Origin of the sequence: Methylopila musalis, assembly GCF_042679725.1 — a bacterium.
Taxonomy (GTDB): domain Bacteria; phylum Pseudomonadota; class Alphaproteobacteria; order Rhizobiales; family Methylopilaceae; genus Methylopila; species Methylopila musalis.
The window spans coordinates 1-55424 of sequence record NZ_JBHTMX010000005.1 but is presented as its reverse complement, the minus strand read 5'-3'; the positions used below and the strand labels follow the sequence as shown (position 1 = coordinate 55424).

Below are 55424 nucleotides of genomic sequence, written 5' to 3'. Positions count from 1 at the left end.
CGAAGCGGGTGGGCTTGCTGGTGGAGACCGTCGGCGTCACGCCCGCGACGTAGGGCTGGCGCGCGAGCGCGTCCGCGTCCGCGACCACCAGGGTCTGGATGCGCGAGGAGCGCACGTCGCCGAAGCTGCGGCCGGGGAAGATCTCGAGCGTGTTGGTGCCGAGGCTGGAGATGTCGGACAGCACGCGTTGGGTGGAGCCCTGCCCGAGCGCGACCACGGAGACCACCGAGGCCACGCCGATGATGATCCCGAGCATGGTGAGCAGCGCCCGCATGCGGTGGGCGTTCATGGAGCGCAGCGCCATGGCGAAGGACTCGCGCAAGCGGTCGGCGAGCGAGCCGAAGCGGCTGGCGCGCCGGGGCTCGTCGCGCGGCGCGCCCGGCGCGCGGGCCGGGGTCGCGCTCCGTCCGCTGTCCGAGATCACGACGCCGTCGCGGAACTCGATGATGCGCCGGGCGCGCTCCGCCACCGCCCGGTCGTGGGTGACGATCACGACCGTGCGGCCTTGCGCGTTCAGGTCCTCCAGAATCTGCAGCACCTGCGCGCCGCTGACGCTGTCGAGCGCGCTGGTGGGCTCGTCCGCCAGGATGATCTCGCCGCCGTTCATCAGCGCGCGCGCGATCGAGGCGCGCTGCTGCTGGCCGCCGGACAGCTCGCGCGGGCGGTGGTCCGCGCGCTCGGCGAGGCCGAGCCCGGCGAGCAGGTCATGGGCGCGCGCCTGCCGCTCCTCCCGGCCCGCGCCGGCGTAGATCGCAGGGATCTCCACGTTCTCCGACGCCGTCAGATCGGGCAGCAGGTGGTAGCGCTGGAAGATGAAGCCGAAGCGTTCGCGCCGGAGCTCCGCGGCCTCGTCGGGCGCGAGCCGCGCGGTCTCGCGGCCGTCGACGCGGTAGCTGCCCGCCGTCGGCCGGTCGAGCAGGCCGAGAATGTTCATGAGCGTCGATTTGCCCGAGCCGGACGCGCCCATGATGGCGACCATCTCGCCGGCCTCGATCGTGAGGCTGACGTCGCGCAGGACGGTCAGCACGCCGTCGCCCGACGGATAGTCCTTGCGCAGGTCGCGGATCTGGATCAGGGGCTCGGCCATCGCCACCGCCTCACATCATCGGGGGCGGGCCGGGCCGGCGCCCGGACGTGGACGTGGCGGAGGCCTCTCCGGTGACGACCCGCTCGCCTTCGGTAAGGCCTTCCAGCACCTCGGCGTTGGCCTCGTCGCGCGCGCCGACGCGCACCCGGCGCCGCTCCAGCGCGCCCGACGCCGTCTGGACGCGCACGGCGTAGACGTCCCCGGCGCTGCGGTCCGTCAGCGCGGCCGTGGGCGCCGCCAGCACGCCTCTCGCCTCCCGGATGACGATGCGCACCTGCGCCGTCATGTAGGTCAGAAGGCGTCCCTCGGGGTTCGGCACGTCGAACACGCCGTTGTAGTAGATCGCCTCGGAGGAGGACGACGCCGACGAGGACGACGACACGGACGACGACGACGAGAAGCTGGAATCGGAGGTGATGGACTCCGGCGCCGGCTCGATGAAGGCGAGCCTGGCCTCGTAGCGGCGGTCGGGGTCTCCGAGCACGGTGAAGTAGACGCTCTGCCCCGCGCGGACCCGGGTGACGTCCACCTCCGAAATCTCGGCGCGCACGCGCATCACGTCGGTGCGGCCGAGAATGACGATGGTCGGCGCGGACTGCGCGGCGTTGACCGTCTGGCCCTGCTGGGTGACGACGGCCAGCACCACGCCGTCGATCGGCGCGGTCACGCGGGCGTATCCGAGATTGACCTCCGCGGTGGCGACGGCCACCTCCGCCTCGGCGATCTGGGCGTCCAGCGCCTCGATCTGCGCCCGGGTGGTCCGCACCGTGGAGAGGGCGGATTCGTACTCGTCGCGGGAGCTGGCGCGCAGGGCGAGCGTGTTCTCCTGCCGCTTCAGCGCGGATTCGGCGTAGGCGAGAGTTGCTTCGCGCTCGGTCTTCTGCGCCTTGACGTTTGCGACGGAGGCCTGGGCGGTCTTGAGCGCGTTCTGCTGCGTGAGCGAGTCGATCTCGGCGATCAGGTCTCCGCGCTTCATGGCCTGCCCGACGGTCGCGTGCAGCGTCACGAGCCGTCCCGAGGCCTGCGCGCCCACCGCCACTAGCTCGACCGGCTTGACCACGCCGGAGGCGAGCACCGTCTCGTCGATGTCCGCGCGCGAAACCGGCGAGGTCATGACGGTCGCGACCGGCGCGTCCGAGGCGCGCGTCCAGAACAACCATCCGCCGCCGGCCAGCGCCAGCGCCAGAACCACGACGGCCCAGCGCCGCCCACTTTTGCGCGCCTTAGCCACGGCTGCGCCCTCCCAGAAGCCAGACGGCGAGCGCGGCGAGGCCGCACACGAAAATCGCGACGGTCATCGGATAGACCGTGCCGTTGTGGAACGCCCCGACGACGGCGCTGACGAGGCCGGCGAGGGCGAATTGCGTGACGCCGATCAGAGCCGAGGCGGCTCCGCGGTGGTCGCCCGCCTGTCCGAGCGCGATCGCCATCGTGTTCGCGCCGACGATGGGCGTGGCGGCGATCGTCAGCCAGAGCATCGCGACCAGCGCCGGCAGCGGAGCGATGGCGCCGAAGGCCGCAAGAGCGGCGCCGCCGAGCGCGCCGAGCGCAAGGGCCGCCGTGACGATGCGGGCCGGCGACGCGACCCTGAGCAGCGCGCCGTTCACCGCGGCGGCCGCCACCATTCCGCAGGCGTTGAGCGCGAACAGCCAGCCATAGCTGCGTTCGCTGACGCCGTGGATCTCCATATAGGCCTCGGACGAGCCGGTGATGAAGGCGAACATGCAGGCGAAGCTCAGGCCGCCCGCAAGCGTCGGCGCGGCGAAGGCGCGTCGCCGCAGCAGGGATCCGAAGGTCCGCAGCGTGTCGGCGAACCGCAGGCGCCGGCGCTCCGCCGGCGGCAGGGTCTCCGGAACGAGCCGCCATGCGAGCGCGAGGCAGAGCAGGCCGAACGCGGTGAGAAAGACGAACACCGCGCGCCATCCGCCGGCGGCCGCCACATAGCCCCCGAGGATCGGCGCGAGGATGGGCCCAAGGCCCTGCACCAGCATGAGAAAAGACAGCGCGCGGGCGGCGTCGCGCTCGACGAACAGGTCGCCGATGATCGCCCGGCCGATCACCATGCCGGCGCAGCCTCCGAGCGCCTGCAGGAACCGCAGCGCGATGAAGCTCGGCATGTTCGGCGCGAACAGGGCGAGCGCGCTCGCGGCGGCGAACGTCGCCACGCCCGCGCAGAGCGGACCCTTGCGTCCGAAGCTGTCGATCAGCGGGCCGTAGGCGATCTGCCCGACGGCGAGGCCGAAGAAGAAGATCGACAGGCTGAGCTGGGCGTCGCCGAGCGTGGCCCCGAAGCTCGCGGCGATGTCCGGGAAGCTTGCGAGATACATGTCGGTCGCGAACGGCGCGAAAGCGGCGAGCGCCGCCAGCGCCGCGATCAGGCGGACGAACCGCGCCGGCGGCCGGGCCGCCGAAAGGTCGGATGTCATGTCAGGCCTTCAGGTCGTCGTCGCGCGCTTATCGCCGGGAGGCGGCGAGCCGCGGCCCGCCGGCTCCGTCGACCACGTCGGGGCGCGACGGGTCGACCGGCCGGCCCCAGCCGCCGCCGAGCGCCTTCTGCAGCGCCACGTAGTCGGTGGCGGAGTTGACGCGGCTCTGCAGCAGCGAGTCCTCGGCGGTGTAGAGCGAGCGCTCGGCGTCCAGCACGTCGAGGAAATCGGACGTGCCCGCGCGGTAGAGCTCCCGCGAGAGCCGGGTCGCCTCCCGGTAGGCCGCGGCGGAGGTCGCGAGGCGGCCGGCGCGCTCCCGCTCCTTGCGGAGCGAGACGATGGCGTTCTCGACGTCCTCGAGCGCGGTCAGCACGGACGCCCGGAAGGCGACGAAATACTGATCGCGCTGGGCCTTCGCCACGTCCACCGCCGCCCGCAGCGCGCCGCCCTCGAACAGCGGCACGTTGACCGACGGCCCCCACGACCAGCCGATCGTGGACCTCTTCGCCAGATCGCCGATCCGGGCGCTGGTGGTGGAGATGGAGCCCGTGAGGCTGACGCTCGGATAGAGCGCGGCCTCCGCCTGTCCGATCTTGGCGGTGTACTGGGCGAGCCGGCGCTCGGCGAGGCGCACGTCGGGACGCGTCAGCAGCACGTCGGCGGGCACGCCCGCCGCCGGCAGGCCGCGCGGACTGGGGATCGGCCGGACGGCGGCGAGCCGCGGCGCGAGCGCGGTCGGCGGGCGGCCGGTCAGCACGCTGAGGCGATGGACGGCCTCGGCGAAGGAGGCTTCCAGCGACGGGATCTCCGCCGAGGTCGCCGCGGCGAGGCCGTTGGCGTTGGAGACGTCCACGGCGGAGGAGGAGCCGGCTTCGAACTTCTGGCGGGTGAGCTGGGCGGTCTCCCGCTGGGAGGCCGCGGTGCGCCGGGCGAGCGCCGCGCGCGCCTGATAGCCGCGCGCCTCCACGTAGTTCTGCGCCACGTCGCCGATCAGGGTCAGCAACGTGGAGCGCAGCTCCTCCTCGGCCGCCTGTTCGCCGTAGACGGCCGCCTCTACCTCGCGGCGGGTTCCTCCGAACAGGTCCGGCTCCCAGCTGGCGTCGAAGCCGGCCTGGAGGGTGGTGGTGAGCGAGGATCCGCCGCCGGCGCTCTGGCTCGATGGCGTCTTCGTGCGGGAGCCGGCGGCGCCGCCGTCCAGCGTTGGGAACAGGCCGCCCTGCGCCTGCCGCCTGGAGGCGCGGGCCTCGCGGATCGCGGCCTTGGCGGACGCCACGTCCAGATTGCCGGCGACCGCCTCCTCGATCAGCGTGTTCAGAAGGGGGTCGTTCAGATTGCGCCACCATTCGGCGAGCTGCGGGCGGGCCGGGCGCTGGGTCGCGGGCTCGGCCCCGTAGCGCGCCGGAAGCGCGAGCGACGGCGGCCGGTAGTCGGGGCCGACGGCGCAGCCGGCGAGCGTGAGGGCGAGAGCCGCCGCGACCGTCGACCGGCCCGCGCGCATCGTTGAGACAGTCATCGGTCAGCCCCCGAGGCCTGGACAGTGGCGGCCGCCTTCGCGCCGGGGAACACCCGCCGCACGGCCACGTAGAGAAGCGGCGCGAAGAACACGCCGAGGACGGTCGAAGCGATCATGCCGCCCATGACGCCGACGCCGATCGCGTTCTGCGCCCCGGCGCCCGCGCCGCTCGCGATCGCAAGCGGCGTCACGCCCAGAATGAAGGCGAAGGACGTCATGAGGATGGGGCGCAGCCGCTGGCGCGCGGCCTCGAGCGTCGCCTCGCCGAGGCTCAGGCCCGCGGCCTGACGCTCGATGGCGAACTCGACGATCAGGATGGCGTTCTTGGCCGCAAGCCCGATCGTGGTGAGCAGGCCGACCTTGAAATAGACGTCGTTGGACTGGCCGAACAGCGTCGCCGCGGCGAGCGCGCCGAGCACGCCGACCGGCACCGTCAGCATCACGGCGAAGGGCACGGACCAGCTCTCGTAGAGCGCGGCGAGGCACAGGAACACGACCAGCAGCGAGATGGCGTAGAGCGCCGCCGCCTGATTGCCGGAGATCTTCTCCTGATGCGACAGGCCGGACCATTCGTGCGCGTAGCCGGCGGGCAGGTCCGCCATGATGCGGTCGATCTCGTCCATGGCGTCGCCGGAGCTCACGCCGGACGCCGCGGAGCCCTGGATCTCGACCGCCGAGGAGCCGTTGTAACGCTCCAGCCGCGGCGACCCGAAGCTCCATGCGCCGGTGGCGAACGCGGAGAACGGCACCATCTCGCCGTTGGAGTTGCGCACATACCAGAGGTTCATGTGCTCCGGCTGCATGCGGAAGCGGGCGTCGGACTGGACGCGCACCGTCTTGACGCGGCCGCGATCGATGAAGTCGTTGACGTAGGCCCCGCCCCAGGCGGTGGAGAGGGTGGTGTCGATGTCCGCCAGATCGAGGTCGTAGGCGCTCGCCTTCTCGGAATCGATCTCCACGGCGTATTGCGGCGTGTCCTCCATGCCGTTGGGCCGGACGCCGGACAGGACGTCGCTGCGCCTGGCGGCTTCGGCGATCAGCCGGTCGCGCGTGGCGATCAGCGCCTGATGCCCGGCGCCGTTGATGTCCTGAAGGTAGAAGCTGAACCCGGCGTTGTTGCCGAAGCCCTGGATCGCCGGCGGCGCAAGAGCGAACACCTGACCGTCGCGAATGGAGGCGAACGCCGCGCGCGCCCGGCTGGCGACGGCCGAGGCGGACAGGTTCTCGTCCGTCCGGAGAGCGAAGTCCTTCAGGCGCACGAAGGCGATGCCGACGTTCTGCCCCGAGCCGCCGAACCCGAAGCCGACGCTGGAGAACACGCTGTCCACGGCGTCCTTCTCGTTGGTGAGGTAGTGCTCCGTCACCTGGTCGAGCGCCTTGCGGGTGCGGTCCTCGGTGGCGCCGGACGGCATCTGCACGGCGGTGATCAGCAGGCCCTGATCCTCCTCCGGCAGGAACGAGCTCGGCAGCCGCAGGAACAGCCAGCCCGTGGCGACGCCGACGACGAGAAAGGCGACGAGCCCGAACGCCATGCGGCGCAGCAGGACGCGCACCCCGCTCTGATAGCCCGAGGCCAGGCGGTCGAAGCTGCGGTTGAACCAGCGGGCGAGCCCCTTCCGCTCCCCGTGGCCGCGGGCCTTGAGCATGGTGGCGCACAGGGCCGGCGTGAGGATCAGCGCGACCAGCGCCGACAGCGCCATGGCGGTGACGATGGTCACGGAGAACTGGCGATAGATCACTCCGACCGAGCCGGAGAAGAACGCCATCGGCACGAACACGGCCGACAGAACCAGCGCGATGCCCACCAGCGCGCCGGTGATCTCGCCCATGGACTTGACGGTCGCCTCCTTGGGCGAGAGGCCTTCCTCATCCATCACGCGCTCGACGTTCTCGACCACGACGATGGCGTCGTCGACCAGCAGGCCGATCGCCAGAACCATCGCGAACATCGTCAGCGTGTTGATGGAGTAGCCGAACAGCGCCAGCACGCCGAAGGTGCCCAGCAGCACCACGGGCACCGCGAGCGTCGGGATCAGGGTGGCCCGAAGGTTCTGCAGGAACACCAGCATCACCACGAACACCAGCACCACCGCCTCGATCAGGGTGTGCACCACGGACTCGATCGACAGCCGCACGAACGGCGTGGTGTCGTAGGCGTAGTGGACCTCGACGCCGTCCGGGAACGTGGCCTTGAGCCGTTCGATGGTCGCCTTCACGCCCTCCGCCGTGTCGAGCGCGTTCGCTCCGGTGGCGAGGTTGATGGCGAGGCCGGCCGTGTTCAGCCCGTTGAAGGACGCGTTGGTGGTGTAGTCCTCGGCCCCGAGCTCGACGGTCGCGACGTCGTTCAGACGGACGACCGAGCCGCCGGACTCGCTTTTGAGAATGATGTTCTCGAACTGCTGGGGCGTCTGCAGCCGGCTCTTGGCGGTGATGGTGGCGTTGAGCTTCTGGCCGCGCGCCTGGGGCAAGCCGCCCAGTTGCCCGGCGGAGACCTGGGTGTTCTGCGCCTCGATCGCCGCGGTCACGTCGCTCGGCATCAGCGCGTACTTTTGCAGCTTGGCGGGATCGAGCCAGATCCGCATGGCGTAGCCCGATCCGAAGATCTGGGTGTCGCCGACGCCCTCCACGCGCTTGATCGTGTCGTTGAGCGTGGAGTCGATGTAGTCGGCGAGGTCGACCGAGCTGAGCCGCCCGTCCCGGGAGACGAAGGCCACCACCAGCAGGAAGCCGCCGGTGGATTTCGTGACCGTGAGCCCGTTGTCGCGCACCGCCTGCGGAAGCTGGGACTCGACCAGGTTCAGCTTGTTCTGCACCTGCATCTGCGCGACGTCGGGGTCGGCGGCGGTGGTGAACGTGAGCGTGATCTGGGCCGTGCCCGTCCAGGTGGACGTGGAGGACATGGAGTCCAGGTTGTCGATCCCGGTCATGCCCTGCTCGATCACCTTGGTGACCGAGTTCTCGATCGTCTCGGCGTCGGCGCCGGAATAGGTCGCGGTGACGCGCACCGTCGTCGGCGCGATCTCCGGATACTGCGAGATCGGCAGCGACCAGATCGCCAGAAGACCGGCGAGCATGACCACGATCGCCAGCACCCACGCGAAGATGGGGCGTTCGATGAAGAAGCGGGACATGGCTCAGCCCTTCAGCGCGGCGTCGCGGACGTCGCCGGTGGCGTCGTCGACCGTGACCGGGTCCGCCGTCACCTCCTGACCCGCGCGGACGTTCTGCCCGCCCTCCACGATCACCCTGTCGCCGGCCTTGAGCCCGTCGGTCACCAGCCACTGATTGCCGACGCTGCGGTCGATCGCGAGCACGCGCTCCTCGACCTTGCCGTCGGGCGTGACGACCTTGGCGGTCGCCTCGCCCTTGGTGTTGCGGCCCACCGCCTGCTGGGTGACGAGGATGCTGTCGGCGGCGACGCCCTCCTCGATGATCGCGCGCGCGTACATGCCCGGCACCAGCAGCCGGTCCGGGTTGGGGAAGGCGGCCCGCACGGTGAAGGTGCCCGTGGTCAGGTCGACGTTCGCCTCCGCGAACTGGAGCTTGCCGGTGTGGCCGTAGGTCGAGCCGTTCTCGAGAATCAGCTTCACGTTCACGTCTGGGCCGTCGGACTTCAGCCGGCCCGAGCGGATCGCCTCCCGGAAGCGCAGCAGATTGGTGCTCGACTGGATGACGTCGACGTTCACCGGATCGAGCGTGCGGATGGTCGTCAGCGCCGTGTCCTGGCTCGCGGTGACGAGCGCGCCGGGCGTGAGCGAGGACGCGTCCGCGCGGCCCGTGATGGGCGCGCGGATCGTGGTGTGGTCGAGGTTGATCTTCGCGGTCGCGACGTCGGCCTTGGCGGCGGCGACGTCGGCTCTGGCCTGGGCGAGGGTGGCGACGGCGTCGTCGAGGTCCTGCTTCGAGACGGCGTTGGAGCGGGCGAGGCCCTGATAGCGCTCGACCTTGGCCTGCGCGCTCGGAACGGCGGCGTCCGCCTTCTGCTCGGCGGCGAGGGCGCTGTCATAGGCCGCCTGATAGCTCGCCGGATCGATCTGGTAGAGCGGGTCGCCCGCCTTGACCTCGCTGCCTTCCTTGAAGATGCGCTCCCGGATGATGCCGCCCACCTGCGGCCTCACCTCCGAGACCAGCGAGGCGCTGACCCGACCCGGAAGCTCCGCCGTGATGGCCACGGAGCGGGCGTCGAGCGTCACCACGCCGACCTTCGCCCGCTCCACGCTCGGAGCCTGGCCGCCGACCTGCGCGCCCTGATCGCAGGCCGCGGTCAGCAGGCCCAGCGCCAGCGCCGCCGCATGGGCCGCGCCCCGTGCGGATGCGGCCAAGGGTTGACGTGGGCGAGCCAGATACGACATGTATAAAACACTTCTGTACCGAAACAATGTGGTACCGATATATTTGATGGCCGCCCCCTGTCAATCCGCTCCGCCCCCGCCGGCCTGCGCCAAACGGCCGCCCGGCCGTCCGCGCGTGAGCGAGACGGCGCGCCGCGCGTCGCTGATCGCCGCGGCCCGGGATCTGTTCATGGAGGGGGGCTACGCCGCGCTGTCCACCAACGCCGTCGCCGCGCGGGCGAAGGTCTCGAAACGCTCGCTCTACGAGGCGTTTGACAGCATCGACGCGCTGTTCGCGGCCGTCGTCGCCGATCACAGCGGGGAGATGCTGCGCATCCCCCCCGACGACGACATGCCGCTCGATGAGGCGCTGGTCTACATCTTCCACGTCGACATCGGCGAGGAGGACGACGAGCGGCGCCACGCCTTCCTGCGCGCGGCGACCCTCGACCGCGAGCGCTTTCCGCAGGTCCACGCCACGATCATGGCGAAAGGGCTGGAGCCGTCCCGCAAACGTCTGGCGGACTGGCTGGCCGATCAGGCGCGCAAGAACCGCATTATCGCGCCGGAGCCCGAACGGCTCGCGCGCGTGCTCATGGACCTCGTCATGAGCTCGTCGGTGTTCCATCCCGGAAGCCGGGAGGCGTGGCCCGACCGCCGCCAACGCGCCGACCACATCCGCTACTGCATCCATGTGGCGCTGGACGGCGTCCGGGCGCGGCCCGGTCCGTAAGGCCGGCGCGGCATGGCCTTGCGCGCTGAACAACGCTCATCGGACCTGACCTTTGGGGGCCATCTGCAAATCGCTTACGCATCTGGCTGATCTTGTTCGGCATTGAGCTTGCCGGCGATGGATGGCGCTATGAGCGAGCTGTTCTGGCGTCGGGGAGGGAGGCTCATGCATGAGGGTGCGGGCGTCCTGTTTGTCGAGCCTCCCGACCGCCGCTTCCCGCACATACTTGGTGATCAGGTCCATGCTCACAGGCCGGGGCGGTCGTGCCTGCGCCAGTGGCGGCCAGGTCGTTCTCGGCGGCGTCAAACAGGGTGTTGGTTCGCGCCTCTTCGATCGCCCGGAGCTTCTTCGCTTCCGCGAGCGTGGCGACGCCGAACGCCTTTATGACGTGGGCCCGGCCGATGATGAAACGCAGGGGGAAAGGCGCCCGGCGACGGAAACAACAGCGGTCGCCGAGCTTCAGGAGGCCGCGCGCGCAGGCACGTCGGTCAGACCCGTTTGCGCCAAGAACGAGACCAACAGCGCTATCTGAGTGTCGGAAAATGCAGCGATCCTAAATGGATCAGCGCTTCATCGAGAGGCTGGTGGAGCCGAGGTCCGTCGACCTTCCGTTCTCCGACGTCCGCCCCCATCTTCGGACGTCTCGGAAAGCCTAACGATCGCAACGCGTTCTCTCTGCGGTCGTATTTCGGCGTCCGCCGACGTTTCGTACAATCCGCTCCCGCCGCTAGGGAAGCTGCTAGGGAAGGCCGGCTCGAACATGGCGAAGACGCTCAACCGGCTGTCGGCCCGCTTCGTGAAGACCGCGACCGAGCCGGGCCGCTATGCGGACGGCGGCAATCTCTATCTGTCCGTGTCGCCCACCGGCGCGAAGAGCTGGGTCTTCATGTACCGGCTCGATCGCCGGCAACGAGAAGCGGGACTCGGCTCGGCCCAAAGCCTGTCGCTCGCGGCGGCCCGAGACGTCGCCCAGCGCATGCGCGAGCAGCTCGCCCAAGGCCACGATCCGATTGCGGCGCGCGACGCGGACCAGCGCCCAGCCGTGCCGAAGTTCGGTGACTTCGCCGACCAGTTCGTCACGAACATCGAAAGCGAGTTCCGAAACGAGAAGCACATTTACCAATGGCGGCAGACGCTCGGCCCCGCCTATTGCGCCTCTATCCGAAACAAGAAGGTCGACGAGATCACATCCGACGACGTTCTCCGCATCCTACAACCGCTATGGGCGACGAAACAGGAGACAGCGTCGCGCCTCCGGGGACGGCTTGAACGCATCTTCGACTCCGCCCGCGCGAAGGGGCTGCGGACCGGCGAGAACCCGGCGACCTGGAAGGGCAACCTCAAGGAACTCTTGCCCGCTCGACAGAAGCTCCAATACGGCCACCAGCCGGCCCTACCCTACACGGATGTGCCAGCCTTCGTCGGACGCCTTCGCGAACGAAAGGCGACGACGGCCCTGGCGCTCGAGTTTCTGATCCTCACTGCCGCACGAGCGAACGAAGTGTTCGGAGCGACGTGGAGCGAGATCGACATCGACAATCGCCTCTGGACCGTTCCGGCAGCCCGCATGAAGCGGGGAAAACAACACAGCGTGCCGCTGCCGAAGCGCGCCCTCGCAATCCTTCAAGAGGTGAAACTCATCCGACAGACGCCAGAAGGGAGCGCCTTCGAACGTGGCCTTCGCCCAGCTCATCAAGCGCATGGACGAGGCCGGCTTCGTGCCGCACGGCTTCCGATCTTCATTCCGCGACTGGTGCGGCGACTGCACGAAATATCCGCGAGAGATCGCCGAAGCGGCCTTGGCCCATGCGATCGGGAACGCAGTCGAACAAGCCTACCGTCGACGGGATGCGATCGAAAAGCGCCGTAAGCTGATGGACGATTGGGCGCGCTACATCGAGTCGAAAGCGGCGAACGTCGTGCAGTTCAAACCGGCGGAGACGCGCGCATAGAACCCTTCGTCAGGATGCCTTGACGGCTACGACCTCACGAAGGCCGTCGAACGGATCGAAGCCGATCGTCTCGGCAAGCGCCAAATACTCGATGACGTCGATTCGCCGCTCGTTCCGCTCGATGTCGGCCACATAGGATTGCGGCCGCCCGAGCCGCTCGGCGACGGCGGCCTGCGTAAGACCAGCCTCTTTCCGCGCTTCGACGAGGACTTCGCGTAGGCGGGCATAGCGGGGCGAGCGGAGATCGCGTGACAAAGGGGTGTCCGCCGAACGAGTGCGGACACGCGAGTAATCGGCTTTTCAGATAATCGAGATTTGGGATAACGTCGGCTTCGGCAACGGGGTTGCCTCCAGCCACGCTGAATGATTGTTTTTCTGAAATAACGCAACTTAATGGAGCATTGGCGGTTCATGCGGCTTGAGAAGGTCAGCGCCACGCTCTCTCTCGCCCGCGAACTGGCAAGCGACTCCGAAGGCCTGACGATCGACGACATAAGCGCGCGCTTCGCCGTCTCGCGCCGTACGGCCGAGCGCATGCGGGACGCCGTCGAAGCCACGTTCGGGCCACTGGATCGAATCGAAGACGGCCGCCGCATCCGTTTCCGCATCGCCGCCGGTGGCCTCGGCCGTTTCGCCACTGCGCCGACCGCGGCCGAAATGGCCGAACTGATCAATCTCGCCCGCGCGACCCGAGCCCGCGACCCCGCTCGCGCCGAGCTGCTCGAAAGCCTCGCCGCCAAGATCGCCGCCGCGTTGCGGGCTCCGGATCGCCGCCGCCTCGCGCCGGATATCGAAGCGCATCTCAACACGGAGGTCTGGGCGCACACCCCCGGGCCAAAGATCGCCTGCGAGCCGGCCGTTCTACAAGTTCTTCGCGAAGCGCTGCTGAAATCGCGAGCTGTGCAGATCGAGTACCGGCGCGTCGGCGAGAATGACGCCAGATGTTATCGATTGACCCCTCTCGGACTGATATTCGGCTCGCGTCATTATCTCGTGGCGGCGTTCTCGAACAATAAGCACCCTCATCTTCTGAGATTGGACCGTCTTGTATCGGCCAGAACGACACATGACGCCGGCGACCGTCCCAAATTTTTTGACATAAGAGCCTATGCGGAGCGCTCTTTCGCGGTTTTCCAAGAAGCTCCCCACGACATCGAAATCGTCTTTCCAAGGGCTTCGGCGATCGAAGCGCAAAGGCATTCATTTCATCCAGGACAAACCACGGAGGCGAACACGGACGGCAGCCTGACCGTCGCATTCAGCGCTGGCGGCGTTCTGCAATTGAAGCGCTATTTGCGCGATTATCGGCACGAGGCACCCCAGTTTCATATTCGCACAAGGCTACCGGAGAAGGGCTGAGGCGCGCCAAAACCGGTCATTAGGGTTTGGCCTAAATCCGACTTTCAAAGAAGAGCGCGCCAAGCAGAGATGAGGGTATAAAAGATTATGGCGCGATCGGATCTTTCGACATCAATCGGGCGGATCTGTTGAGATTGGCTCATCAAGCGCGAGGCCAAGTTGCTCGGAGGCGCGAACGATCCGTATTTCGATGCGGTCCGGTCGGAGCGATACGTCCAACCGAACGCCAAGAGGTTCGAAAAGAATAGACCGGGGCTGATCAAACTCCATGAATCCGAAGAACGAGAACGGCAACTCCACAGTGTCGTCAGCTACTTGGTTTGCCAACACTTGACCTATTGCCGGGTCTAGGTCGGTGGCGGCACTTCGGTCTGATCCCGCAATGCCGGTCTGCAGGAGAACAAGTCCCTGCTCGAAGCCGCCGGCCTTCTCGCGCTTGCTTTCAGCGGCGGTCTCGATCTCGGCGACTGTGAAGCCTTCGGACTTCGCCATGGCCCGAAAAACCTCATAGACATCCGCAAGTTCCTCGCGCTTCTGTGCGCTACCGGCAGCGCTGCGAACCTCAAGGGCCTCTTCAAGCAGCTTGCTGACTAAGAAGCCCTTTAAAAGTCCAATTGGAACCTGCTTCGTAACCTCAAACTCGCGCCTCTCCGCGATCTTGGCGGGTATTTTGTCTCGTACAAGTTTTCCTAAGTTTGCAGTTCTTCGGATGCGGGATCGCTCCTTCTCGGTGGGCGTTACAACGGCACATCCAATCTTTCTCAGTTGGTAGTAAGCGTGAGCAAGCGTTGATCCTGCCAATATGACGGGAACATCAGCAGCCTTTGCTGCAGATCCGACGGTATTAATGAATCCAATATCTCGCATCAAATCGAGATTTGTTGGTTTAAGCTCTAGCGCTTGCCTGTTGCGAGAGCCCTCCCATTCCACGAAACGTTTGAGGCTTTCAGCATCCGAGACCCTGATCTTGTTATAAGATGACCGATCGATGTTGCGTTCGGCATCGTGTGCTTCGGTCCAATACCACGGCATGTTGAACGCGACGTCGTCCTGGTCGGTGCATCCTACAAACCACATAATATGGCATGCTCGACCAAGCCGATTAGCAATTGCAAGCGAACGAGCCGCAATATCGCGAGCCTCTGTTGAGTTTATGCTATTATTTCGTGCCAATTCGTTTTTGACGCGCCGGTGCTCCCATCCGCCATCTTCTCTTGAAATAAGTATGTCCGATTTATATTCAGTATAATCTGTGACAACTAATGTGGGCGCGTGAATTTCCCAGATATCGTATGGGCAATATTGAAGGGCATCGGGTAATCCCCAAAGCGAATGGATTTCGAGTACGGGGTTCGTTGGATCGGCTTTTGCCCAGGCACTTGCACGCGACGCGACGAAGCGATGTGCAATAAAAGCCAGTTCGCCGATGTCGTGATCTGCGGCCAATGTGCCCGCGGTGTCGATGCACCAGATCGCGGCTTGTTCCGGCGTCAGGCATTCTGTGCGAGGTAGATTTGGAAGCTTGTCTTTACCAGCACCCACGCTGGTCCGAACGACTATTCCAGATGTCCCGACAAGTTCTCTAAAATCAGATGTCAGACGCTTTACGCCTTCGGCGTCGCTGGCTTGAGGTGTGTCGCTTACGCGAAAGTAAAATAATATGGGCTTGTGTGGTGAGTTCTCTTCCCATAATTCATTTAGAACTATCAGCTTGTCCCATCCAATGATGGCGGCGCTGTCCGCTATCTTAAGATATTGACCGTTGGCTTCACTTGGACGCGGGCAGTAGGGAACTCTAAGTTGGAAGGGATTTATCCCCCAACGGTCGTCGTCTTCCTCGTCGATTTGGACGAGATAAAAGTGTCGATTGTCTGTAATCCACTCGCAATTCAGCCGTCGTGATTTGCCACGGAGAAGCTCATTGTTAAGCCAAGCTGCAATCGACCCGAACAGTCTCTCTCTTGAGACACCGGATCTTGCGGCTATCGGCGAGTTGGGCGATGCGGCCGGGTCTCGCTGACTGTTTAGGCGCGAGTGGGTCATAAATCCCGAACGGTCAGTGGAACTGATCTCCCATTGGTCTCGCGTCTTCGAGATCCGTTGCAGATTGCCAAACTCACCCTGGGAGGCCGACTTGATAAAGCGTTGGATCATTAAGCCAGTGGGCTTTCCGAGCGCAGAAGCAGTCACCCGATCTACAGCTTTATCGAGATCTTGAGCAAACTCGGGAGAGCCAACCGCGATCCGAACGCTCTCATATGTTCCTCGGTCCCAGATGCTCTCGCCAACGACACTGGAACGGACGATGAGCTCCTGCGCACTGCCAGCCATGGCCTCAATGCGGCGGAGATCGTTGGCGTCGATTATCGAGGATAGGGGCTTCTCTCTCGACGTCGCTGCAACCACGTCTGTTGGAACGAGCGCAAACGGTAGCGTCCATGCACGAGGAAGGGCGAGGCATGAAGCGCCTTTCACGCCATAGTCGGACCTAGCAAGCTCTGCCTCGGACCAATCTATTGGTCCCGAATCTTCTGAGAAAAAGACCGCCGTCACTTCTTCTCCAAAGTGCCGAAGACGGCATTCGCTACGTTAGAGAGAAGTCCGCTCACTCCGTCTGAGAAGTAGCCCACAAGGAATGCGAGCGAGGCCGTGGTTGGCATCGGTCCCATTTGAGCAGCGGTCTGCGAAGCGAAAAGGCCAGCGCCAAACAAAGTCATGACGACGCAGGCATACACTCCTCCAATCAAAGGAACGAGAAACCGCCAATAACGTCGATCAAGATGCCACTTGCCTTTTGCCACGGAGTGAATGAGCCACTTAATTGAGAATGTCGTGCCTCCTACACATCCGGTGAAGAAGATCGCCAGCAAGCGAAAGCTCACGTGCACTTCGACGCCAGCGAGCCTAAATGAGTGCGGCTCGGTTCCCTCGATTCCAAGGCAGAGACCGGCAAGTGAGAGCGTGACTAGCAGGAGTATGCCGAGAAACCAAGCTTCGCAGTTTATCTGAAGCCGAGCGTCCTTCGGGTACTTCGAAGGCCAATCCCACCGCTTCCGACCGTCGGTGTAGTCGGCAGGGGCCTTCTTAGGCGCACCCTCCATCTCGTCTGAACCAAGTGCCGGTTCACACGGTGCTAGAGAACTATCTTGCTCTCGCTCACCCGCCACGCTGACCGGCACCTTCGAGCGCCTTGAACGTCGCTATCGTCCTGGCGACGTTCTCCCCTCGTGGGTGTAGGCGATAGTTCCACACGCCGGGCTCACCCACGAGACTTGCGACTGTGCGCCTTAGGAACTGCGACCCGGTTCTCTCCACTCCCTGAGTGAACGCTGCTTTCTGACCGGCACCAGCGACTAGGTACGATCTCCGAGGGTCAAGCCTCGCATAAGGGCTGTCTGCCTCGACCTCTCGCCACTCTATGGACGCCGAAGTCGCAGAGGCTCTTGTCAGATCGCCGAGCGAGAATGGAGGATCAATAATAAAGTGCAGATGGGCATAATCGACACCACAGCCGACCTCAGTTCCAGTCAGACTCGGCCCGTGCTCGAACCAGACAACCCTATTGGAATCCAACGACAGATATGATTCGAGCGATCTCGCGATGCTCGTTGGCTCGATCCCGGTGTGTCCTTGCCAGATCCGAAAGTTCAGCGCTGGCTCGCGCGGAACGACGATCAGCCAATTGGGCACAATCGCGCCGAGGGTGGGAGCTACAATCCAATCAGGTGTCTCTAGCAGTGGGCGATCGTGAGCTGCGCGGTTGCCGCTGCCATATAAGAGCGCAGCAAACCTCCCATCGGCAGCTAAAGGTTCAGTCCGGAACGCCATCTTTCAATCCCAGCTACGCGCGAACCATAAGCGGGGAAGGCGTGGATTGCGAGCAGCCGGCCGGCCATACAGCGCGGACGCACGCGAAACATCGGCGCGATATCTCGTCATCGAACCGATCACCGGATCGCTGTCGCCGTGCCCTCCCAAAGCGCTTCAACGAAGCGACCGCAGCAATCCTGACACCCAATCAGCAATCACACCACACCAATCTCGTCGCGTCGCTGCACCCGCCGTTGGCATTCCGATGGACGGGCCGTCAAACGCAACAGCGTGTCGGAGTTATGGCCCAACTCGGATCGCTGTGGAATGTGGGCATCAGCGCGCGACCCCATCGGCTACTCGCCGGCGCGGCCGTAACACTCTGATTTCGTTTGGTAGGCTGGATCGGGCGAAGGATTGGCAAGCCTCACCTCGTGGGTGCCTTGCAAAGTTCGAAAGTCTTCGCGCCTATGCTGAATGCATCGATTGCGACCCGCGTCCAACTTCCCTTTAGCGGAACGTCGTCACCTTCGGCTTCGCAGCTACCTTCGAAATGAATCTTGCCTTTAGACTCTTTTGATTTGCTAATTTTACATTCTTTCTCGGCAAATCCGCCAAGGCTTGGCCCCTCAATGGTCCGAATCTGAGCTTCCATGTCGTTACCCAGCTTGTCGTAGATCTGCTCCATAGTCAGCGTACACAGATCTGGGTCAGTCACATAGCGGCCATCGGGAAACGGTAGCGGACCCCCACGCCGTGCGGGCTGGAGAGTACATTCTATATTCGTGCTGCCTTCCTGAAAATCGGCATGCCCTTTCGTAGACGTACAGAAATCAATAGTGTCTCCTGATCTTACAGCTCGCCATCCAAATTTAGAGCATTCTTCCGGGCTAAGCTCTCGCTCGATTTTGTACGATTTGCCCCGCCAATTTAGGTAGTTATTTGCATTATCCATCTCAAGTACAAGTGATTTACATTTGATTTGGCAGGTGTAAGTGAACGTATCGGCGTAGGCAGGTGCCACCGAAAGCGTTATCAGGACGCCGACAATCAAGCGTATCATTTCGAACTCCATACAGAGCATCGTTTTGCGGTGTTGAACGCCAATTGCGCCATTGCTCTCGCAGCTTAATTTATCGGCCTACGCGGTCTTCGCAGCCATTGGCCCGCCTAGAGTCTGAGCCCCTTGGTATCTCCCCGGGCGACAATGCGCCCCGGAGCCAGCTTCGTTCGCAGCTCGCTCTCGAACGGCCGCCACACCTTATCGCGCTGCGCGGCGTCGAAGCCGTAGACGATCAGGTTCAGCTCGGCCGGATCGCCAAGCACGAGTTCGCCGCCTTCAGCGACGCGTCTTACCACCGGATCGAGCTGGCGCGCTCCGCCGCTGGCCGACGCCAGGACCGCGAGGTTGGCGGCGATGATCCGATAACTCTCGATGACGTCGTCGCGGAAAGCGTCGAGAATGCTCCGGTAAAGCTCGATCTGGCGGACGACGTTCTTCTCCCCCGACGACCGAAGTTCGGGATTGTAGAAGGTCTTGGCTTCCCAGAACACGAGCCGCACGCCGCCCTCGATCGACTCGAAAGCAGCGATGTCGATGCGCGGCACGACGCCGCCGGTGACGTCGCCGCCCGAGAAGGCGATCTCGACGTCGACAACGTTGGGGTTCGCTGTGGCGATGTCATGCACGCCGCGCTTCTCTTCGCCGGAATAGAGCGACGCCGCCCGTTTCAGGCGGCCGAGCGTGACGCCGGGTTCGTAAGCCTGCGCAATTGCATCAATGCGAGGCGCGGCGAAGGCGTTCGTCTCGACGTCGATGGCCACTTGGCCGGACAGGTCCGGGTTCAGCAGATATTTCGGATGCGTCGTCGCCGTGACGCGACCGCCCTTCATGGCGACGCGAAAGAGCGACTGCCCCTGCCAATAGACGTTCAGATACTCGTCGCGGACGCCGATCACGAGGCTCGGATCGCGAATGACGTCGCGCCACCAGCCTTCGCGCTCCGAAAGCTCAACGAGCGCGTCCAGCATGGCCGGGTTGCGGATGCCGCGGCGAAACTGCTTCATTCAAACCTCCCACCATTCGCCGTCCGCCCGGACGACGACGTTGTCGAAAAGCGAGGGGAACCGACCGGCCTCGAAGGTGTGGATCGGCACGAGCGCGCGCGGCCGGATGGCGGCGGCGAGGCGCTGGAGATCGAAGATCGACGCATGGCCCGAGGTGTGGATGACGTCGAGCGGCACGCTCGCCGCCGCAAGCGCTGCCTGTAGCGACGCCCCGCGTTCGTCCTTCAGATAGCCGTCCCATTGCGGCCAGATCGCCCGCGCGCCAGACAGGCAGCCGGCGCGGACGAGATCGGCCAGCATGGTTCCGCGGAAGAGCACGACGAAGCGGCTCGGCTCCGCAGCGAGGGCCTCGGGGAACGCCCGATTCGCCTTGTGCCGATCGAGCAGGGGGAACAGCCCCTCCGCCTTGATCTTCACGCGTTGATGCTGCGGCGTGAACAAGGCGACGTCCGGCCAGGACGTCTGTGGGATCGTGGCGCGGTTCGTCGCGTGGAGGATTTCCGCGGCGTAGAGGTCGACCACGAGGGTTCGGCCGGCGCGGCGGGTCGCACGGAAGATGCTTACGACGCGGTCGATGTTCTGAGCCGAGGCGGCGACCAGCGCCATGCCTTCCGTCGCGGCAATCGCGTCGAAGAGCTGGCTTTCGATATCGCCCTCGGAAGGAAAGCGCGACGCCGCATCGAGTCGGCCGATGCTCGAACCCTCCATCAGCATGGCATCGACGTTTGAGGGCGGCTGCGCGATCAGGCGCTCGAAAAGCTGCGCCTTGCGGCCATGCCCTCGAATGTCGCCGCTGTAGAACAGCCGCCGGCCGCCCGCGTCGACCGTCAGCTCATAGGCGTCGAAGGCCGAATGGCAGACGAGATGCGGCGTGACCGCGAAGGGGCCGACTTCGAGGGGCTGCCCGTCGACGAGATGCCCCGAGGCCTTCGTCGTCAGCGTGCCGGGGACGAAGGGAGCGGCGGCGGTGAAGATGCGCTCCGTCGCTTCTCCCATGAAGATCGGCAGGGCGGCGCGAGCGCGAGGCAGAAGCCCCCAATGATCGCGATGGCCGTGCGAGAGAACGACGCCAAGCAGCCCGTCGTCCGCGACGGCGAGGCCGTCGACCGCCGGCATCACGCCGGGGTCGTCCGGATCGCCGTCGAGCGGCAAGCCGCAATCGAGCAGCAGGCGACGACCGTCGTGCTCCAGTTCGACGACCGTCCCGCCGATTTGCCGTGCGCCGCGATGAATCCGCACCCGCATGGGCCGACGCATAAAACGCAGCTACGTCAAATCCGGCCGCACCAAATCGCCGGCGCGGACTTTCTGTCGGAAGGTCAGCGTTCGTGCATCCGAGACGGGCTGTTGGGGCAGCCAGCGCCGAAGGACGGACTGCCGCACCACACGCATTTGCTCCCGATCCCGTGCCGATGGCGTTGGTTCGGGCTGTTGGGGCAGCCGGCCCCATAGCTGAGGGAGCCGCAGAACTCGCAGCGGCGTTCATCGTCCTTGTGTTCGTGTCGCCGGGTGGGGCTGTTCGGGCAGCCGGCGCCGTAATTCGGCGATCCGCAGAAGCGGCATTTGCTCATCGGTTTCGCTCCGGCCATCGTAGCGCCGAGCAGGAAGCTCGGCTTGGCAGAGCGCCAAGGTATCCGCCGCCTGCGTCAGATGCGGTCGCAGCACGAGTCGAGAATTGGGCGTTCATCGGTAATGAGGGTCGGAGCGAATCCGACAGGCGACATCGAGGATGCCAAAGCGTCGTTTGATCTCCTCGACCATCTCGGCGGCGTGAAGCCTCCGATCTGCATAGATCATGAAGGCGTCGGCTCGCCGATCGAAGACGAGCCGGCCGCGAGGGTGATTGTCATACTCAGTCGTCATGACGGCGAGCGGCAACGCAAACCGGCGAAGCAAACCTGCTCCGCCGCTCGCCCACGCCTCCCAGTACTCCGCGTGGCCGCCTTCAAAGGTTAAGCAGTCGCCATACGGATCAGCCCGCGATAGCGGGACACCGGCGGCGACGAGCTGGCCCTCTACGTCCCAAAACAAACCGACGAAGGGTACCGATCCAACGGCCGACAGCGGCGCGAACCTACCGAAGTCGATCTGCAAGCATCTTCCCAATTTCCTATTCCCCCTACGAAGGTTGAGCCAGCCATGTCTCACTGTAGATCGAAATATTATCAGAGCTTAGTGACCAATATATGGCCCGCCTCAATTTTGAAGGAGGCCGACTTGGAAACGGATCAAAAGATCGCATTTTCGATCTAACAGTTTAGCAACTGGGCCGGCATTGGCCGTTCTCTTACATATAAGGAAATCGAAAGCGGCCGGTTGACGGCCAGGAAGGTGGGTCGCCGCACCATTATCACCATGAGCGCTGCATTGGCATGGCTGGACGCTCTCCCCGAGAGCGGCTCGCCAAACGCAATGAAGGTGAAACGGTGACGAGAGTGTACGGCGGCGGGTGTGTCGAACGATATTTTATATCTAACCTAAATCCATCACCCAACAAACAGCAGTCATCAAACACCATACCAAGAGCGGTCAATCGAACAACGATCTAACTCTCAGCAAACCACTATTCGGGGAAATGGGCCCGCGCCCTACCGAACATATCAAGCAAAAATTGATAGGCGAGCGCCATGAAACCAAGCCGATTCCCCAATGACCGCCCTCTGGCGAATGATCATGAAAAGATGATTGAGACAATCAATGCGCTTAAAGCGGCGGGGCATCGCTTTCACAGGCCCACCCAATATCAACTCAAAGTCGGCGCTTGGAACTTCTATCCCACCACAGGAAGAGTTATCCGCGAGGACAGCGCGCTCGCCGAGAACGAGCGCGGGCTTGAAGCGTTCCTGAACTTGCTCGCACTCGACCAGCCAAAATGGAAAACGCGCGCTTAAACGAATTTTCCCCCAGCTAACACGCTGTGTTAGAACAGATTTCCCATTCCTCAACTCCGTTTTGGGCGAGATTGCCTCCGTTTTCACAAAACGGAGGCAATCAGAGTCGGTCCAGCGCGGTCGCCTTAAAGGATCACCTCATACCTTTGCCTGCGGAGCTGTTCGAATTGCCGATCTGCTATGCCTCTCCGATACTCGCTGTCGCTCCATAGGAGATATGGGCTTACGTCGCAGACGTCCTCGGGCACCACATAGCCGGCCGCCCTTTGCGCCTTTGCTCTCAACGATCGCGACACACGAACTCGGTCGATTTCAACGACGCCCGCCGGGATCGGCCCAAATCGCATCATCATAAGTTCATGTACCGTGTTCTTTCCGTCTTCTCGTGGAAATTCGCCCTTTTGAAGCCTAGGGTTGACTCCCTTCATGCAATACTGAAACCAAAGCCACTGGCCAAGCACGTTATTATTCCTGTTAAACTTTGGCTTGTAGAACTTGGTCAGTGAAATTCCATCAAACCCTTCCTTCAAGGTCTGCTCCAGCCATTTAGAAAATTCGCCATGGCGGCAGTCCGGCACGTGAAAACTCATGTGCGAGTGATATCCCATGTATCGGCCATTCTCGAACACTGCATAGTAGAGGATAGGGATCTTCCGCTGACTCGCGTATTTCCTATACCGATCCGTCAATTTCTGGAAAGACCGGTCGATTTGCGACGGGTGCTTCAATCCGGCCTTCTGCCAATTGATTGTGACCTCGACGTTGAAAACGAAGCCAGAGTAGTTCGCGAAGCGGAGCGCGTCGTATAGCTCAAACAACCAAATCCGTGGGATGTATTCGAGATCGTTCAATTCTGCTGGAATTCCCAGACTGCGCTCGAATTCCTCCGGCGACCGTCCGTAAATTAGATCCCTCTCCAACCTGTCTTCTAGGCGATCGTAAGGGAGCCAGATTTCATCTGGCGTCCTGTCCGCGCAACGCGTGGAAGTGTCGAATTCTGTCGGGCGCTGCATGAGGGCTCTCCAAGCGATTGATCCGCTCGGCAGCCGCCGAGCCCTACTATATAGGTCGGACGAGCGAAAATAGTTATTTTGCTCTCCGTAAAGCGCCGGCCTACTGACGCGAATTCTCGTCATCCGCCTTAACAAGGATGGCGAAATGCTATCGAAATCAAATGCTTATGGGAGTTCTGCGGGGCAGCTTCCGATCGTGCCAGCCGACGTGCTCAAGCGCTTTGACGTCGACGAGCGCGGGGACACCCGATTTTCATCCTGCGCTCGCCTGCTCCAGTCCATCTGGCGAGAACGGCGGAACATCGCGATTGGCAGCCTCAAACATCCGGGCCGCAAATCGCGGAAGCTTGGTAGCCGCGTAGCGCCGGCCATCGCGCGGACCGGCATCGGTTTTCTCGCCCCGGACATTGCCAGGATCACCCGCCACGAAGTCGCCTATCGCGAGATCGGCGCGCTGATCGAGGAGCGGAGGCTCTGGGAAAACCTGCTTTCGAGCCAGGGGCTCACCCTCAACCTGTTCGCTCGCGCGAGGGCCGATCGCGACTATGCGACCCGGCTGTTTTCGACGCTGTTCCCCGATCTGATCGCTGAAGTCACCGACTTCGCCCTTGAGCACTCACCGGGCCGAGGCGATCCCCGCTACCTCGGCGACTACACCGCCTTCGACCTCTTCGTCGCGGGCCTCGGGCCGGATGGCAAGCCGACTTTCGCCGCGATCGAGGTGAAGTACTCGGAGACGATGAGGCAGCCGGGCCGCGGAGCCAACCCGCGATACCGGGAGCTGACGCGGGCCTACGCGCTTCATCTCGATCCGGAATCGCCCGGCCTGTTCGCCGAGCCGCTGGCTCAGCTTACGGCGGAGCATCTGCTCGCAGCCGTGATCCGGGACCAGTTCGGCGAGGGCGCACGGGGCGCGTTCGCCACCATCGCGCCGGCCGGCAACCGGGACGCCTGGAACGCCATCGAACTTTACCGGATGTCGCTCGCCGATGAACCGGACCACGTCGCCTTCGTGCCGTTGACGCTGGAAGCCGTGATCCACGCCGTCCGGTCGATCGGCGACGCCGAACTCGCCGACGCGCTTCATGAGCGCTACACGGACTTTTCGCCCATTCACGCCCTGATAGACGACTGGCAGCCGTTCGCGGAGGCGTAGTCTGCGGCGGACGACGACGTTGGCGCGGCGAAGCCGCGTCAACACCACCTTGCGGCCGGCGTAGACTACGCCTCCGCGGACGACCGTCACTGTACGCCTATGTCCGCCGGAAGCCGGACTCACTGCTAGGGAAGGCGCTAGGGATGAACCCTGGCCCTCAAAACTTCATGCAAAAATTTCAATGAGTTACGCCCGAGACTTGGTGGAGCCGAGGGGATTCGAACCCCTGACCTCTGCAGTGCGATTGCAGCGCTCTCCCAACTGAGCTACGGCCCCGCGTCCCGAAGGCGCGCCATTTACCGAGCGGCGGGAGACGCTGTCAAGCGGGGGCGACGCGGTTTCGGCGCCGCGGCGCCGCGCTCTTGCCCCGGCGGGGAGCGGTCGCTACATCTCGAAGCCTCGCCGGCCTCCGACCACGCCCCCAAGGACAGACCCACCATGCGCGCGCTGCTCGACGTCGTTCTGCTCGCTCTGCAGCTTTACACGTGGCTGCTCATCGCGGCGGCGATTCTCTCGTGGCTGGTGGCGTTCAACGTGGTCAACACCCGCAACGGCGTGGTGGCCGCGATCGCCGACTTCCTCTACCGCATCACCGAGCCGCTGCTGCGGCCGATCCGCAACGTGATGCCGAATCTCGGCGGGATCGACCTGTCGCCGGTGGTGCTGCTGCTGATCATCTTCCTGATCGAGCGCGTCATCGTGCTCTACCTCTACCCCAACGTGTTCTGACGCCCTGTCCGCGTCTCCGTTTCAGGCGTCGGACGCGGGGCTCTCGGTGCGGGTGCGGCTGACGCCCCATGGCGGGCGCGATTCGATCGACGGAATCGAGACGCTCGCCGACGGCTCGACGGTGCTGCTCGCCCGGGTGCGGGCCGCGGCCCAGAACGGCGAGGCCAACGACGCGCTGCGCACGCTGCTCGCCAAGGCCGCCGGCGTATCCCGCTCCAGGGTCGCTCTGACCCGTGGCGCCGCTGGCCGGATCAAGCTGTTCGTCCTCGAGGGCGAGCCGGGCGCGATCGAGGAGCGGTTGCGCGCGGCGGCGGGGTGATGCCCACGCTTTCTTGACGCCAATCGCCCCGCGGTCTATAGGGGCGCCTTCTCATTCAGGCGCGCTTTCGCGTGGCCGCGGGCCTTGGTGGTCCGATGCGCCAGGCGGTTCGCGGGCCAGACGCCATCATCCAGGAGTTCTGCCATGTCGCGGCGTTGCGAACTGACCGGCAAGGCCGTTCTGAGCGGTCACAAGGTCAGCCACTCGAACCACAAGACCAAGCGCACCTTCCGTCCCAACCTCGTGCAGGTCTCCCTGCTCTCCGAGGCGCTGGGCAAGCCGGTGCGTCTGCGCGTCTCCGCCCACGCCCTGCGTTCGGTCGAGCACCGCGGCGGTCTGGACGCCTTCCTCAACAAGGCGTCCGAGCTGGAGCTGAGCCAGAACGCCCGTGAGCTGAAGCGCAAGATCGCCAAGGCCTCCGAGGCGCCGGCCGAGCAGGCCGCGGCCTCCTGAACCGCTGATCTTCGCCACGGCCATGTCGCGATCCGCGGCGGCCGCGCGCGATCTGATGCTGCCCGTCGCCGCGATGACCCTGGTCGTCGCGGCGTCGAACGTTCTGCTCCAGCATCCGGTCCGGGCCGCAGGCCTCGAGGACAAGCTGACCTGGGGCGCCTTCACCTATCCGATCGCCTTTCTGGTCACCGACCTGACCAACCGCCGCTTCGGCCCCGTGGCCGCCCGGCGCGTGGTCTATGCGGGCTTCGCGCTGGCGGTGGCTCTGTCGATCTGGCTCGCCACGCCGCGCATCGCGCTGGCCTCGGGCGCGGCCTTCCTCGTCGGACAACTGCTGGACGTGAGCGTGTTCGCGCGCCTGCGCCGTCTCGCCTGGTGGCGGGCGCCGCTGGCGGCCGGCCTGCTGGGCTCGGCGGTCGACACGGCCCTGTTCTTCACCCTGGCCTTCGCCGGCGACGCGGCCATGTCGGCGCCGGTGTCCTTCGCCGGAACCGGCGTGACGACGCCGCTCTGGGTCAGCCTCGCGGCGTTCGATTTTCTGGTGAAGGCGATTGGCGCGGCGGCGCTGCTCGCCCCTTACGCCGCGCTGATGACGAGCGTGCGCCCGTTCGAGACCGTCGCGCCGGTCCGCTGACCGCGCGCGATTCGGACGCCCTCTGCGGGCGGCGTCAGAGGTTCGAGCCGCGGGCGGTCTTGTCCGCCGGCGCGCCCACCACGAAGGACGAGGCCTGAATCACCGCGAGGCCCACTTCGGTGCGCACGGCGATCTTCCACGGCAGCAGCGCGCGCGTGCCGGCCACGGGCGCGAGCCACACCTCCATGTCCTTGTTGTTTTCGAGGAACGTCACCTGTTTGCGGCCGGGCCTGTGCCCGGCGATGGCCTTGTAGCTCGCCCGGCAGACGATGGCCTTGCCGGAATATTGCCCGGCGCCGGACTTGGACGACTTCACGTCCTCGGTGCGGTCGTAGCGCAGCGTCACGTCGAAGCGCTGGCGGCCGTCGAACACCGGCAGCACCCGGTCGCAGGCGGCGGGCGTCAGCGGGTCGGCGCCTGCGGGGGCGGGCATCATCAGCGCGCTCACCGGATCGACCACGCCCTTCTTGTCGGCCTCCGTCACCGGCACGACGCCGTTGGTCTTCGAGGGTGGCTCCACCGACAACTGGCTGACGGCGTCGGAGGCGAGGGCGAAGCGGATGATCTGGCCCTTGTCGCCGGATTTGGTGTTGATGGCGTAGGCGCTGGGCGAAGGCCGCGCCGGCTCCAGCACGCCGCGGGAGGTGGCGGCGCCACGGCCGCCGGTGAGGAAGCGGGCGAGGCCGGTCAGCCGCACGCTGACGTTCATGTCATAGGCCTTGCCGTCCACGCCGGCCTGCATCGAGGCGGCGCCGATGTTGAAGCCCGCGAGCGTCAGATCGTAGCGGGCGCGCACCCGCGTCTCCTCGGCGGAGGCGGAGGTGGCGACGGCCGCAAGCGAGAGCGCGGCGGCGGAGACGACGGCGATGCGGGAGGCCACGAACATCCTCTGGCTGACGGAATCGGCGCGGGCGGCGGCAGAATCGGCGCGGCCCGCGATCTCCCTGAAGGCTAGAGCAGAACCGGGCTTTTGTGAGGCCCTTCGCGCTTGTCGGGGGCGCGGGCGAGGCGTTAAGCCCTGCGGCGAGCCGATCCCGCCGCTTTCAGGACGCCGCCATGACCTCGACCGCACCGACCATCGTGTTCGACCTCGACGGCACGCTCGTGGAGTCCGCGCCGGATCTGGTGGGAGCGCTGACCGCGGCGCTCGCGGCCGAGAACCTGCCGCCCATCGCCGAGGCCGAGGTGCGGGCGATGCTCGGGGCGGGCGCGCGGGCGCTGGTGGAGCGGGGGCTGAACGCCGCCGGCGTCACTCTGCCGGAGCCGCGGGTGCTGGAGCTCTACCGGGTGTTCCTCGACCATTACGACGCCCACATGGCCGACCGCAGCCACCTGTTTCCCGGCGCGGAGGCGGCGCTGGACCGGCTGGCGGGGAGGGGGGCGCGGCTCGCGGTCTGCACCAACAAGCTGGAGCGCTTCGCGGTCAAGCTGCTCGGGGCGCTCGGCGCGGCCGACCGGTTCGGCGCCATCGTCGGCGGCGACACGTTCGGGGTGGCGAAGCCGGACGCGGCGCCGGTGCTGGGCGCGATCCGGGCGGTCGGCGGCGATCCGGCCCGCGCCGCCATGATCGGCGACAGCGCCACCGACGTCGCGGCCGCGAAGGCCGCCGGAATCCCGTGCGTCGTCATGAGCTTCGGCTACACGCCCGTGCCCGCCCGCGAGCTTGGCGGCGACGTGGTGATCGACCATTTCGACGAGCTGGACGGGGCGCTGGCACGGCTCGGCCTCGTCTGAACCCTGTGGATGACGTCCGGATGCGCGGTTTTTCGCATCCGGGCGATTGAAATCCGCGCCGAACCGTCGTAATGAGCCCTCCTCGCATCGGAGCCCGAATAGCTCAGCGGGAGAGCACACCCTTCACACGGGTGGGGTCACAGGTTCGATCCCTGTTTCGGGCACCATTCTTCCCAAAGATCACATCGCGCGTTCCGCAAGCAGGCGGTGCGCCCTTGTCTCAGCGACAGGCTCGGCCGCGCGTGGAGCGTTCGCATCCGTTCGCGCGCATCCGCCCATGCCGTCCAGACAGGGACCCGCGTTCACGGTCCGCCCAGTGTGGGCGGCGCGTGAGCGCGGGTCCTTCCGGTCAGTGAATGCCGCCGCTCGCGGTGATGTTCTCGCCGGTCACCCAGCGGGCGTCATCCGAGGCGAGGAAGGCGACGACGCCTGCGATGTCGTCGGGCTGGCCGGCGCGGCCGAGCGGCGTGATCGCGACGAATCCGTCCTCCTGCTCCGAACCGACGATGCCCGCCGTGCGCGTGCCCTCCGTCACCACATATCCCGGGCTCACCACGTTCACCCGGATGCGGCGCGGGGCGAGTTCGTTCGCGAGCACCGCCGAGATCGCGTTCACAGCGCCCTTGGTGCCGGCATAGGCGGCCGCCGTCGGCGTGTTCACATGCGTGATGGCCGACGAGATGTTGATGACGCTCGCGCCCTCTCCAAGATGCGGCGAGGCCGCCTGCGTGGCCAGCAGAACGCCGAGCACGTTGACGTCGAACTGACGCCGGTAATGCTCTTCCGTCACCTCTTCGAGCGCGCCGAACTCGTAGACGCCGGAATTGTTCACCAGCACGTCGAGCCGGCCGAACCGCTCCACCGCCGCCTGGATCAGCGCCCGCGCGTCGGCGGCCTTGGACACGTCGCCCTTGACGGCGACGGCCGCGCCGCCCGCGGCGACGATCGCCTCCACCACCGCGTCCGCCCCCGCCTTGCTCGACGCATAGTTGACAACGACGGACGCGCCGTCTTTCGCCAGCGCCTTGGCGATCGCCGCGCCGATGCCCTTGGACGCTCCGGTCACCACCGCGACCTTGCCGTTCAGCTTCGCCATGTCTCACATCTCCGAAACGGGCGCCGCCGGGCTGGCGGCTTTAATCCCATAGTTCGGAAGTATGGAACTAACGATCGCGGATCAAGCCCCTATATGATGGAAACATGAGACCCCTGATTCACCCGGCGATCGAGGATGTGCGTCCCGAGGCGATCATCCACGCGCTGTCCGATCCGAACCGCGCCGCGATCTTCGCGACCATCATGCGCGCCGGCTGCGTGCAGGCCTGCTCCGCCGTGGCGTCGCTGGGCGACCGGGTGATCCCAAAATCGTCTCTCTCCAACCATTTCAAGGTGTTGCGCGAGGCCGGCCTGATCCGCAGCGAGCGTCACGGCGTCGAGCTGCGCAACCATTCGCGCTGGGCGGAGGTGGAGGCGCGGTTTCCCGGTCTGCTGCCGGCCATCCTCAACGCCTACGCCTCCACCATGACGTGCGGCGCGTCGGGCGCGGGCGACGCCGCCGCTTCGTAACGGCGCGCCGGCGCCGCCCGCGCCCGCCGCCTGAAGCCGCCGCCGCGGGAGGGAGGACAGGGCCTGCTGACGTAAGCTTGGTCTTCCGCCATATCCGCCACGAAGCGCGCGCCCGCAGGCCGCGCGGTGGAACCTTCCGCGAGGCCGATCGCTTCCTTCTGAAAACAGGAGGACACCATGGACCGCACGCAGGACATTCGCGACCGCGCCTACCAGATCTGGATCGAGGAGGGCCAGCCCACAGGCCGCGAACGGGAGCACTGGGAGCAGGCCTCCCGCGATCTCGACGTGGCCGGGGAGCCCGAACGGGAGCCCGCCACCGGCGCGGCCGTCGGCGGCGGCGAGAAGGCGGCCGCGACGCTGAAAGGCGCGGGCAAATCCCGCAAGCCGGCGTAAGCGCGGCGAACCTGACAAAAACACCGCGCCGGCCGATCGGGCCGGCGCGGTGAGGGCGCTTTTCTAGACACCCGGCGGACAGACTAAGCGGGTGGAAGCGGCCAAAAATGTGCTGCTTGGTCAATCAAGCGGCGCACATATGCGCGCCATGCGTTCGGAGTTTCCCCGACGCAGACCACCCGACAATGGACAGTCAGCAAGCCAACAACGTCGCGTTGCGCGATGAATTCTTCGCGCAACGGCAAGTGCGCGCGCCTGTTATCCGCGCGCTGAACATAAGATGTTTGGCAAAATGCTTGAAGTCTCTGGCGCTCCCTAGGGGATTGGCCTATCAAGCAAAATCAATATCTTAGCGCGTCCCACCGGCCAATTCTCTCTCACTGTTTTGCAATGCTTTTTTGCTCCAGTGTCCCACCGTTCAGGCGCTCCATGGCGGATGTCGCCAGCCGCTTCCGGTTGGCCCTTTTGGTGTAACGCTCGACCTCCGCGAGCGTCTGGTGGCCGGTGACGGCCATGATCTCGTGCTCGCTCGCTCCGACGTCGGCAAGCCAGGTCGCCATGCCCTTTCGAAGGCCGTGGGCGCTGCAGTGCTTCAGCCCGGCCTCGTCGCAGCGCTCACGAAACCAGTTGCCGAAACCGGCCGCCGTGAACGGCTTGCCGAACTCCGTCACCAAAAACGTCAGATGCCCGCTCGGACAAGCGGCGATGGCCGCCGCAAGCTCCGGCCGAATCGGAATGTCGACCTGGATCGGGGCGCAGTGCTCGTTTTTCGCTTGGGTGAAGACGACGCGGCCGCGACGAAGGTGCTGCGGCCCGAGCCGCGGAGCGTCCTCCCGCCGGCCGGTCGTGCAGAACAGAAGCTCCATGGCGAGCCGCGCCTTGGTGCCCAGCGGATGCCGAGCGCGGAACGTTTCGATTTCGTCAAGCGTCCACGTGTGGTGGCCCGCGGACGCATATTTCAGGCGGGCCACGCCTACGACGGGGTTGGCTGGAACGTGCTTCTTGGCGGCCGCCCATTTGTAAAGCGCGCTGAGCGCCTTCAGGCGCGTGTTGGCGACCGAGGGCTGGTTGGCGAGCTCGTCCCGCAACTCGCCGACGGCGTAGGCGTCCATGGCCGCGGCAGGCCAGAACCCTCCGTCTTTCTCGCGGCAGATGCGATCGAGGGCGCGGCGCCGCCAGCTTTGCGTGCTGACGTCGGTGCCCTTAAAGGCCGCGCTCTCGTAGTACATCAGGCACAGCGCCCGGAACGTGCCGCGGGTGCTGGCGCGGGCCGGAGGCGGCTTGCCCGCCGTGGCCTGCCCGTAGACCGCCATGAATTCGACGCCGCCAACGGGGAGCGGAAGGCGCACCTTCGGGCGGCCTTTGATCCGCACGTAATATCGGACATTGCCGTGACGGTCGACGTCGGAGCAGACATGGGTCAGGTCGACCTTCATCGCGCTTACTGTCCCCAAGGGAGCCTCTTGCGTGGAGCATCGTCCGAAAGGGCGTCAAAGGCCATATCGAGTTTTCGCAGGTCCCAGACCACACAGCCGTCGATCCTGAAAGGCTGGGGCATGCGGCCGTCGCTGACGAGCGCGTCGAACTTGCTGGGGCTCACGCCGATATAGGCCGCGGCGTCATCGCGGCGAAGTCCGCGTGGGGCGGCGGCTAATATCCTCGTGGTCGCCAAGGTCAGCCGCTCGACCGTCGGCGAAAGAGGCTCCATCTTACCCATCTGCCCGCTCCGTCTGGAGTGGCGCACCCTCTCGCCGCGCCAGCTTCCGCGACTGGTTCACCTCGCGTGTCACGCTCTCGATATGCTCGGGATTGACGCAGAGGCTGAAGACGCAGGTGTGGTCGCGGTGCTCGCCCGGCCGCAGCGGCGCGTGGCCGCCGATCACCTCGGCCGCGAAGCGGTGGGCGCGCACCACCTGCCGGCCGGTGCGGAACGAGCCGTACCATTTGCGGTTCCCCGCGCCGCGCGAGCGCGCCCCGGTCCAGAACCAGCAGCCGCAGGGCAGCTTGTCCACATAGGTCATGAAGCGGGGAATGTCGGCGGGGTTCATGGCGTGTTTGCCGACGCAGCGCGATCCATGCGCTCGATCTCCGCCAGGATCAGCGCGCCGGCCCGCACAAGGTCCTCGCGCGGTGATTTCGGCTTCCACCACGACGGGTCCCAAGGCCAGAAGCCGGTGGGGTCGAGGGCTAAGTAGCGGGTGGTTGTCCCGAGATAGGCGGACATGGCGTAGGCCGCGCCGGCGGCCGACATCTCGCCGGCGTCATGAGCGTCGTCGTGCTCGAGGGTCCAGCCCTCCGCCTCGACCTGGCGGCGTCGCTCCGCCAGCACGTCGCGCGCGGCTTCGGTGTCGGAGGTGGCCATTCGCGTGTTGTCGCGCAGCGCCAGATCCTGCGCCCGCGTCATGGCGGCGAGAATGACGAGCTGGGCGCGGGCGCTGCGCTGCGTCGCGTCGGCGCCCTCGACCGCCTCGACGGCTCGGGTCGCCTCGAGCGCGATCTCGTCCAGATCGGAGAGGCCGTGGAATTGGCGGGCTTCGCCCGGCAGGGCGCGCGCGAGCAGGTCGAGGATGCGGGCGCGGCGGTAGTCGCACAACGCCCGCAGTTCCAGGAGCGTGGGAGCCGCGGCGCGCACATCGACATCGTGCGTGCTGAGAAACTGCCGGCCGGCGGCGGACAGCCGCGCCATGCTGGTATCGAAGAGGCTGTCGTGGCTCACGTCGATCAGTCCAGCGTCGGCGGCCAGATTGAGCGTGTCAGGCTCTCCATCGCCACAGAAGTGGGCGATCCATTCGCCGGGCTCGTCGGAGGCATGTGCCCAGCCGCCGGCGCTCGCCATGATGGAAAGCATGAGGTGGACGCGTTCGCGACGCTCGCGAGGGATCATCACCGCACCTCCGGCGCGAACGGAATGTCGTCGTCCATGGGGTCGCGGTAGGTCCCGCCGCCGGAGGCGGGCGCGGCCGCGCTCTGCGTGGAGGTCCGGGCGGCGCCGTAGTCGTCCTCGCTCGCGGGCGGCGGGCGGTCGCCGCGCTGCCCGAGCATGACGATCTGGCCGGCGAAGCCGCGCAGGACGATCTCGGTGGACCAGCGGTCGGAGCCGTCGTTGGCCTGCCATTTGCGCGTCTGGATCTGGCCCTCGACGAAGACTTTCGACCCCTTGCGCAGGTATTTTTCCGCGATCTCCGCGAGGTTTTCGTTGAAGATCACAACCGAGTGCCACTCGGTGCGCTCCTTCCTCTCGCCGCTGGCCTTGTCCTTCCAGCTCTCGGAGGTGGCGATCCGCAGCGAGGCGACCTTGGCGCCGGCCCCGGTGCGGCGGATTTCGGGATCGGCCCCCAGGTTGCCGATCAGGCTGGCGCGGTTGAGCGAGCTCATGCGGCGTCCTTCTCAGATGCGGCGTCGTCGTCGGGGCGTGCGGAGCCGGGCTTGAGGCGCTGGGGCATGACGATGGCGTAGGCGCTCGTGTCCTCGCCCTTGCCGTGCAGGCTCACATGCAGGCGGCGGTCGCCGGTGAGCAGGCGGAGATCCAGCGTGTCGCCGCCGACCCCGGCGAGGGTCTGGGCCAGATACTGGCCGTTGACGCCGACCACGTAGGGAAAGGCTGCGGCGTGGGCGTCGGTCGCGGCGGCCTCCGCGTCGATGGTCATCTCCACCTCGTAGTCGCCCTCGTCGCGGTCGACCACGAGGCGGTCCTCGTGGATCGCGATCCGGATCAGCCGGCCCTTGTCGGTCCCGACCGCGAGCGCCGCCTCGATGGCGCGGGCGAGCTGCTCCCGGTCGATGGTGGCGAGCACGGGCGTGTCGGCGGCGGACGGGGCCACCCGGCGGTAATCGGGATAGGTGGCGTCCACCAGCCGCGACGACAGCGTCACGCCGGCGCAGGCGAGCCGGAAGCGGGCGGCGTCGAAGGCGATCGACGCCTCCCCGCCGGCGCCCGCGGCTTTGGTCGCCAGCGCCACGGTCTCGTTCGGCACGATCACCGGCCGCGCCACCATGGCGCCCGAGATCAGCGGCGCGTCGCGCCAGTTGAGGCGAAATCCATCGCAGGCGACCGCCCGAAGGCGCAGCCCGTCGTCCGCCTCGATCGTCTCCAGGTGGACGCCGCAGAGGTAGAAGCGCGCCTTCAGGTCGGTGCAGGCGGCGTAGGCCACGCCGTCCAGCAGTCCGGCGAGGGTCTTGCCGTCGATCACGAGCTCGGGCGCGTCCTCGCCCGGGGCGGGCGCCGGGGGGAAGTCCGCCGCCGGCAAGGCGGGCAGGCGGGCGCGGCCCCGACCGCCCTTGACCTGGGCGGAGACGCCGTCGGAGGCGATCGCCACCTGACAGCCGTCGTTGAAGCGCTTCAGCACGTCGCGCAGCGCCTTGCCGGGCAGGGTGATCGCGCCCGAGACCTCGATCGCCGCGACCTCGGCCTCGATCGCCCGGTCCAGGTCGGTGGCGGTCAGCTTCAGCTTGGGGCCGTTGGCCTCCAGCTTGACGTGGGTGATGATCGGAACGGTGGTCTTGCCCGGCAGGGCGGCGGCCACGGCGTCGAGGCCGCGGCGCAGCGCCGCGATCTCGATCAGGAGTGAGAAGGCGCTCATGCGCGACTCCGGTAGCGGTGCAGATGCTGGGCGGCGTCGACCGAGGCGGTGTCGAATCCGCGCTCGATCAGGTGGGCGGCCTCGTCCATGCGGCCGCAGCGGATGGCGGCGAGGGCCTCCGCGGCGACGTCCTGCGCGCCCGGCTTCAGGCCCAGCGACAGAAGCAGGGACTCGGTCGCGTGCGACGACAGCTCGTTCTGGTCGACGGCGCCGGCGACCAGCTCGGCCATCTCGTCCGGGTCGGCGTCGGCGAGATCCGTCACGACGAACGCGCCGCGTTCGCGCAGGATCTCGCACACGCGGTCGCGCAGGGCCTCGTCGTCGAACAGACGGCCGGCGATGACCTCGGCGGCGTCATGATCCAGGGGCGGCGTTCGGGGCGGGGCGGCGTTCGCGCTCATGTGGGTGCTCCTTCGGCGTTGAGGCGGCGGCGCAGGGCGGCTACGGCGAGCGCGACGGGCAGGAGCCGAGGACGCGGCCGATCGACGAGCCGGCGGCGACGGTGGTGCCGACCGGAAATGGCGACCAGCTCGTCGCGCCGCATCTCATGACCATGCGCAACGCGCAGAAGCCGTTCAGCGCCGGCGACGAGCCGATGCACACGCTGACGGCCGGCGGGGCGCATCCGTTTCAGGTCGCGGCCTTTTTGGCGCAGCACAACACCGGCGTCGTCGGACATCCCGCCGACGCGCCGCTTTCGACCGTCACTGGCGGCGGCGTGACCGGCTACACGCAGCAGGGCGTTGTCGCCGCTCATCTGACGAAGCAATTCGGCCAGTCGGTCGGCGCGGAGCTCGACAACTGCGCTCCGACCGAGACCGAGAAGGGCAAGACCGGCGTCGTCGCCGCCCACATGCTCAACCTGCGCGGCTCCGACCGGCGTGACGCGCCCGCGGACGAGCCGCTGCGCACCGCGAGCGGCGGCGGCAACCACGCCGCGGAGGTGCGGGCCTTTCTGGTGGCCTATTACGGTTCGGACACCGATGGGCAGGGCGTCGACGATCCCATGCGGACCGTGACCGTCCGTGACCGCCTCGGGCTCGTGACCGTCGAGGGTCAGCTTTACGAGATCGTCGATATCGGAATGAGGATGCTGACCGCGCGCGAGCGGTTCCGCGCGCAGGGCTTCCCGGATTCGTACGTCATCGACCGCGGCCATGACGGACGGCGGCTCACGCTTGAGGCTCAGGGCCGCATGGTGGGCAACTCCGTCTGCCCGCCGCTCGCGGCCGCGCTGGTCGCGGCGAACTGCGCCGACATGGCCGTCGCCGCGGAGGCTGCGGAATGAGCGATATTGCCGCCTATCACGCGCTGATCGCCCGCAAGGCGCCCCGGTCGCCGATGCGGGGCCTCGTGGGCGACCTCGACCTCAACCCCCGCCTGCGGCCGCTGCAGGCGGACGTGACGGCCTTCGCGCTGCGGCAGGGCCAATCCGCCGCCTTCCTCGACACCGGCCTCGGCAAGACGCTGGTCCAGCTCGAGTTCGGCCGGCAGGTGGTGGAAGCGACCAACAGGCCGTTCCTGCTGCTGGCGCCGCTGGCGGTGGGCGCGCAGCACGCCCGGGAGGCGGCGGCGTTCGGGATCGACGCCCGCGTGGTCCGAGAGCCCGGCGAGATCGGTACGCGCGTCTTCATCGCCGATCAGACCGAGATGGGTCGCTATCGGCTGAAGCGGGCGGCGGTGCGGCCGTTCTGGAGCTGGGTGGCGAGCTGGGCGCGCTGCGCCTCGCGCCCGTCCGACCTCGGCCATTCGGACGCCGGCTATGAGCTGCCGCCGCTCTCGATCCCGCGCCACGACATCGCCGTTGATCGCGGCGCGGGGGCCGGCCCGGGCCGGGACGGGCAGCACGCCCTGTTCCGCATGCCCGAGACCAGCGCCACCGCCCGGCATGGCGAGAAGCGCCTGACGCTCGACGCCCGGGTCGGCTTCGTCGCGGATCTGGTCGCGGCGGAGCCCGACGAGCCGTGGATCGTGTGGTGCGAGACCAATTACGAGGCCGACGCGCTCTGCGCCTCCATCCCCGACGCGCTGGACGTGCGGGGCGCCATGTCGCCCGAGGAGAAAGAGGACAAGCTCACGGCCTTCTCGCTGGGCCATGCCAAGCGGATCGTGACCAAGACCTCGATCGCAGGCTTTGGACTGAACTGGCAACACTGTGCGCGGCAGGCCTTCGCCGACCCCGGCTATTCGTACGAGTCGTTCTACCAGGGCGTCCGGCGCTCGTGGCGGTTCGGGCAGACGCGCGAGGTGCGCGCCCATGTGGCCGTGGCCGAAACCCAGATCGGCGAATGGCGCGCGATCCAGCGCAAGGCCCGCGAGCACGACGAGATGAAGGCCGGCATGGCGGAGGCCATGCGCCGCGCCGGCGTCGAAAACCCGATCTTCCAGGCCTATGCGCCGGGCTCCCCCGCCACGCTGCCCGCGTGGCTGGCGAGCCGGCCCTGAGCCGCCCCCTTTCGCAAGGAGCACCCCATGGAGCCGATGACCGGCGCGCCCGTCCTGGCGCAGCATCTGGGCGAAGACTTCGCCCTCTACAATGTGGACACGGTGGAGTTCACCGCCGCCATGCCGTCCGCCTCGGTGGACTTCTCGGTCTATTCGCCGCCGTTTTCCTCGCTCTACATTTATTCCGAGAGCGCGAGGGACATGGGCAATGTGGCGGGCGACGAGGAGTTCTTCGAGACCTACCGCTGCCTGATCCGCGAAAAGCTGCGCGTGACGCGGCCGGGACGGCTGACCGCGATCCACGTCAAGGATCTGGTCTACTACTCGAACAGCTCCGCCAACGGCGACCGTGGGCTGCGCGACTTCACCGGCGCCTGCATCCGCGCCCATATCGAGGAAGGCTGGACCTTCCACGGCCGCGTGACGGTGTGGCGCGACCCCGTGCGGGAGATGCAGAAGGCGAAGCCCGACGGGCTGCTGTTCAAGAACTTCCGCACCGACGCGGCGCGGGTGCGCTTCGGCCTGCCCGAATATGTGGTGACCTTCCGCAAATGGGCGAGTGGCATGGACGACACGCCGGCCGTGACCCACGACACCGACGAGTTCCCGCTCGAGGTGTGGCAGCGCTGGGCCTCGCCGGTGTGGATGGACTGCCGCGAGACCGACGTGATCAACGCCCGGCTGGCGCGCGACCCGGAGGCGGAGAAGCACCTCTGCCCCATGCCGCTCGACCTGACGGAGCGGCTGGTGCGGCTCTACTCCCGGCGCGGCGAGACGGTGTACTCCCCCTTCATGGGGGTGGGCTCCGAAGGCGTGGTCGCGCTGAAATGCGGCCGGCGATTCGTCGGCACGGAGCTGAAGCCGAGCTATTACGCGCAGGCCTGCAAGGAGGTGGACCACGCCGCTGAGACCTATGCGGGCGGGACGCTGTTCGACCGCGCCGCGGACGCGGAGGCGGCGGCGTGAGCGGGTTGGACCCTCAGTCGGCGCCGGCCGGCCTCCGCTCGATTTTGCTCAACGCGCCGATCGTCGCCTCGCACGAGATCGTCGATCCTCTCGCCTTCTCGCTGGAGCTCTCGGGGCTCGACCGCAACGACCAGGGCAACGCCCGCCGCTTCGTGGCGCGCGCCGGCGGCGGGTTTCTCTACGTGTCGGAGGTGGCCTGGGCGCAGTATGACGGCGCGCGCTGGAACGTGGAGGGCGGCGAGGACGCGGCGCGCCGCGCCATCCACGCGGTGTTCGAGGACATCCTGGACGAGGTCGCGGCCTGCCGCGCCCGGGTCGATGACGCCAAGGCCGAGCTGGAGGAGGAGGACGACGACGAGCGGCGGAAGAAGCTCGGGACCGAAATCGTCACCCTTCGGGCGCGTTCCGAGGAGCTGTTCAAGTGGAAGATCGCGAGTGGAAACCGGGCCCGTTACGAGAGCGGGCTCGACGTGGCGCGGCCCTATCTCACGATCGCGGCCTCGGACTTTGATCCGGACCCCTTCGCCATCAACGTGGCGAACGGCACGCTTCGGGTGCGCATGGGGCCGGACGGCCGCCCCGCCGACGACGGCGGCGACCTGATCGAGATGCGGCCGCACGCCCGGGAGGACCGCATCTCGCGGGTGGCGTCCTGCGCCTATGACCCGAAGGCGCGGTGCCCGACCTTCGACGCCTTCCTCGCCCGGGTGCAGCCCGACGCCAGCGTGCGGGCCTTCCTGCAGCGGTTCCTCGGCTACGCGCTCACGGGCGTGACGACGGAGCAGGTCATGCTGCTCAACATCGGGGAGGGGGCGAACGGCAAATCCACCCTGTTCGACCTGGTGGCGAGCGTCGTCGGCGGCTACGGCGCCACCATCGACTTCGCCTCGCTCACCCGCGACGACCACAAGCGGGGCGGGGAGCCGACGCCGGATCTGGCGCGCCTGCCCGGCGTGCGCTTCCTGCGCACCTCCGAGCCCGACGAGGGCGTGCGACTGGGGGAGGCGCTGATCAAGCAGGTGACCGGAGGCGAGCCCATCACCGTGCGGCACCTGAACAAGGGCTTCTTCGAGTTCAAGCCGGAGTTCAAGCTGATCGTCAGCGGCAACCACCGGCCGAACATCCGCGGGCAGGACCTCGGCATCTGGCGGCGGGTGCTGCTGGTGCCGTGGGACGTGATCATTCCCAAGGAGGAGCGGGACCGCGACCTTGGCCGCAAGCTGCTGGAGGAGGCTCCGGGCGTCCTGAACTGGCTGCTGGACGGGGTCCGGCTCTACGCCGAGCGTGGGCTGGAGGCGCCCGACGCCATCCGCGCCGCGACGGAAGAATACCGGCAGGACAGCGACCCGCTCGGGCAGTTCATCGCGCAATGCGTGGTGAAGTCGCCCGGCATGAGCGTGCTCGCGCGCGAGATGTATGACGCCTATGCACGATGGTGCCGAGAAAGCGCTGTGAATTCATTGAAAGAGACAAGCTTCGCCCGACGAATGTCGGATCGAGGATTTTCGCGGCGCAAGACGATGACTGCCAACGTCTATGACAACGTCTATCTTCAGAACATTCCGACCGGGCAGGGCGGCAGGTCCGGCGAGGATCTCGATTGATCGCCAACCCTCCATACCCTCCATAACCCTCCATGGAATTATGCCAGATATGTCAGATAGTTATGGAGGGTATGGAGGGTATGGAGGGTTTGGCCGAACCGCCTGCGCGCGCATGATCTAACGGCTTCTCTCTTCCTTCGTGCGTAGGTCGGAATAACCCTCCATACCCTCCATACCTTCCATAAGTCATTGAAATCATTGATGACGAAATGACGCAAACCCTCCATGAACCCTCCATGAACCCTCCATTGCGGTTGAGGCAGGCGATTTCGGTCGAGGACCTGCTGATCTGGGCCTATCGGGAGAAGCAGATCGATCGGGCCATGGCGCGGATGGTGGTCGGCAACGGTCCGAGCGGCTTTCATGCGTCCGGCGTCTGGCGGCTGGGCGCCCGGGTGGAGGGCGGCCCGGCCCGGTTCGGTCTCTCGCTCGACGACGACGCGGTGCGCGTCCACGCCGCCGTGTCCTGGCTCGCCGTCCTCGAGCCGGAGGCCGCGGCGCTGATCGTGCGCCACGCCCGCACCGCGACCGAACCGGAGTGGCACGGTCGCGAGGCGGAACGGCTCGCGCCCCTGCGCCGCGGCGGCCGCGTCTGCATGGAGCTCGACGCCCGCCGCCGCGCCGTCGCCTGCCGGGTCGTGCCGTTGGTCGATCCGGGCCTCGTCCGATTCGGGCGCGAACAGTGGACGCGGTGGCGCGCAGGCCTGGTTCTGATCGCCCGCGAGCTGCGCGGCGCGCTTTGGTCCTACGAGGTCGCGCGCTGCCGTCCCATGATGGAGCCTTGGAAATCAGGGGCTCGCGGCACGGCCTTCATCGCCGTCGACGAGGCCGCTTGACAAAGTGCGACTAAAACTTGACCCTGAACCCGGCCCGCACTGCGCGCCAAGCCCGCCCCGACTGAGTCGCGGCGGGCTTTTTCGTGTCCGGGCCATCCGGAATGGGGCGCACTTGACCCCTCCATAGGCTGCTAATCGATCCGAACGGGTCCTTCCCCGCCTTCCAGCCGAATGCGGTGGGCTTTAGCGCTTTTGTTCGCCAGTTGAGCGGCCAGTCAACATCGTTGACCCGATTGACGATTAAAGGATGACGAGATGACGGCGGCGGTTGACGTGCCCTCGGGTTACGTGACTGCGGCCGAATACGCGCGCATGCGCGGCGTCTCGAAGCAGGCGGCGTCGAAGTGGCCGCTTGTTCGGGTCGAAGACCCGCGGCGTCCGGGAAAATACTTGGTGGACGTCGCCGCGACCGACGCCAAGCGCGCCGTCGAGCAGAACCCGCTCAAGCGGATGGCGCCCACCGCCCCCGCGCAGGGCGAAGCGCTCGCGGCGTCCATCGCGCCTGCGGCCCTCTCGCCGGCCCTGGACGCCGATCGCGCTCAGGCGCGGTCCTCGCGGGCGGAAAAGGAGCACTGGTCGGCGCTGAACGAGCGCCTGGGCTATGGCGAGCGCGTGGGCGCGCTCGTGAGCCGCGCTCAGGTGGAGCGCGCCCAGGCGGAGATCATGCGCTCGCTGCGCACCAACATGATGGCCGTCGGCGCGCTGGTCGCGCCGAAGGTCGCCGACGAAAGCGACCCGCGCGCGGTGCGGGCGCTGATCGACGCCGCCGTGCGACGCGCGCTCTCGGGCGCGAGCGTCGACATCGACAAGCTGGCGGAGGCGGAGGACGCCGCCGCCGAAACGGAAACCGCGCCGGACGGAGCGCCGACCATGGAGGACGCCGATGCCTGATCACGCTTTCGACGTGTCCTTCGCGGCGGAGCTGTCCGACGTGGGGTTCCTCTACCGCGCTGCGGCGGCGGCGATCCGCCCCGAGGCTCCGCTCACGGTGAGCGACTGGGCGCTGCGCCATCGCCGGCTGTCGGCGGAGGCGTCGAGCCAGCCGGGGCCGTGGACGCACGACGCCATGCCGTATCTCGTGGAGATCATGGACGCGCTCGGCCCGGAAGATCCGTGCCACACGGTGACGCTGATCAAGCCCGCCCAGTCCGGCGGGTCGGCGGCGGGCGAAAACTGGCTCGGGCACATGATGTGCCGCGAGCCCGGCCCGGCCATGTACGTCCAGGCCACCATCAAGGCGGCCAAGGACTGGAAGACCGAGAAGTTCGATCCGATGATCCGTGACAGCGACGCGCTCGCGCCGGCGAAGGGCGGCGTGGTGGCGCCGCAGAAGTCGCGGGACGGCAAGGGCACGACGAGCGACCGCATCGTGTTCAACGGCGGCTTCATCCTGCTCGCCGGGGCGAACAGCGCGGCGACGCTGCGCCAGCATTCCATCCGCTACGTGTTGAAGGATGACATCGACGCCTGGGACGACATGGCCGGCCGCGAAAGCGATCCGGACAAGATGGCCGACGCCCGGGTGAAGTCCTACCGGCGCTTCGGCCTGTCCAAGGCGTTCGAGGTGTCGTCGCCGGTGGAGAAGCAGCGCTCGCGCATCGCGCGCAAATACGCAGCGGGCGACCGTCGGCGCTGGCACATGGGCTGCACGGCCTGTGGCGCGCTGACGGATTTCGAGTGGGAGGACGTGGTCCGGGAGCCGGTGGCCCCGTTCCGCTGCCGGCTCGTCTGCCCCACCTGCGGCGCGGAGCACCGCCAGGGAGACCGGGAGGCGATGAACGCGCTCGGGCTCTGGATATCCACCGCGCCGGACGCGGACGGCGTCGTGCCGCCCAAGACGATCGCGTCCGACGAGATCGAGGCGTGGCGCGGTCGCTTTCCGAACGGCCGGAACGGCCGCAAGAGCTACGCCATCACAGGCGTGATGAACTACCTCGAGACCTGGGACCATCTGGCGGAGAAGGACGTCGACGCCGGGACCGACCCGGTGGCCCGGAAGGCCTTCGAGTGCGACGATCTCGGCCGGGACTACGACGCCAAGGACGCCGTGGTGGCGTGGGAAATCCTGTCCGCTCGGCGCGAGGGCGACTGGACCCTGCGCAGGGCTCCTGTGGGGCCGCTGGCGTTCACGCTGGGCGTCGACGTGCAGGGTTACGGCGTCTACGTGGAGTCGCTGGGCTGGGGGCCGAACCGTGAAAACTGGCTGATCGACGCCCAGCTCCTGCCCGGCGAGACCGACGCCTCGGGTGAGGGCGCATGGGCGCGGCTCGCGGACTACGTGGAGCGCGGCGTGCGCCTCGCCTCCGGCGCCCGCGTCCAGTTCGATCTGGTCGGCGTGGACTCCGGCTACAACGCTGAAGCTGTCTACGACTTCACGCGCAAGCGGGTGAACTGCATCGCGGTCAAGGGCAAGGACGGCTGGAGCCGGCCGGCGATCTACCGCGCGGAGAGCGCGGACATCCTGAAGGGCGGCCTCTCCGCAGGCAAGGCCAGCAAGGCCGGCGTCAAGGTCTGGCTCATTGGCGGCTGGTCGCTCAAGTCCGCGATCATGGTCTATCTCTCCCGCGGGCTTGAGGCGGCGGAGCCGGGCCAGTCGGCGCCCCGGGGCTATTGCCATTTCCCGGCGGACACGTCGGAGGACTACTTCCGCCAGCTCACCTCCGAAAGCGTCCAGCTCGAGAAGGACAGCTCCGGCGAGCCGCGCCGGGTCTGGGTGAAGCACGGCGCGAACCACTATCTGGACTGCCGCACCTACAACGCCGCGCTGTCGCATTTCCTGAACCTCTGGAACTGGCCGGAGGAGCGCTGGGCGGAGCGCGCCGCGCAGATCGCGGCGCTGTCGGCGCCGGCGCAGACCAGCCTGTTCGGCGACGACGCCGCGGGCGGCCGCGAGGTCGTCGTGGTTCCGGAGCCTGTCGACGGCGCTCCTGACGCTCCCGTGGCGGAGGCGCCCGACGCCACTCCGCCCGCGCGGTTGCGCGCCTCGCCCTTCGCCGGTCTCGACCGGCTGGCCCAGCTCAACCGTTAAGGCCCGCGCCCATGACGCTCGAAGAGATCGACGCCCAGATCCTGGCGCTCGAGGCGGCGAAGCGCGCGCGTCTGATCGGCGGCCAGGCCACCGACGTGTCCTATGGCGGGCAGATCGCCGCCAAGCTCGCGGTGGCGACGCTGACGGAGGTCGAGCAGGAGCTGGTCCGGCTGCGGATGCTGCGCGCCAGGCTCGCCGGCGAGCCTTCGCCCGTGCGGCCGGTGGTGGCGGGCTTCGGTCCCCGATGACGGCGCAGGCGAAACCCCGCGTCCGGGTACGGGCGGGCTCCCGCCCCATGGCCTTCGGCGGGGCGTCCTACGCCGCCGCCGACCTGACGGCCCAGTCCGTGGCCGGCTGGGTTCCGCCGCTGCTGTCGGCGGACGGGGAGTGGCTGGGCGAGCGCGACCTGTCGGTGGCGCGCATCCGCGACCTGATCCGCAACGACGGCTGGGCGCAGGCGGCGGTGGACCGCCAGGTCGACATGACGGTCGGAGCGACGTTCCGGCTCAACGCCAAGCCGGACGCGGTGTCGCTCGGGATCGGCCAGGACGAGGCGGACGCCTTCGCGCTCAGGATCGAGGCCAAATGGCGCAAGTTCGCGGAGGACCCGACGTTTCGGGCCGATGCGGAGCGCGACCTGCCGGTGGCGGGCCTGATCGGGCTCGCGGCCCGGGAGCTGGTGTCGGTGGGCGAGGCCGTCGGCCTGCTGCGCTGGATTCCGCGGCGGGGATGGCCCTTCGCCACCGCGCTGCAGATGGTGGACGCCGACCGGCTGTCGAACCCCTACGGCGTGGCGGACGACGACGAGCTTCGCGGCGGGGTGGAGTACGATCGGGACAACGCCGCGGTCGCGTATCACTTCCGCGACGGGCATCCGAGCGACTGGTACGTGGGCGCCAAGGCCCACCACTGGACCCGGATCGAGCGGTTCGAGCGCGTCGGCGACTGGGACCGGCCGAAGGTGCTGCACCTGAAGGAGAAGCGCCGGCCCGGGCAGGGGCGCGGCGTGTCGCGGCTGGTGTCGGCGCTGGTGAAGCAGCGCCTGCTGGCGAAATACTCGGAGTCCGAGGTCAAGGCCGCGGCGCTGAACGGCTCCGTGGTCGGCGCGATCTACACCCAGATGGGGGCCGAATACGCCGCCGAAGCGCTCGGGCAGACGCCCGGCGGCGACGGCGTGGACTGGGGCGCGTTCAACGACGCCCGTCGCCAGTTCTACGGCGACCGGCGGGTGCTGGATGAGGCGCGCTTCGTCACGGTCGCCGACCGCGAGCCGGGCGAGGCGATCTACTTCGAGATCCCGCACTTCCCCCACATGGACTACATCACGCCGAAGGACCTTCAGGACATGGTCACGGTGCTGGGGCGCGCGGGCGTGCGGCCCCGCACCCTCGACGACGAGATGGTCAAGCGCCTGTTCACCATCATGAACAAGCACAAGATCACCCGTGAATATGTTCGCTCGGGCGCGCTGAAGGGCCTGATCAAGGACGGTCGCGGCCGGGTGCTCTACGACCTCTACCAGGCGTTCGGCATCACCAAGAAGGTGGTGGATTTCGAACTGGACGACGCCAACACCGACGTCAACGCCAAGTGCGACGAGGTGCTCGGGCACATGCAGGACAACATCCGCGGCGAGACCATGACCGGCGCGGAGGCGATCGTGTCGCCCGAGTTCTTCAACAAGCTCGTCGGGCATCCCAACGTGGAGAAATACTGGCTCCAGACCCAGTTCGCGGGACAGCTGGCCGCGACCGAGCGCCAGCGGCTCGGTGGCCAGTGGGGCCGTCTGTTCGAGCATCAGACGCTGCTGTTCCGGGAGTATCGCGGGTCGGCGCCGATCAAGAGCCCGGCCGGCGGCGTGACCAACGAGCGCTTCGTCGCCGCCAACAAGGGCCACGCCTATCCGACCGGCACCCAGTCAGCCTTCGCGACCTATGACGCGCCGCCCCACGACGTGCGCTACGCCAACCTGCCCGGGATCGAGGTCTCGATCTCGCCCAAGGTGCTGGACCACGGCGCGGGCGTGGAGCTGCAAAGCCAGTCCAACCCGCTGGCGCTCTGCCGCCGGCCGGAGGTGCTGGTGGAAGTGACCACGGACTGACCGGAGCGGAACAGGACCCATGCGAAACGGGGCGCTTCGGGCGCCCCGTTCGCGTTTGGAGGCGGCGATGCGGGCGGATCTTGCGGACATGGCGGTGGCGAGCGCGTTCGACGCGCTCGGAGCGGCGGCGACCTATCGCGCCCCCGGCGCGGCGGACGCGCTTCCCTGCCGGGTGATCCTGAAATCGGGGGACCAGGAGATCGAGCCCGGCGCGGCTCGCCTCAACGTGGGGTCCGGCATGCTCGACGTTCGCCTGTCCGAGGTCGCGCGGCCCGTCCGAGGCGGCCTGTTTACGCTTGGCGCCGACATCTGGCGGGTGATGGGCGATCCGAGGCGCGAGGACCCGCTGCGGCGCGTCTGGACCTGCCCCGTGCAGCCGGCGGGGGCCTGATCATGCGTCTCGTGGCGGCGATCGACGGCGGCGCGGGGTCTTTGCGCGGCTACATGGAGTCCCGGGCGGCGGTCGCGGCCGGCGGGCTGCGCGCCGCGGCGGGTATGGGCGCCCGGGAAGGCGTCGCGCGCTATCGGGCGAACGTCCTTGCAGGCGGGCTCGGGCCGCGGCTCGCCAACACGGTGCGCGGTCTCGTCTATCCGAAGGGCGCGACCGAGACCCTGTCGCCGGCCGCCTTCATCTTCTCCCGTGCGCCGCGGATCGTCGCCGCCTTCGAGCAGGCCCCGACGATCCGGCCGGTCAAGGGCTCGAAATTCCTCTGGATACCCACCGAAAACGTGCCGAAGCAGGGCCGGCGGCGCATGTCGCCGGGCCGCGTCGAAGAGATTTACGGCGATTTCGAATACGTGCCCTCGCTGGTCAGCCGCGGGACCTTTCTCGCGGTCGTGCCGGCCGTGCGGTCGAAGTCGCGCACCGGGTTTCGGCAGGCCACGGTGAAGCGGCGTGAGTCGGGGCGGGGCGTGACGCGCATCTACCCGGCCAACCTGCTGACCGATCGCGACACGGCGGCGTCCGACGCCATCGTCACCTTCCAGAGCGCCGGCTACGCCCCCGAGGGGCAGCGGTATTTCGAGATCGACCCGGCCCGGGTGGGGACGTCCGGGGCGCTCTCGGTGCGGCGCCTGAGCGCGGAAAAGGACCTCCGGCACGTCATTCCGCTCACGATCAAGGTGGCGCAGCCGGTGACGGGTTCGCCGGCGCTGCCGATCCACATGATCGGTGACTCGATCACGAACCGGCAGCAGCCCTCGCTGGTGCGGGACCTCCTGACGGCGCTTGGCTATGCCCCGAGCTTCATCGGCACCGTGCCTTCGTCGGGCAGCGCGACCAGCTCGACCGACGCCTCCGGGCCGCTCGGGGAGTGCCGAGAGAGCCGGGCCTTCAGCGACTACACCTACGAGGATCTGGACGGCGAAGTGGTCGCGCTCCCGGCCGGGCAGGAAGCCGCCTACATGGCGATGAGCAAAGCGGACAAGCTGACGATCAACCCTTACGTCCGACCGTCGACGGGCTCCGATCCGGTCGAGAACGTGTTCAACGGCCACATCTTCGATTTCGCCTTCTACCTCGCACGCTTCGGGCTCCCGACGCCGGCCGTGGTCTGGATCAACCACGGCACCAACGACCGGTCGGAGGAGAGCAACCTCACGACGCTCATGCGGCAGGTGGACAACGGCGTTCGCATCCTCGCGGCCTCGATCCGCGCCGCCGCGCCGAACGCCGTGATCCTCTTCGGCATGCCGGCGATGCCCATGGGCGTGAACGCCGACCTCAACTTCACGGCGGAGAACCGCTTCATCCTCGCCAAGATCATCGAGCGGACCCGCGCGTTCGGCGACGCGCGCATCCGGGCGGTGGGGGCGTGGGCCCACATGAGCGCGGACGGCTACCCGTTTGACGTCTCCGCGGTCAACGCCGCCACCGGCGTCGCCACCACCACCATCAGCGATGGTCTTCATCCCGCCGCGCCCACCGGCCGCGCGCAGCTCGCGGCCGTGACCGCTGCGGCCATCGCCGCCGCCTTTCAGGAGATGTGATCATGACGCAGCTTTGCCTCGCCAAACGGCAGGCCAACCCGTCGCCGTCGTGGCAGAAGCACCGCAAGAAGGACGCCATGCTGCCGGTGTCGGGCGCCGACATCATCGCCTTTCCGGGCGTCAACGCGGCGCAGACCGCGTTCAACTACGCCAAGGGCAAGGCGGCGCTGACGCCGGTCGGAGCCATCGTCTACCGCGACGGCTACGCCGAGCTGACGCAGGGCTCGCGTTACATCGACACGGCCTATCCGGAGACGGTCGAACACACGATCATCGTCGTGGGCCGAGCCGTGGGCGTGACCGGCACCGGCAATCAGGCGTGGCTGATGACGACCAACGGCGGGACGGCCGGCGACCCGACCGACTTTGGCGCGTCGCTGTTCGTCCGCGAGGCCGGCGTGGGGCTCCGCGCCTCCGCCGGGTTGCAGACAGCGGCGGCGCCGCCCGTCAGCACGAACTGGCTCTCCGGGCTGACCGCCGACCCGCTGACGAGCTGGGGCTTCGTCTACAGCCGCTGCCGCTCCACCGACCTGACGGTGGGAAACAAAACCACCGGCTCCATGCTGATCGACGCCACGCCGGCGGACGCGCGCGTCGTGTCCGGCCGCAACTGGCGCGCGGGCGGGAACTACGCGTCGAGCGGGACCGGACGGTGCGACGCCGCCGCGATCATCACCTTCCCCTTCGCCTGCTCGGACGATCACATCCACGCGCTCTTCTTGTTCACCCAGAAGATCCTCGCGGCGCGGAAGAACGCCGCGGGCGCATCGATCGCCATCACCATCTGAGGAGGCCGCTTTGGCTGAGACTTATCTCGTCGTCGCCAACGGCGTCGTGACCCAGACCATCGTGTGGGACCCGGAAGTTGGCCTTCCCGAGGGCGTGATCCCGGCGGGCAGCTCGGGAGCTGCCGTGGGGTGGGGCTACGACGTCAACAGCGGCCGGCTCACGCCGCCCGCCGAGTAAGGAGCACGTCATGAGTCAGCTCATCCCGGCCGGGCCGCGCGCGACGCCCGGTGGCTTCCGGTTCGACGTGGGCTCAATCCCCGGCGCCTACGCGAACGCGTTCCGGACCCACCGGGGCTACCTGACCTCCAATCTCGCCCAGGGGCGGAGCCGAAACGTCAGCCGGGTGACCGGCGCGCCCACGATCAGCGGCATGTACGCCCATTTCACGGGCGCGCGGGACTTCGTGGACGTGGACTTCACCGAGAGCGCAAGCTGCAGCGTCTTCATCGCGGCCCGCCTGCCCGGCGCGGGAAGCGGGGGCGCAAGCAAAGGCATCCTGCTGTCCGCGCGCGGACCGAGCCTCGCCGATCCCAGCCGCGAGGCGGGCCTGGTCGTGCGGCAGGACAGCGAAACCACGATCCGCGCCTACGCCAACTGGACCAAAGGCGACGGCACGCAGGACCTCTACATCCGGGACGCGCCTTACACCCCCGGGGCGTGGATGCTGCTGGAAGTTAAAGTTGGGCCGACCTACCTCGCGCTCTTCAATCACACGCTCGGCGGCGGCGCATCGCGGAACGACATCGTGGGGACCCGCGAGGTGTCGGGGGCGCGCCTTCGGGCCGGCAGCGGATCGGTCGGGTCGGTCTACGCCGGCGACGTCGACATCGCTTTCGTCTACGCCGCGCCGGCGCAGTTCGCGGCCACGCTGAGCGGCACGATGGTGGCCGACCTCAAGGCGAAAAAGATGGCGCCGGTGGGCATCGAGGTCTGACCCAACCCCTCCGGCCCGCGCGAAGCGGGGCCACCTCTGACCGTCTTTTTCATTTCGCCCGCGCGGTGGCCGCGCGCGGGTGGTCGATCATGGCCGCGGAGGAGGCCGCCGACCGCCAAGTGGACCACCTATGATGACCTGCTCAAAATGAGTCGTCTTTGGCAGCTTCTTCGGCAAGCGCCTCCAACTCTTCCGGGGAAATCTCATTTCCTTCGGGCGCACTTATGACGATTGATTCGGCTCCGAATTCGATCAAGGCCCGATACGAAACAAGAGCATCCTGTGCGTCGTGACAAAGCACGTGCGCTCGTCCATCGCCAGAGCCACTGCTTATCTTGTACAAAATCTCCACCTCATTTTAAGCAAATGTCATAAAATGCCGCACACGTAATTATGCCACTGTCGACGACTTCGTGACGCTTTTAATTTGGGGTCTTACGCCCGCTCCCATCGCCCGATGTTTGCTCGGGGACATGGAGCCGGGCGCCGGCATGGGGACGCAGGAAACGCCCGGCTCCATGGCGCGAAGACGTCCCCCGAGCATCGCGCGCCCGCCTTGTAGCAAGCGGGCGACGACAAGCAATGCGTCAAACCCGACTGTCCCGGTCCGCTCGAAGCGGGCTGTTTGCTGCTGGGACACACGGAGCCGGACCGGAGGAATCGAGGGGGGGATCCGGTCCGGCTCCGAGGCGTGGAGATGTTGGCCAGGCCCCCACGCGCGGGCACCGTAACGAGCAAGCGACAACAAGCCAACCGCAATGCGACGGGGCAGATCATCGCGGCGGGTGCGTCTGTAAAAAAACACGGAGCCGGGTCGCCAAGTGTGGTGAACGGCGCCCCGGCTCCGTGGCGGGTGACTGCCCCCCGTCGCCGCGCGCGATCCTTCTAGCGAGCGACCGACCACAAGCCAATGATAATTCCGACGCGGTTATGGGAATTGCCCCCGCTGCTGCCGCCCCGCCATCGCGCGGGGCTTTTTCATTTCAGGAGAGACGACATGGACGCAGCCGCATTCTTCGCGGCCGTGCGGGCGGAGCCGTTTGGTGGCACGCTCCCGCAGAAGGCCGTGGATGGCCTGACCGCCATCCTCAAGGGCTGGAGCCTGTTCGGCGACGGCGACCTGCGCAAGCTCGCCTACATCCTCGCCACGGCCTTCCACGAGGCGGACCGCTTCCGCACCATGGAGGAATACGCCTCGGGCGCGGCCTACGAGGGACGGAAAGACCTGGGCAACACGCAGGCCGGCGACGGGAAGCGGTTCAAGGGCCGCGGCTTCGTGCAGATCACGGGCCGCCGCAACTACGCCGACTGGTCGGAGCGCACGGGGTACGACCTCGTCCGGCTTCCCGAGATGGCGGCGGAGCCAGCCCTCGCAGCCCGCATTCTGGTTCAGGGGTCGATCCTCGGCACCTTTACCGGCAAGAAGCTTGGCGACTACATCGCCGCGGCGAAGGCGGACTACACGAACGCGCGGCGGGTGATCAACGGCACGGACAAGGCCGCGCTGATTGCCGGCTACGCGACGAAGTTCGAGGCGGCGCTGAAGGCGGCCGGCTATGGCGTCAAGCCGGTGACTGCAGATGCCGAGCCCGCTCCCGTACCCGACGACCGCGCCGCGCGCCTCGCGGAATTCGACGCCGCCTTCGCCGCCGCGAACGAGGCCTTCGTCAACCTGCGCCTCGCGAGGGAGCGGCTGTGAGGCGGGCGGATTGGGCGCCGACCCCCTCACAGCCGCGGCCGTGTGCGGGCCAACGGAATGCCCACGGCCGATCCCACTTCTACCGCGCAGCGCCCCCGAAGGTCGACCCCCACGACCCCTACGAGCCGCCGCTCCCGCCCGTGCCCGGCGCGGACGATGGCGCGGACGCGTGAGCGGCGGGCGGCGACCATTCTTCCGACATCGGCAAATTGGTCTTTGGAGGACCATCCATGCTCGACCTTCTGAACGAAATCTGGACCGGCCTGCGGCCCCACGTGGTCGAAACTGCCGTCGTCATCGGCGCCGCCATGCTGGCCTTCGCGGGCGGCAAGGCGCTCGAAGCCCTCAAGACCATCAAGGACCGCGAGCTGGCGCTGAGCCTCTACCGCACGATCGAGAACGGCCTGAAGGCGATCATCGCGCGGCGCGCGCTCACCGGCGCCGACCTTGGCCCCACCACCACCCCTGTGATCGTCCGAGAAGTGATCGACTTCGCCAAGGACAACAACCCCGCGGCGGTGACGAAACTCGGGCAGTCCGACGACGCCCTCCACGAGAAGGTGCTGGCCCGCCTGCCGGAGGCCAAAGCCGCCGTCGTGGAGGCGGCCGCGAAGGTGCTGGCGCGCTGAGCGGCGCCGCCTGCCTGAAGGATCCCGCATAGCATGGCCGATCACCACTCCGCGGAGGGGACAATGCCTCACCAGATGCCGCAGCTCACCCGGACGCCCGCCGTCGACTGGATCAAGATCGCGCCTTACGTGACGCTGCTGCTGAGCGTCGTCAGCGGCGTCCTCGGCGTGGGCATGTGGCGGATGATCGACCAGATCAGCGACACCGCCAAACTTGCGGCCACCAACGCGGCCGCGATCGAGCGTATCGACAGGGACCGGGCGTCCCGCATCGCCACCACCAACAGCGCGATCGAGCAGCTGGAGCGCCGGACAGGGCCGCTCGACGCGATGATGAAGGACATCGGCCGGCTCGAAAGCTCCCGCGACCAGCTCGACGCGCGGCTCACGCAAGGCCGGGACGAGCGCCTGGCCGACACGGCCCGGCTGGTGGAGGCGATGGGCTCGCTGCGGACGGAGGTCGCGCTGCTGCGGCAGGAGCAGTCGCAGCTCCGGCAGGCGGTCGAGGCGCGGGACCGGGAGGATCGGCCGATGGTCCCGCGGAGGTCGGACCTCGTCCTGCCGGTGTGGCGCGGGCCGGGGTGAGCGAGAGGCCGTCATGTCCAAACATCAGGCATTGCAGCCCTAGGAAATGTCGGCAAAACTACGTCGTCAACCGTATGATATAGGATTTTGCGGATGACAAACGTAGAATTAGTAGGTCGGCTCGCGGCGGCAGCGGCCGCAGGTAGTATTGTTGGCGTCGAGCGCGAGCGTCTGCTTTGGGCTGCGGGCCTTAGAACGCATATGCTCGTTTGCGTCGGGGCCTGCTTGGCAATGATCGTGTCGGCTTACGGGTTCGAGGACCTTCTATCCTACCCCAATGTGTCGCTAGACCCTTCTCGGGTTGCCGCGCAGGTTGTCTCAGGCGTCAGTTTTCTTGGGGCTGGAACGATATTGCTGCGGGGAGAGGTCGTGCGCGGCCTTACCACGGCGGCAAGTCTATGGAGCGTTGCTGCGGTTGGTCTGGCAATTGGGGGTGGCCTCTACGTGCCGGCCATCGCCGCGGTCGCTCTCATCGTTGGCATTCTAGCAGGCGTGAAGCCGCTAGAGGAGCGATACCGAGACCGATTGGCGATTAAAGAAGTCAAGTTGAAAGCCCCTTCAGGTGCATTGACGATCGAGGTTCTTAACCACGTTGCGGGGCTTAGAGCTTCCCGCGTGCGGCAATTTCTTGTGCGGCCTCACGCAGAAGTCGGATATGAAGAGATAACGATATCTTTTGTCCGACTATCAAAAACAAGCGTTGATGAAATAGCTGACCGTTTGTCCGAAATGGATGGAGTGCAGTTCGTCAGCGATGACGCCATCTAATATGGCCTGCTCGCCGCGACTTCACCTCCCGGGCCTTCGCCAGCGAACGACTTCCGCCAGCGGCGCCTGGTTCACCATCAGCAGGTCAGCCCAGAGCTGCGCCAGCTCGTGGCGACGGGCGGCGTGCAGGCAGCGGCTTTGACCTCGTCATTCGGCGCATGACTCAGCATGAGGTCGATCACCGCCCGGTCTGGCTCGAAGCGGTGAAATGAGGCCCATCAGCTGTAAGGCCTGCCCTCCAGCGCTCGGGCGATGCGAAGGAGCAACCCGAAGAAAATGATAAGCGATCCGTAATACACGACCATCTGCACGAGGCTGGCGACGCCGCTCTGGGAGCCTCCGGCTGCTGCGATTGTGACGTCCACACCCCGCTCGGCTAGCCACGTGGCGATTGTCGGATCGGCCGGAAGGGTCGCGACGACAGGGTTGCCCTGGGCGTCTCGCCCGATGAGTTCGTTGTCATAGATGGTCGCTGACTTCAGTTCGGCGCTCATGGCGCGAAGGGCCGTGTAGGTGATGTGCCGACCCCTAGGCGGCTCTGGCGATTGAAACAGCATCGCGAGCGCGGCGAGTGCGGCGAGCGCCACTCCAAGGATCACGACATTTTTCGGAGTGAACATGCGCTTGCCTTCGCCGCTTTTGTTGCAGTTTAGCAGCCACTAGGATCTGTCCGCACGGCCGTCAGAGTGAGCAAGCCAGGCCCAATAGGCCATGAAAGCGGCTATACCCCACGTCACAGCGACGCCGCCAAGCGTGAGCCGGCCCATCCACCATAGGCCAACGCCTACGCAAGCGAGCGCGAGGCCGGACAGCAGCATGAACAACACGGGCGCGGTCTCGCCGAACGGAACGCTGGCTTCGCCGCTCCATCGGGCGCCCTCCGTGGCCCAGGCCTGAGCGGTCATCGCGTCGGGATCGACGCCTACGCCCGCCGACTTCACATGGTCCCAGCCGGACGTCCCGACGATCTTTCCCGAGCGGGCGGCGAGCGCGAGGGCGGCCACGACGGAGGCGAGTATCCACGCGCCTCCGCCCATGACAGCGGCAAAGTCCTGCGGGCCGTCGTTGGAAGCGAGCAGATAGCCGGCCACACCGCCGAAGATCAGCGCGATCGTGAGGAACACGGCGGCGACGAACAGCGTCACGCGCCGGCCCGCTGTTTCAGATGGCGGAGCGTCGGACATGATCGGCTTATAACGTCATGGCCGGGCGAATCGCCAGAGGCGTCCGCAGGCTCAGCTGCCGCTCCGGACGTCGTCCGCGGCAATCATTCGAGCGACTTCCGTCTGCACATCGTGGATCAGCACTTCCGCCTCGCGCTCTTGGCGCGCTCGCTCGATGGCCTCGGACGGGTTGCCAGTCACCACCCGAATTCATACTTGTTCCTGATGTGTTCTCGTGGAATCCATGGTCTCAATCAGGCCGGGAGATGAAGATGACACGAGAGGCGGGCGCCGCTGGCGCGGTTGAGGAACTGTTTCAGGATGAGCCCTTGGCCGCAGAAGCGGCCAAGATCGAGTGGCTTATCGAGCGCGCGCACGGCGATCCACGCGCGGCCATAGGCGAGCTTTTGGTGCGCTTAGCAGAGGTCGAGCGCGCACGCGCGGCGGCGGAAGCGGCGGCGTCGCTCGGATATCGGCGGAGGCTCCAGCCGGAGCGGCAATCGTGACTGAGACGACGCTTGGTCAGGCGTACTTCGACGCCTGGCGCATCCCGGTCCGCTGCGCTCAGGGATGAAGTCTATCAGCGAATGCGTCCACGCCGCTGAACTGGACTTGGCCTCGCTCGTCTGGACGCGGGGTTGAAAATTCCTCGTCTCCATGCCGCCGGACCGGCTGCCGCGCCCAAGCTGTGGCTCGCGTAGGCGCGCCGCACGGACATCAGGAGAACGAGAAGTGTCCCACCCAAATTCGGATGTGTCCCACTTCTCTGTAAATGGTTGATATCTCTCGCCTATTTAAAGGCATGGCGCTCCCTAGGGGACTCGAACCCCTGTTTTCGCCGTGAGAGGGCGACGTCCTAGACCGCTAGACGAAGGGAGCAGCGGAGAGGCGCTTCCTATAACCGGGGGCCGGCCGGGCCGCAAGCGCCCGGGCGGATTTTTTGTCGAACGGGCTGTGGAAAACCCAAAGGAGCCCGCGATCTCAGCGCAACGGCGCGGCGGCGGGGGCGCCGGGGGCGAGGTCGAGGCGGCCGGTCTCCGTCAGGGTGGCGGCGTCGTAGAGGCGGAGCGAGGCGCGGCCGTCCTTCTCGATCGCCACGATCAGCCGGCCGGCGTCGGCGGCGACGCCGAGCACCCGCG

At 66.9% G+C, this 55424-nt stretch carries 57 protein-coding genes and 3 tRNA genes (1 of these 60 running past the window's edge); 33 read left to right on the top strand and 27 right to left on the bottom strand.

All coding sequences use genetic code 11. The annotated features are described in order from the left end of the window. The 6 genes in view from ACFQ4O_RS01970 to ACFQ4O_RS01945 are tightly spaced (at most 28 nt apart) and all read right to left on the bottom strand, a layout consistent with a single transcriptional unit that may run on beyond the window. Nucleotides 1-1087, bottom strand: the 5' portion of a protein-coding gene (locus tag ACFQ4O_RS01970) for a MacB family efflux pump subunit (RefSeq protein WP_378773953.1). It extends 869 nt beyond the left edge of the window; the window shows 1087 of its 1956 coding nt (coding positions 1-1087); it begins with the start codon at nt 1085-1087; the stop codon falls past the left edge of the window. Between the two features lie 10 nt (nt 1088-1097). Beyond that, nucleotides 1098-2318 carry an efflux RND transporter periplasmic adaptor subunit gene (locus ACFQ4O_RS01965; RefSeq protein ID WP_378773952.1) on the bottom strand — a complete coding sequence of 407 codons (1221 nt, stop codon included), beginning with the start codon at nt 2316-2318 and terminating at the stop codon, nt 1098-1100. Continuing rightward, nucleotides 2311-3513 carry a multidrug effflux MFS transporter gene (locus ACFQ4O_RS01960; RefSeq protein ID WP_378773951.1) on the bottom strand — a complete coding sequence of 401 codons (1203 nt, stop codon included), beginning with the start codon at nt 3511-3513 and terminating at the stop codon, nt 2311-2313. Before ACFQ4O_RS01960 ends, ACFQ4O_RS01965 begins: the two co-directional genes overlap by 8 nt. A gap of 28 nt (nt 3514-3541) precedes the next feature. Continuing rightward, on the bottom strand, nt 3542-5026 hold the full coding sequence (locus tag ACFQ4O_RS01955) for an efflux transporter outer membrane subunit (protein ID WP_378773950.1): 1485 nt from the start codon (nt 5024-5026) through the stop codon (nt 3542-3544). Further along, nucleotides 5023-8157 (bottom strand): efflux RND transporter permease subunit, encoded by a 3135-nt coding sequence (locus tag ACFQ4O_RS01950; RefSeq protein ID WP_378773949.1) that lies wholly within the window; start codon nt 8155-8157, stop codon nt 5023-5025. The genes ACFQ4O_RS01955 and ACFQ4O_RS01950 overlap by 4 nt, the downstream gene beginning before the upstream one ends. 3 nt (nt 8158-8160) lie before the next feature. After that, a complete protein-coding gene (locus tag ACFQ4O_RS01945; RefSeq protein ID WP_378773948.1) occupies nt 8161-9378 on the bottom strand; it encodes an efflux RND transporter periplasmic adaptor subunit in 1218 nt (405 codons plus the stop codon). Nucleotides 9379-9493: 115 nt separating this feature from the next. On the opposite strand from ACFQ4O_RS01945, the gene ACFQ4O_RS01940 reads away from it, so the two are divergent. The 3 genes from ACFQ4O_RS01940 (at nt 9494) to ACFQ4O_RS01930 (ending at nt 11960) form a co-directional block, all read left to right on the top strand. Further along, on the top strand, nt 9494-10090 hold the full coding sequence (locus tag ACFQ4O_RS01940; RefSeq protein ID WP_378773947.1) for a TetR/AcrR family transcriptional regulator: 597 nt from the start codon (nt 9494-9496) through the stop codon (nt 10088-10090). 241 nt (nt 10091-10331) lie between these two features. Beyond that, complete coding sequence (locus tag ACFQ4O_RS01935) at nt 10332-10622, top strand: hypothetical protein (protein ID WP_378773946.1); 291 nt, start codon at nt 10332-10334, stop codon at nt 10620-10622. Nucleotides 10623-10850: 228 nt separating this feature from the next. After that, entirely contained in the window at nt 10851-11960 is a 1110-nt protein-coding gene (locus tag ACFQ4O_RS01930) for a tyrosine-type recombinase/integrase (protein ID WP_378773945.1), read from the top strand. Between the two features lie 91 nt (nt 11961-12051). On the opposite strand, the gene ACFQ4O_RS01925 is transcribed toward ACFQ4O_RS01930, so the two are convergent. After that, the gene (locus ACFQ4O_RS01925; protein WP_378773944.1) at nt 12052-12297 is read right to left on the bottom strand and encodes a helix-turn-helix domain-containing protein; all 246 of its coding nucleotides are present in this window, start codon (nt 12295-12297) and stop codon (nt 12052-12054) included. 156 nt (nt 12298-12453) lie between these two features. Here ACFQ4O_RS01925 and ACFQ4O_RS01920 point away from each other — a divergent pair, with 156 nt between their 5' ends. Next, the gene (locus tag ACFQ4O_RS01920) at nt 12454-13401 is read left to right on the top strand and encodes a helix-turn-helix transcriptional regulator (RefSeq protein WP_378773943.1); all 948 of its coding nucleotides are present in this window, start codon (nt 12454-12456) and stop codon (nt 13399-13401) included. Nucleotides 13402-13512: 111 nt separating this feature from the next. On the opposite strand, the gene ACFQ4O_RS01915 is transcribed toward ACFQ4O_RS01920, so the two are convergent. The 6 genes from ACFQ4O_RS01915 to ACFQ4O_RS01890 form a co-directional block, all read right to left on the bottom strand. Next, nucleotides 13513-15954, bottom strand: a complete 2442-nt coding sequence (locus tag ACFQ4O_RS01915; RefSeq protein WP_378773942.1) for a nucleoside triphosphate pyrophosphohydrolase — start codon at nt 15952-15954, stop codon at nt 13513-13515. After that, nucleotides 15951-16271: a hypothetical protein gene (locus ACFQ4O_RS01910; RefSeq protein WP_378773941.1), complete on the bottom strand. Its 321-nt coding sequence runs from the start codon at nt 16269-16271 to the stop codon at nt 15951-15953. Before ACFQ4O_RS01910 ends, ACFQ4O_RS01915 begins: the two co-directional genes overlap by 4 nt. Nucleotides 16272-17638: 1367 nt before the next feature. Further along, on the bottom strand, nt 17639-18286 hold the full coding sequence (locus ACFQ4O_RS01905; RefSeq protein ID WP_378773940.1) for a hypothetical protein: 648 nt from the start codon (nt 18284-18286) through the stop codon (nt 17639-17641). Nucleotides 18287-18381: 95 nt separating this feature from the next. Then, nucleotides 18382-19278, bottom strand: a complete 897-nt coding sequence (locus ACFQ4O_RS01900) for a hypothetical protein (protein ID WP_378773939.1) — start codon at nt 19276-19278, stop codon at nt 18382-18384. After that, complete coding sequence (locus ACFQ4O_RS01895; protein ID WP_378773938.1) at nt 19279-20523, bottom strand: MBL fold metallo-hydrolase; 1245 nt, start codon at nt 20521-20523, stop codon at nt 19279-19281. A gap of 438 nt (nt 20524-20961) precedes the next feature. Continuing rightward, nucleotides 20962-21372 carry a hypothetical protein gene (locus ACFQ4O_RS01890; RefSeq protein WP_378773937.1) on the bottom strand — a complete coding sequence of 137 codons (411 nt, stop codon included), beginning with the start codon at nt 21370-21372 and terminating at the stop codon, nt 20962-20964. Between the two features lie 587 nt (nt 21373-21959). Between ACFQ4O_RS01890 and ACFQ4O_RS01885 the strand changes: the two genes are divergently transcribed. Then, nucleotides 21960-22169 (top strand): hypothetical protein, encoded by a 210-nt coding sequence (locus ACFQ4O_RS01885; protein ID WP_378773936.1) that lies wholly within the window; start codon nt 21960-21962, stop codon nt 22167-22169. Between the two features lie 125 nt (nt 22170-22294). Here ACFQ4O_RS01885 and ACFQ4O_RS01880 read toward each other — a convergent pair whose 3' ends face one another. Beyond that, nucleotides 22295-23182: a hypothetical protein gene (locus ACFQ4O_RS01880; RefSeq protein WP_378773935.1), complete on the bottom strand. Its 888-nt coding sequence runs from the start codon at nt 23180-23182 to the stop codon at nt 22295-22297. A gap of 196 nt (nt 23183-23378) precedes the next feature. Here ACFQ4O_RS01880 and ACFQ4O_RS01875 point away from each other — a divergent pair, with 196 nt between their 5' ends. Beyond that, on the top strand, nt 23379-24338 hold the full coding sequence (locus ACFQ4O_RS01875) for a PGN_0703 family putative restriction endonuclease (protein ID WP_378773934.1): 960 nt from the start codon (nt 23379-23381) through the stop codon (nt 24336-24338). A 200-nt stretch (nt 24339-24538) separates the two neighbouring features. Here ACFQ4O_RS01875 and ACFQ4O_RS01870 read toward each other — a convergent pair. Next, nucleotides 24539-24614, bottom strand: a tRNA-Ala gene (locus ACFQ4O_RS01870). A 162-nt stretch (nt 24615-24776) separates the two neighbouring features. Between ACFQ4O_RS01870 and ACFQ4O_RS01865 the strand changes: the two genes are divergently transcribed. The 4 genes from ACFQ4O_RS01865 (at nt 24777) to ACFQ4O_RS01850 (ending at nt 26473) form a co-directional block, all read left to right on the top strand. Beyond that, nucleotides 24777-25067 (top strand): YggT family protein, encoded by a 291-nt coding sequence (locus ACFQ4O_RS01865; RefSeq protein ID WP_378773933.1) that lies wholly within the window; start codon nt 24777-24779, stop codon nt 25065-25067. Between the two features lie 46 nt (nt 25068-25113). After that, nucleotides 25114-25386, top strand: coding sequence for a DUF167 family protein (locus ACFQ4O_RS01860; protein ID WP_378773932.1), 273 nt, complete (start codon nt 25114-25116; stop codon nt 25384-25386). 144 nt (nt 25387-25530) lie between these two features. Beyond that, entirely contained in the window at nt 25531-25839 is a 309-nt protein-coding gene (rpmB, locus tag ACFQ4O_RS01855) for a 50S ribosomal protein L28 (protein ID WP_378773931.1), read from the top strand. A gap of 55 nt (nt 25840-25894) precedes the next feature. Beyond that, on the top strand, nt 25895-26473 hold the full coding sequence (locus ACFQ4O_RS01850; RefSeq protein ID WP_378773930.1) for a queuosine precursor transporter: 579 nt from the start codon (nt 25895-25897) through the stop codon (nt 26471-26473). 34 nt (nt 26474-26507) lie between these two features. On the opposite strand, the gene ACFQ4O_RS01845 is transcribed toward ACFQ4O_RS01850, so the two are convergent. Then, complete coding sequence (locus tag ACFQ4O_RS01845) at nt 26508-27353, bottom strand: DUF3108 domain-containing protein (protein ID WP_378773928.1); 846 nt, start codon at nt 27351-27353, stop codon at nt 26508-26510. Between the two features lie 176 nt (nt 27354-27529). Between ACFQ4O_RS01845 and gph the strand changes: the two genes are divergently transcribed. After that, complete coding sequence (gene gph, locus ACFQ4O_RS01840; protein ID WP_378773927.1) at nt 27530-28207, top strand: phosphoglycolate phosphatase; 678 nt, start codon at nt 27530-27532, stop codon at nt 28205-28207. Nucleotides 28208-28299: 92 nt separating this feature from the next. Continuing rightward, a tRNA-Val gene (locus tag ACFQ4O_RS01835) sits at nt 28300-28374 on the top strand. A 182-nt stretch (nt 28375-28556) separates the two neighbouring features. Here the strand turns inward: ACFQ4O_RS01835 and ACFQ4O_RS01830 are convergent. Continuing rightward, nucleotides 28557-29303 (bottom strand): glucose 1-dehydrogenase, encoded by a 747-nt coding sequence (locus ACFQ4O_RS01830; RefSeq protein ID WP_378773925.1) that lies wholly within the window; start codon nt 29301-29303, stop codon nt 28557-28559. Between the two features lie 104 nt (nt 29304-29407). Here ACFQ4O_RS01830 and ACFQ4O_RS01825 point away from each other — a divergent pair, with 104 nt between their 5' ends. Beyond that, on the top strand, nt 29408-29773 hold the full coding sequence (locus ACFQ4O_RS01825; RefSeq protein ID WP_378773924.1) for an ArsR/SmtB family transcription factor: 366 nt from the start codon (nt 29408-29410) through the stop codon (nt 29771-29773). Between the two features lie 177 nt (nt 29774-29950). Then, entirely contained in the window at nt 29951-30169 is a 219-nt protein-coding gene (locus tag ACFQ4O_RS01820) for a DUF2934 domain-containing protein (RefSeq protein WP_378773923.1), read from the top strand. A 377-nt stretch (nt 30170-30546) separates the two neighbouring features. Here ACFQ4O_RS01820 and ACFQ4O_RS01815 read toward each other — a convergent pair whose 3' ends face one another. The 7 genes from ACFQ4O_RS01815 to ACFQ4O_RS01785 are packed head-to-tail and all read right to left on the bottom strand — an operon-like array spanning nt 30547 to nt 35150. Continuing rightward, complete coding sequence (locus ACFQ4O_RS01815; protein ID WP_378773922.1) at nt 30547-31605, bottom strand: tyrosine-type recombinase/integrase; 1059 nt, start codon at nt 31603-31605, stop codon at nt 30547-30549. A 5-nt stretch (nt 31606-31610) separates the two neighbouring features. Next, on the bottom strand, nt 31611-31886 hold the full coding sequence (locus tag ACFQ4O_RS01810) for a helix-turn-helix transcriptional regulator (RefSeq protein WP_378773921.1): 276 nt from the start codon (nt 31884-31886) through the stop codon (nt 31611-31613). Then, the gene (locus ACFQ4O_RS01805) at nt 31879-32217 is read right to left on the bottom strand and encodes a hypothetical protein (protein WP_378773920.1); all 339 of its coding nucleotides are present in this window, start codon (nt 32215-32217) and stop codon (nt 31879-31881) included. The genes ACFQ4O_RS01810 and ACFQ4O_RS01805 overlap by 8 nt, the downstream gene beginning before the upstream one ends. After that, nucleotides 32214-33053 carry a hypothetical protein gene (locus ACFQ4O_RS01800; protein ID WP_378773918.1) on the bottom strand — a complete coding sequence of 280 codons (840 nt, stop codon included), beginning with the start codon at nt 33051-33053 and terminating at the stop codon, nt 32214-32216. Before ACFQ4O_RS01800 ends, ACFQ4O_RS01805 begins: the two co-directional genes overlap by 4 nt. Next, nucleotides 33053-33544: a single-stranded DNA-binding protein gene (gene ssb, locus ACFQ4O_RS01795; RefSeq protein WP_378773917.1), complete on the bottom strand. Its 492-nt coding sequence runs from the start codon at nt 33542-33544 to the stop codon at nt 33053-33055. The genes ACFQ4O_RS01800 and ssb overlap by 1 nt, the downstream gene beginning before the upstream one ends. Beyond that, nucleotides 33541-34749 carry a DNA polymerase III subunit beta gene (dnaN, locus tag ACFQ4O_RS01790; protein WP_378773915.1) on the bottom strand — a complete coding sequence of 403 codons (1209 nt, stop codon included), beginning with the start codon at nt 34747-34749 and terminating at the stop codon, nt 33541-33543. Before dnaN ends, ssb begins: the two co-directional genes overlap by 4 nt. Continuing rightward, nucleotides 34746-35150, bottom strand: a complete 405-nt coding sequence (locus ACFQ4O_RS01785) for a hypothetical protein (RefSeq protein ID WP_378773914.1) — start codon at nt 35148-35150, stop codon at nt 34746-34748. Before ACFQ4O_RS01785 ends, dnaN begins: the two co-directional genes overlap by 4 nt. Before the next feature lie 104 nt (nt 35151-35254). On the opposite strand from ACFQ4O_RS01785, the gene ACFQ4O_RS01780 reads away from it, so the two are divergent. The 18 genes from ACFQ4O_RS01780 to ACFQ4O_RS01695 all read left to right on the top strand — a co-directional run bounded on the left by ACFQ4O_RS01780 (nt 35255) and on the right by ACFQ4O_RS01695 (nt 53122). Next, on the top strand, nt 35255-36037 hold the full coding sequence (locus tag ACFQ4O_RS01780) for a DNA cytosine methyltransferase (RefSeq protein WP_378773913.1): 783 nt from the start codon (nt 35255-35257) through the stop codon (nt 36035-36037). Next, nucleotides 36034-37194, top strand: a complete 1161-nt coding sequence (locus tag ACFQ4O_RS01775; RefSeq protein ID WP_378773912.1) for a helicase-related protein — start codon at nt 36034-36036, stop codon at nt 37192-37194. Before ACFQ4O_RS01780 ends, ACFQ4O_RS01775 begins: the two co-directional genes overlap by 4 nt. A gap of 27 nt (nt 37195-37221) precedes the next feature. Continuing rightward, nucleotides 37222-38160 (top strand): DNA-methyltransferase, encoded by a 939-nt coding sequence (locus tag ACFQ4O_RS01770; RefSeq protein WP_378773910.1) that lies wholly within the window; start codon nt 37222-37224, stop codon nt 38158-38160. Beyond that, on the top strand, nt 38157-39764 hold the full coding sequence (locus tag ACFQ4O_RS01765; protein ID WP_378773909.1) for a DNA primase family protein: 1608 nt from the start codon (nt 38157-38159) through the stop codon (nt 39762-39764). Before ACFQ4O_RS01770 ends, ACFQ4O_RS01765 begins: the two co-directional genes overlap by 4 nt. A gap of 236 nt (nt 39765-40000) precedes the next feature. Further along, nucleotides 40001-40600: a hypothetical protein gene (locus tag ACFQ4O_RS01760; RefSeq protein WP_378773907.1), complete on the top strand. Its 600-nt coding sequence runs from the start codon at nt 40001-40003 to the stop codon at nt 40598-40600. Between the two features lie 255 nt (nt 40601-40855). After that, nucleotides 40856-41491: a hypothetical protein gene (locus ACFQ4O_RS01755; protein ID WP_378773906.1), complete on the top strand. Its 636-nt coding sequence runs from the start codon at nt 40856-40858 to the stop codon at nt 41489-41491. Next, on the top strand, nt 41484-43628 hold the full coding sequence (locus tag ACFQ4O_RS01750) for a phage terminase large subunit family protein (protein WP_378773904.1): 2145 nt from the start codon (nt 41484-41486) through the stop codon (nt 43626-43628). The genes ACFQ4O_RS01755 and ACFQ4O_RS01750 overlap by 8 nt, the downstream gene beginning before the upstream one ends. A gap of 11 nt (nt 43629-43639) precedes the next feature. Then, nucleotides 43640-43876 (top strand): hypothetical protein, encoded by a 237-nt coding sequence (locus ACFQ4O_RS01745; protein ID WP_378773903.1) that lies wholly within the window; start codon nt 43640-43642, stop codon nt 43874-43876. Between the two features lie 47 nt (nt 43877-43923). Continuing rightward, nucleotides 43924-45729: a major capsid protein gene (locus ACFQ4O_RS01740; RefSeq protein ID WP_378773901.1), complete on the top strand. Its 1806-nt coding sequence runs from the start codon at nt 43924-43926 to the stop codon at nt 45727-45729. A 67-nt stretch (nt 45730-45796) separates the two neighbouring features. Beyond that, a complete protein-coding gene (locus ACFQ4O_RS01735) occupies nt 45797-46120 on the top strand; it encodes a head-tail joining protein (protein ID WP_378773900.1) in 324 nt (107 codons plus the stop codon). Nucleotides 46121-46122: 2 nt separating this feature from the next. Beyond that, nucleotides 46123-47718, top strand: coding sequence for a DUF6441 family protein (locus ACFQ4O_RS01730; protein WP_378773899.1), 1596 nt, complete (start codon nt 46123-46125; stop codon nt 47716-47718). Nucleotides 47719-47720: 2 nt separating this feature from the next. Beyond that, complete coding sequence (locus tag ACFQ4O_RS01725; protein ID WP_378773897.1) at nt 47721-48506, top strand: hypothetical protein; 786 nt, start codon at nt 47721-47723, stop codon at nt 48504-48506. Nucleotides 48507-48516: 10 nt separating this feature from the next. Continuing rightward, entirely contained in the window at nt 48517-48684 is a 168-nt protein-coding gene (locus ACFQ4O_RS01720; protein ID WP_378773896.1) for a hypothetical protein, read from the top strand. A 10-nt stretch (nt 48685-48694) separates the two neighbouring features. Further along, on the top strand, nt 48695-49441 hold the full coding sequence (locus tag ACFQ4O_RS01715) for a hypothetical protein (RefSeq protein WP_378773894.1): 747 nt from the start codon (nt 48695-48697) through the stop codon (nt 49439-49441). Nucleotides 49442-50438: 997 nt separating this feature from the next. Continuing rightward, entirely contained in the window at nt 50439-51140 is a 702-nt protein-coding gene (locus tag ACFQ4O_RS01710; protein WP_378773893.1) for a hypothetical protein, read from the top strand. A 230-nt stretch (nt 51141-51370) separates the two neighbouring features. Beyond that, nucleotides 51371-51769 (top strand): hypothetical protein, encoded by a 399-nt coding sequence (locus ACFQ4O_RS01705; protein WP_378773892.1) that lies wholly within the window; start codon nt 51371-51373, stop codon nt 51767-51769. Between the two features lie 63 nt (nt 51770-51832). Beyond that, nucleotides 51833-52354: a hypothetical protein gene (locus ACFQ4O_RS01700; RefSeq protein ID WP_378773890.1), complete on the top strand. Its 522-nt coding sequence runs from the start codon at nt 51833-51835 to the stop codon at nt 52352-52354. 93 nt (nt 52355-52447) lie between these two features. Beyond that, nucleotides 52448-53122 carry an MgtC/SapB family protein gene (locus ACFQ4O_RS01695; protein ID WP_378773889.1) on the top strand — a complete coding sequence of 225 codons (675 nt, stop codon included), beginning with the start codon at nt 52448-52450 and terminating at the stop codon, nt 53120-53122. 218 nt (nt 53123-53340) lie between these two features. On the opposite strand, the gene ACFQ4O_RS01690 is transcribed toward ACFQ4O_RS01695, so the two are convergent. Both ACFQ4O_RS01690 and ACFQ4O_RS01685 read right to left on the bottom strand, forming a co-directional pair. Then, nucleotides 53341-53742: a hypothetical protein gene (locus ACFQ4O_RS01690; RefSeq protein ID WP_378773888.1), complete on the bottom strand. Its 402-nt coding sequence runs from the start codon at nt 53740-53742 to the stop codon at nt 53341-53343. Between the two features lie 39 nt (nt 53743-53781). Then, nucleotides 53782-54267 carry a hypothetical protein gene (locus ACFQ4O_RS01685; RefSeq protein ID WP_378773887.1) on the bottom strand — a complete coding sequence of 162 codons (486 nt, stop codon included), beginning with the start codon at nt 54265-54267 and terminating at the stop codon, nt 53782-53784. Nucleotides 54268-54551: 284 nt separating this feature from the next. On the opposite strand from ACFQ4O_RS01685, the gene ACFQ4O_RS01680 reads away from it, so the two are divergent. After that, the gene (locus ACFQ4O_RS01680) at nt 54552-54791 is read left to right on the top strand and encodes a hypothetical protein (RefSeq protein ID WP_378773886.1); all 240 of its coding nucleotides are present in this window, start codon (nt 54552-54554) and stop codon (nt 54789-54791) included. Between the two features lie 297 nt (nt 54792-55088). Here ACFQ4O_RS01680 and ACFQ4O_RS01675 read toward each other — a convergent pair. Next, nucleotides 55089-55164 (bottom strand) — tRNA-Glu (locus ACFQ4O_RS01675). Nucleotides 55165-55424 lie beyond the last annotated feature (260 nt).

Bases quoted from the DNA above. Each gene is read 5' to 3' on its own strand.
- ACFQ4O_RS01760 (WP_378773907.1), top strand. From the start codon at position 40,001: ATGAACCCTCCATTGCGGTTGAGGCAGGCGATTTCGGTCGAGGACCTG.
- ACFQ4O_RS01930 (WP_378773945.1), top strand. From the start codon at position 10,851: ATGGCGAAGACGCTCAACCGGCTGTCGGCCCGCTTCGTGAAGACCGCG.
- ACFQ4O_RS01885 (WP_378773936.1), top strand. From the start codon at position 21,960: ATGATTGAGACAATCAATGCGCTTAAAGCGGCGGGGCATCGCTTTCAC.
- ACFQ4O_RS01850 (WP_378773930.1), top strand. From the start codon at position 25,895: ATGCTGCCCGTCGCCGCGATGACCCTGGTCGTCGCGGCGTCGAACGTT.
- ACFQ4O_RS01955 (WP_378773950.1), bottom strand. From the start codon at position 5,026: ATGACTGTCTCAACGATGCGCGCGGGCCGGTCGACGGTCGCGGCGGCT.
- ACFQ4O_RS01715 (WP_378773894.1), top strand. From the start codon at position 48,695: ATGAGTCAGCTCATCCCGGCCGGGCCGCGCGCGACGCCCGGTGGCTTC.
- ACFQ4O_RS01820 (WP_378773923.1), top strand. From the start codon at position 29,951: ATGGACCGCACGCAGGACATTCGCGACCGCGCCTACCAGATCTGGATC.
- ACFQ4O_RS01750 (WP_378773904.1), top strand. From the start codon at position 41,484: ATGCCTGATCACGCTTTCGACGTGTCCTTCGCGGCGGAGCTGTCCGAC.
- dnaN (WP_378773915.1), bottom strand. From the start codon at position 34,749: ATGAGCGCCTTCTCACTCCTGATCGAGATCGCGGCGCTGCGCCGCGGC.
- ACFQ4O_RS01740 (WP_378773901.1), top strand. From the start codon at position 43,924: ATGGCCTTCGGCGGGGCGTCCTACGCCGCCGCCGACCTGACGGCCCAG.
- ACFQ4O_RS01880 (WP_378773935.1), bottom strand. From the start codon at position 23,182: ATGCAGCGCCCGACAGAATTCGACACTTCCACGCGTTGCGCGGACAGG.
- ACFQ4O_RS01830 (WP_378773925.1), bottom strand. From the start codon at position 29,303: ATGGCGAAGCTGAACGGCAAGGTCGCGGTGGTGACCGGAGCGTCCAAG.
- ACFQ4O_RS01735 (WP_378773900.1), top strand. From the start codon at position 45,797: ATGCGGGCGGATCTTGCGGACATGGCGGTGGCGAGCGCGTTCGACGCG.
- ACFQ4O_RS01725 (WP_378773897.1), top strand. From the start codon at position 47,721: ATGACGCAGCTTTGCCTCGCCAAACGGCAGGCCAACCCGTCGCCGTCG.
- ACFQ4O_RS01950 (WP_378773949.1), bottom strand. From the start codon at position 8,157: ATGTCCCGCTTCTTCATCGAACGCCCCATCTTCGCGTGGGTGCTGGCG.
- ACFQ4O_RS01810 (WP_378773921.1), bottom strand. From the start codon at position 31,886: ATGGGTAAGATGGAGCCTCTTTCGCCGACGGTCGAGCGGCTGACCTTG.
- rpmB (WP_378773931.1), top strand. From the start codon at position 25,531: ATGTCGCGGCGTTGCGAACTGACCGGCAAGGCCGTTCTGAGCGGTCAC.
- ACFQ4O_RS01700 (WP_378773890.1), top strand. From the start codon at position 51,833: ATGCCTCACCAGATGCCGCAGCTCACCCGGACGCCCGCCGTCGACTGG.
- ACFQ4O_RS01865 (WP_378773933.1), top strand. From the start codon at position 24,777: ATGCGCGCGCTGCTCGACGTCGTTCTGCTCGCTCTGCAGCTTTACACG.
- ACFQ4O_RS01945 (WP_378773948.1), bottom strand. From the start codon at position 9,378: ATGTCGTATCTGGCTCGCCCACGTCAACCCTTGGCCGCATCCGCACGG.
- ACFQ4O_RS01900 (WP_378773939.1), bottom strand. From the start codon at position 19,278: ATGAAGCAGTTTCGCCGCGGCATCCGCAACCCGGCCATGCTGGACGCG.
- ACFQ4O_RS01730 (WP_378773899.1), top strand. From the start codon at position 46,123: ATGCGTCTCGTGGCGGCGATCGACGGCGGCGCGGGGTCTTTGCGCGGC.
- ACFQ4O_RS01895 (WP_378773938.1), bottom strand. From the start codon at position 20,523: ATGCGGGTGCGGATTCATCGCGGCGCACGGCAAATCGGCGGGACGGTC.
- ACFQ4O_RS01935 (WP_378773946.1), top strand. From the start codon at position 10,332: ATGCTCACAGGCCGGGGCGGTCGTGCCTGCGCCAGTGGCGGCCAGGTC.
- ACFQ4O_RS01770 (WP_378773910.1), top strand. From the start codon at position 37,222: ATGGAGCCGATGACCGGCGCGCCCGTCCTGGCGCAGCATCTGGGCGAA.
- ACFQ4O_RS01815 (WP_378773922.1), bottom strand. From the start codon at position 31,605: ATGAAGGTCGACCTGACCCATGTCTGCTCCGACGTCGACCGTCACGGC.
- ACFQ4O_RS01825 (WP_378773924.1), top strand. From the start codon at position 29,408: ATGAGACCCCTGATTCACCCGGCGATCGAGGATGTGCGTCCCGAGGCG.
- ACFQ4O_RS01805 (WP_378773920.1), bottom strand. From the start codon at position 32,217: ATGAACCCCGCCGACATTCCCCGCTTCATGACCTATGTGGACAAGCTG.
- ACFQ4O_RS01755 (WP_378773906.1), top strand. From the start codon at position 40,856: ATGACGGCGGCGGTTGACGTGCCCTCGGGTTACGTGACTGCGGCCGAA.
- ACFQ4O_RS01705 (WP_378773892.1), top strand. From the start codon at position 51,371: ATGCTCGACCTTCTGAACGAAATCTGGACCGGCCTGCGGCCCCACGTG.
- ACFQ4O_RS01695 (WP_378773889.1), top strand. From the start codon at position 52,448: ATGACAAACGTAGAATTAGTAGGTCGGCTCGCGGCGGCAGCGGCCGCA.
- ACFQ4O_RS01920 (WP_378773943.1), top strand. From the start codon at position 12,454: ATGCGGCTTGAGAAGGTCAGCGCCACGCTCTCTCTCGCCCGCGAACTG.
- ACFQ4O_RS01680 (WP_378773886.1), top strand. From the start codon at position 54,552: ATGAAGATGACACGAGAGGCGGGCGCCGCTGGCGCGGTTGAGGAACTG.
- ACFQ4O_RS01905 (WP_378773940.1), bottom strand. From the start codon at position 18,286: ATGGAGTTCGAAATGATACGCTTGATTGTCGGCGTCCTGATAACGCTT.
- gph (WP_378773927.1), top strand. From the start codon at position 27,530: ATGACCTCGACCGCACCGACCATCGTGTTCGACCTCGACGGCACGCTC.
- ACFQ4O_RS01960 (WP_378773951.1), bottom strand. From the start codon at position 3,513: ATGACATCCGACCTTTCGGCGGCCCGGCCGCCGGCGCGGTTCGTCCGC.
- ACFQ4O_RS01785 (WP_378773914.1), bottom strand. From the start codon at position 35,150: ATGAGCGCGAACGCCGCCCCGCCCCGAACGCCGCCCCTGGATCATGAC.
- ACFQ4O_RS01745 (WP_378773903.1), top strand. From the start codon at position 43,640: ATGACGCTCGAAGAGATCGACGCCCAGATCCTGGCGCTCGAGGCGGCG.
- ACFQ4O_RS01800 (WP_378773918.1), bottom strand. From the start codon at position 33,053: ATGATCCCTCGCGAGCGTCGCGAACGCGTCCACCTCATGCTTTCCATC.
- ACFQ4O_RS01690 (WP_378773888.1), bottom strand. From the start codon at position 53,742: ATGTTCACTCCGAAAAATGTCGTGATCCTTGGAGTGGCGCTCGCCGCA.
- ssb (WP_378773917.1), bottom strand. From the start codon at position 33,544: ATGAGCTCGCTCAACCGCGCCAGCCTGATCGGCAACCTGGGGGCCGAT.
- ACFQ4O_RS01710 (WP_378773893.1), top strand. From the start codon at position 50,439: ATGGACGCAGCCGCATTCTTCGCGGCCGTGCGGGCGGAGCCGTTTGGT.
- ACFQ4O_RS01775 (WP_378773912.1), top strand. From the start codon at position 36,034: ATGAGCGATATTGCCGCCTATCACGCGCTGATCGCCCGCAAGGCGCCC.